The following is a 49,600-nucleotide window of genomic DNA, read 5'->3' on the forward strand; positions in this document are numbered from 1 at the left end:
TGACCCTGGTGTCGGGCGGCTGGCCGGCCTCCGGCGAGGTGGTCGTCGACACCCAGACCGCCAAGAAGAAGGGACTCGCGACCGGCGACACAGTCGGTGTGCAGGCCCGCGGCGCGGCCCAGCAGATGCGGATCACCGGACTGGTCGAGTTCGGCGCGGTGTCGTCGATCGGCGGCGCCACGCTGGCCGGGTTCGACCTCGGTACCGCACAGCGGTTGTTCGGCAAGGTCGGCAAGCTCGACCAGATCCTGATCGCGGCCAAGTCCGGGGTCACGCCACAGCAGCTGGTCAGCGCCGTACAGCCGATCCTTCCGGAGGCGACCCAGGTGCGGACCGCCGACGAACAGGCCGCGGAGGACGCCGCCGGGACGACGACGTTCCTCAACTTCCTCCGGACGTTCCTGCTCGTGTTCGCCGCGATCGCGCTGTTCGTCGGGTCGTTCGTGATCGCGAACTCGCTGGCCATCACGATCGCCCAGCGCACCCGCGAGTTCGCCACCCTGCGGACGCTCGGCGCGTCCCGGCGGCAGGTTCTCGGCTCGGTGGTGCTGGAAGCCTTCGTCACCGGCCTGGTCTCGGCGATCGCCGGCCTGTTCCTCGGGCTCGCGATCGCGACCGGGCTGTTCAAGCTGTTCGACGCGATCGGTTTCACGCTGCCCAACAACGGTCTGGTCTTCGAGACCCGGACGATCGTGGTCGCGCTGCTCGTCGGCGTCGTGGTGACGACCGTCGCGAGCCTGCGCCCGGCGTGGCGGGCGACGCGGGTGCCGCCGATCGCGGCGGTCCGCGAGGGCGCGGTCCTCGCCCCCGGACGGCTGCACCGCTACCGTCCGGTCGGAGCGGCGCTGCTCGCGGCCGCCGGCATCGCCTGCGTCCTGGTCGGCTTGTTCGCGGACGGCCTGAAGACGAGCACCCTGCTGTCACTGCTCGGCGCGGGCGTGCTGCTGCTGTTCATCGGGATCGCCGCGTTCTCCTCGCGGCTCGTCCGTCCGCTGGCCGCGGTATCGGATCCGGTCGCGCGCTGGTCGGTCGTCGTACTGACGGCTCTGATCTGGCCGATCGTGCTGGTCCCGATCTGGGCGATAAAGCGGCTGTTCGGGCGGCGCGCGGAGCTCCCGCGCATCCTGCCGGACCGGCCGGCGGTGGCGATCGGCGGCCAGAACAGCCGGCGCGATCCGCACCGGACCGCGTCGACCGCCGCCGCGCTGATGATCGGGCTCGCGCTGGTCACGCTGGTCGCGACCCTGGGCGCCGGGCTGATCAAGCCGTTCGAGGACGCCGTCGACCGGATCTCCAGCTCCGACTACGCGATCACCGCGCAGAACAACTTCAGCCCGCTGCCGCCGGCGGTGGCCGAGAAGGCTGCGGAGGTGCCGGCGGTCAAGGAGGTGACGAGCGTCCGCGGCGGCCAGGCGCAGGCGTTCGGCAAGACGATCTCGATCACCGCGATCGATCGGACGGCGCCGCAGCTGCTCAGCTTCGACTGGCAGGCGGGCTCGCAGGCGTCGCTGGCCGAGCTGGAGCCCGACGGCGCGATCGTCGACTCCGACTACGCCAAGGAGCACGGTCTGGGGCTGGGGTCGGCGATCACCTTGCAGATGGTGACCGGCAAGCAGTTGCCGTTCCAGGTGCGCGGGATCTTCAAGCCGCCGGCGGGTGGTTCGCCGTTCGGCAACGTGACGATCTCGACGGCCGCGTTCGACTCGGCCACGCCGCAGCCGCAGAACATCTACACGTTCCTCACGATGCAGGGCGGGGTGACGCCCGAGAACACCGCCACGTTGAACGCGGCGATGAGTGCGTTCCCGAACGCCAAGGCGGTGACCATCGAGCAGTTCAAGGACGCCCAGACCGACAGCATCAAGAGCCTGCTCAACGTGCTGTACGTGCTGCTGGCGCTGTCGGTGGTGGTCAGCCTGTTCGGCATCGTCAACACCCTCGTGCTGACCGTGTTCGAGCGGACCCGGGAACTCGGCATGCTGCGCGCGATCGGCCTGACCCGAGGTCAGGTGAAACGCATGATCCGCCAGGAAAGCGTGATCACGGCGCTGATCGGGGCGGTGATCGGCATCGTCCTCGGACTGGTGCTGGCCTCGCTGCTCGCGGCCCGGCTCGAGGAGATCTCGTTCACCGTGCCCGGCGGCCAACTGGTCATCTTCGCCGTCCTGTCGATCGTCGTCGGCATCTTCGCCGCCATCTGGCCCGCCCGCCGCGCGGCCCGGCTCAACCCCCTGGAGGCCTTGCAGTACGAGTAGTTCTACCCAAGAGGCCTAACCCCCGGCGCTGCTAGCTTCGCTGACCGTGAAGCGGATTGCGGTTGTCGCGACGGTGCTCGTGCTCGCCGGATGTTCGACGGTCGACTCGAAGGACATCCGGACGAGCGGGATCACGGCCAACTACGTCGTCACGCTGCCGGAGACGGCCGAGGTCGCGAACGTGAGCGCGTCGTACCGGGTCGGCACGCTCACGTTCGTCGAGCTGGGCGACGGCGAGTCGGTGCGCTCGTCCGGGGGTGGAAAGGAGGTCGAGCTCAAGCGTCATCACGCGGCCGGCGTCACGGACTACAGCGGTCAACTGGACGGCGTGGTGCAGGCGGGGACGGAGATCACGTTCGACCTCACTCGCGGGATGGGCGACGACTCGGCACCGAGCTCGACGGTGAGACTTCCCGAGAGGGTCCGTCTTGCTGCTCCACTGGCCGGTGCGACGTACTCTCGGCGGGTTGCGATTCCGGTCCGCATCGACAGTCGGCCGTCCGAGCTTCCGTCCGTCCTGACCTGGGCCGGCGAATGCATCCTGACCGACAGCCTGGAGCTCGTGCCTGGGCGGACGTCGGCCACCATCCCGGCTGGATCGATCCGTCCGTCTCAGACGACTCCGACTCCCGGCGTCAAGCCGCCCGCTACGTGCCCGGTCAACCTGACTCTCACCCGGCGGACGGAAGGCACGCTGGACAAGACGTTCAAGAACGGCCACATCACCGCGGAGACTGAGTCGGTGCGGCGCATTAGTTCTGTGCCGTAGGTGCGTCAGCTGTGGCCAGGCGGTTGCAGGCGTGGGTTGGCAGTGGCAGAGGAGTTTGCGGGGCACGGGTGATAGCGCCCGGGCGAGTGGGGGCGCAGGAGTGCGCGGCAGCCGTGTACGACGGATGCGGGTCAGACGTCAGCAGGTACGACGGCTGCAGGCACCACGCTCGCCGTACAACGCCGGGCGGTAGGACGCCAGGAAGCGCGGCGGCGGGTACGACTCCAGCCGGCAACGCGCCAGCACGTACGACCGCCGCAGGTACGACGCGAGGACGTATGACAGTTCCCGGTACGACGCTAGGACGTACGGCGGCGACGCGTACGACTCTTGCCGGTACAACGCCAGCACGTACGGCGCCAGCAGGCACGACCGCTGCCGGCACCGCGGTTGCAAGTACGACTCCAGCCGGCAACGCGCCAGCACGTACGACCGGCGCAGGTACGACGCGAGGACGTGTGACAGTTGCCGGCACGACGCCGGGACGTACCGCGACAGCCAGTATGGCGACAGCGGGTACGACTCTTGCCCGTACAACGCCAGCACGTACGGCGCCAGCAGGCACGACGGCAGCCGGCACGGCGCCGGTACGGCACTCGCAAGGTACGGCGACGGCCGGTTAGACGCCGGGACGTACAGCGGCAACGCATACGAGGGCTGCAGGTACGACGCAGGGAGGTACGGCGCCAGCACGTACGACCGCTGCAGGCACCACGGCTGCAGGTACGACGGCCGAGAACGCGCTGCAGGATCTCGACCCGCCGAGTCGTGGATTGAGGTCGTCATTCGACTGTTTTTGCAGCCCTGATCCACGATTCGGCGAATCGGGGTCGAGCCATCTGACACGACTCGGCGACATGGGGTTCGTGGTTTGAAGGGCGAGGTGGCGAGTGACCACGGCTGCGGCGGCCTCGACGCGAGGTTGCAGGTACGGCGTCGGTACCGCGGCTGGTACGGCGGTGGCCTGGGGTCGTGCGTCGACGCCGCGCCGACGGTGAGCGGAGCGCGCGTAGAGGACGCGGGAGGAGCGGAGCGACGGAGCGTCCGCGTAGCACGCGCAGCGAGACGCACGCACGCACGCGCGGCAGCGCGCAGCAAGCGGGCGGAGCCCCGCAGGTAGCGCGTGGCAGCGCCCAGAGCGCGGCGGCAGCCCGCAACAACCGGCGATAGCCGGAACTCCGGGCGCAAGCCGAAACCACCCGGCGCCAGCCGGAACCCCGGGCGCAAGCCGAAACCACCCGGCGCCAGCCGGTACCCCGGGCGCAAGCCGAAACCACCCGGCGCCAGCCGGAACCCCGGGCGCAAGCCGAAACCACCCGGCGCCAGCCGGAAACTATGCGCCGGCGCCAGCCGGAGGGTGGGTGGGAGCGCGCGTAGCAGGCGCGGGAGGAGCGGAGCGACGAGCGCCGGCGTAGCACGCGGGGGGGCCTTACCTGCGCAGTACGCCGGGGCTTACCTGCGCAGTACGCCGGCGCCTTACCTGCGCGGGCGCCGGGGCGGTACCAAGCACCTGAGCGTCATCGGTGGGCTGCTTTTCGGCTACCTTCGCGAGGACGTGGGTATGTCTGGGGCAGACAGCCTCAGGGACGTCCCGCCCATGACCCCTCCGGAAGGAACCCCTCATGCGCCGCCTTCCCCGCGCACTGCTGCCGTGCGCGCTGATCGCCGGACTGCTGCTTCCGGCCGCCCCGGCCGCCGCTGCTCGTGGTGAGTTCGACATCCAGGCTCACCGCGGTGGGCTCGGGCTGACCGTGGAGAGCACGATCGCGTCGTTCTCGCACGGGTTGCAGCTCGGTGTCAGCACGCTGGAGCTCGACGTGCAGATCACCCAGGACGGGTACGCCGTCGTGACCCACGACCGCAAGGTCGACGGCAAGAAGTGCCGTGACACGGCGCCGTACACCCCTGGCGACCCCGAGTACCCGTACGTCGGCAAGTTCGTCAACACGCTCTCGCTGCAGCAGGTGAAGCAGCTGGACTGCGGCTCGCAGACCCTGCCGAACTTCCCGGCGCAGCAGCCCGACCCGGGTGCCCGGATGCCGGAGCTGCGGGACGTGTTCGCGCTGGTGCACCGCTACCGCGCGTACGGCGTGAAGCTCAACGTCGAGACCAAGGTCGAGGCGGGCGCACCGTCCGAGACCGCGCCGCGCGAGCAGTTCGTCCAGGTGGTCGCCAGTGAGATCCGCAAGGCGAACATCGCCCGTCAGGTGACGATCCAGAGCTTCGACTGGGGTTCGCTGATGCGGATGCGCGAGGTGATGCCGCAGCTGCCGCTGGTCGCGCTGGACAACTTCGACTTCCTGCAGATCGGCAAGCCCGGGAAGTCGCCGTGGCTGGGCGGGATCGACATCGACGATTTCGGCGGTGACCCGATCAAGGCGGTGAAGTCGTTCGGCGCGTCGGCGATCTCGCCGGTCGACGGTTTCCCGCAGGGTGGCAAGATCTCCGACCCGGCGTTCCGGCCGTACTTCACCAAGGCCACCGTGGACGCGGCGCACCAGGCCGGGCTCAAGGTGATTCCGTGGACGGTCGACGATCCGGCCACCATGCAGTGGTTCGTCGACCAGGGTGTCGACGGGATCATCAGCGACTACCCGGACCGGGTGCGCGACGTCGTCCGGGCCAACCACCTGAAGCTCCCGAAGTCGTACGACGCCCCGGCCGTCCGGGCGCTGCCGTCGGCACACGCGCACAACGACTACGACCACCGCCGGCCGTTGCAGGACGCGCTGGACCGTGGCTTCAACAGCGTCGAGGCGGACGTCTGGCTGATCGACGGTGAGCTGCGGGTCGCCCACGACCTGGAGGACGCGAAGCCCGGCCGTACCTTGGAGAGCCTGTACTTGAAGCCGCTGGCGGACCGGGTCCGCGAGAACCACGGCGAGGTCTACAAGCGCGGCGGCGGGTTCCAGTTGCTGATCGACATCAAGAGCGACGGACCGTCGACGTACGCCGCGGTGGACAAGGCGCTGGCGCAGTACCGCGGGATCAGCACGATCTTCGTCGACGGGCGGGTGTTCGAGGGCGCGGTCACGTCGGTCATCAGCGGCAACCGTCCGCTGGACGTGATGAAGGCGCAGAAGGTCCGCTACGCCGGGTACGACGGACGCCTCGCCGACCTGCAGTCCGGGATGCCGGCGTCGCTGATGCCGCTCGTCAGCGACAACTGGACGAACGTCTTCACCTGGCAGGGCGTCGGGCCGATGCCGGAGGCCGAGAGGACAAAGCTGCACGACATCGTGGTGACGGCCCACCACGCCGGGTACAAGGTCCGCTTCTGGGCGACCCCGGACGTACCGGGCGCGGCGCGCGAGGCGCTCTGGCGCGAGCTGGTCGCTGCTGACGTCGACTACGTCAACACGGACGACCTGCACGGCCTGGAAGACTTCCTCCGCGGCTAGGGCTTGACCTCCGTGAGGGCGACGAAGTCCTCGCCCTCACGGAGGGCCCTGCGCTGCTTCACGGCACCGTTGCCGTCGGTCAGCGCACGCTGGATCCCCCCAGCGACAAGGTCGACCGCGCCGAGTTCTTGCAAGGCAGGCGTCGCATGGCGTTGCAGCCGTTCCAGGACCTGTGCCATCGGGATCGACTCGGCCGTCAGCACGTCCAGCCCGTCCCCCGTGACACCGTCCCGCGCAGCCAGCCAGTACGCCGCACGCAGCACCTCCGGCTCCAGCTTCGGGCCCCGGCCGCCATCCTCGAGCGCGATCATCACTACAGCGCGCACCAGCGTCGCCAGCAGCACGGTCTCGTCCACCGTGAGCGGGATGTCGCTCACCCGCACCTCGACCGTCGGCAGGTGTGTGGACGGCCGGATGTCCCAGTAGACCATCTGCTCGTCCATGAGAGTCCCGGCCGCCAGTTGCATCGCGACCAGGGCCTCGTAGTGCTCCAACGACTCCAGGTACGGCGGTGGGCCGGCGCACGGCCAGCGGGTGGTCATCAGCCACCGCCAGCTCGCGAAGCCGGTGTCCTGGCCGAGGTAGATCGGTGAGTTCGCGGTGAGAGCGAGCAGTGCCGGCAACCACGGACGGAGGTGATTGCTGACGCGGACGGCTGTCTCTTTATCCGATACATCGACATGGACATGACAGCCGCACACGCCCTGCTCCCGAGCCAGCAGGCCCCACCGCTGCGCCAGTTCCTGGTAGCGCCGCTTCCTGGTGATCGCCTGCGCTGCCCGGCCGTGCGGCGGTACGCCGATCGCCAGCAGCCGGGCGCCCTCGTCCGCGGCCGCCAGCGCGAGCTTGCCGCGCATGCCCGACAACGCGGTCCGCAGCTCGGCGGCCGATTCGCAGACCGGGGTGTTGATCTCGACCATCGCGCGGGTGAGTTCGAGGGTGACGTCGAGGTCCTGCACGTCCGCCACGACGGCCTTGCTCCGTGGCAGCGGGTCACCGGTCGCGGACACGAGGAGTAACTCTTCCTCGACCCCGAAGGACGGATGTTTCACCCTGCACCGGTACCCGGTCGCTAACCAGTTAGGCTCTCCGGCGTGAGTCTGCCAGTAGTCACCGCGACCCGGTACGTGCTGCCGCTGCGGGAGGGAGGATCGCTGCCCGGTGTTGTCGAGGGCAACGATCTCGGGACGTACGTGATCAAGTTCCACGGCGCCGGCCAGGGCCCGAAGGCGCTGGTCGCCGAGGTGATCGTCGGCGAGCTGTTCCGCCGGCTCGGGCTGCGGGTCCCGGAGCTGAAACTGATCGAGCTCGACCCGGCGATCGGCAGGTCGGAACCGGACTTCGAGATCCAGGAGCTGCTGATCCGCAGCGCCGGGCTCAATCTGGCCGTCGACTTCCTGCCGGGCTCCTTCGGGTACGACGGGTCGGCCGGCAACCCGGGTGACGACGCGATGGCGCGGATCCTGTGGCTGGACGCGTTCGTGGCCAACGTGGACCGGTCGTGGCGGAACACGAACATGCTCGTCTGGCACAAGAACCTGTGGCTGATCGACCACGGCGCCGCGCTGTACTTCCACCACTCGTGGATGGCGGCGGAGAAGTTCGCTTCCTTGCCGTACGACGCCAACGACCACGTCTTCTCGGTCGCGATGCCGGGCGTGGCGAAGGTGGACGCCGAGTTGGCCGCGGCGATCACCCCGGACCTGCTCACGGAAGTGATCGCGCTGGTGCCCGACGAGTGGCTCGGCGACGGTGACCGTGAGCGGTACCTCGGACATCTGCTGGCACGCTTGGAGAAGCGGGCGGCCTGGGTGCCGGGAGGTCTGCGATGAAGCCTTTCGACTACGTGATCCTGCGGGCCGCGCCGCGCATCCAGCGCGGTGAGTTCATCAACGTCGGCGCGGTGCTCTACTGCCGGGCACTGGACTACCTGGGCGCCGGATGGGACGTGAACGCGGACCGTCTGAGGGCCCTGGACCCAGCAGTTGACGTCGACGTCGTGTGTGCGTCGCTGGACCAGGTGCGAGCGATCTGCGCCGGTGAGGCGGCCGGCGGGCCGGCGGCGGGCACCTCGATCGGCGAGCGGTTCCGGTGGCTGGCGGCGCCGCGCAGCACCGTCGTCCATCCCGGTCCGATCCACAGCGGGCTCACCGAGGACCCCGCCGCGGATCTGGAACGGTTGCTGGACTCCTTCGTGCGTTAGCCCAGCGCCTTGGACACCACGTCACGCGCCTGCGTGAACACCTCGTCCAGGTGCTCGGCGCCCTTGAACGACTCGCCGTAGATCTTGTAGAGGTCCTCGGTCCCGGACGGACGGGCGGCGAACCACGCCGACTCGGTGGTGACCTTCAGCCCACCGATCGCGGCGCCGTTCCCGGGAGCGTGCGTCAGGCGATCCACGATCGGCTCCCCGGCCAGCTCGGTCGCGGTCACCGCATCGGGCGACAGAGCGGCCAGCTGGGCCTTCTGCTCGCGCGTGGCCGGCGCGTCCACCCGCGAGTACGCCGATGCGCCGAACTGCTCCACCAGCTTGGCGTGAGTCACCGACGGCGTCTCACCGGTCACAGCGGTGATCTCACTCGCCAGCAGCGCCAGCAGGATCCCGTCCTTGTCAGTGGTCCACACCGTGCCGTCGAAGCGCAGGAAGCTCGCCCCGGCCGACTCTTCGCCGCCGAAGCCGACCGAGCCGTCCACGAGACCCGGCACGAACCACTTGAAGCCGACCGGCACCTCCCAGAGCCGACGGCCCAGGTTGCCGACCACGCGGTCGATCAGCGACGACGACACGAGCGTCTTGCCGACGGCGACGTCCGGACCCCACTGGCGGTTGCTGAACAGGTACGAGATCGCGACCGCCAGGTAGTGGTTCGGGTTCATCAGCCCGGCGTCCGGCGTGACGATGCCGTGGCGGTCGGCGTCCGCGTCGTTCCCGGTCGCCACGTCGTACTTGTCCCGCTGCGCGACCAGCGAGGCCATCGCGTACGGCGAGGAGCAGTCCATCCGGATCTTGCCGTCGTGGTCCAGCGTCATGAACGACCAGGCCGGGTCGACCCGCGGGTTCACCACGGTCAGGTCGAGGTGGTGCCGTTCGGCGATCGCGGCCCAGTAGTCGACGCTCGCGCCGCCGAGCGGGTCCGCGCCGATCCGCACCCCGGCGTCGCGGATCGCGGCCAGGTTGAGCACCGACGGCAGGTCGTCGACGTAGTGCGCGACGAAGTCGTAGTCCCCCGCGTCCTGACGGGCCTGCTCGAACGGCGTGCGGCGGACCTCGCGGTTGCCGCCCGCGATCAGCTCGTTGGCCCGGTTCGCGATCCAGCTGGTCGCGTCCGAGTCGGCCGGGCCGCCGTGCGGCGGGTTGTACTTGATGCCGCCGTCGCGCGGCGGGTTGTGGGACGGCGTGATCACGATGCCGTCCGCGCCGGCGCCGGCGCCGCGGTTCAGCCGGAGGATCGCGTGCGACACCGCCGGGGTCGGCGTGAGCCGGTCGGCGCTGTCCACGAGCGTCTGCACGCCGTTACCGGCCAGCACCTCGAGCACCGTGCGCCAGGCCGGCTCCGACAGACCGTGGCTGTCCCGGCCGACGAGCAACGGTCCTGTCGTGCCCTGACCGGCCCGGTACTCGCAGACAGCCTGGGTGATCGCCAGGATGTGCGCCTCGTTGAACGCGGCGTCGAGGCTGGAGCCCCGGTGGCCCGACGTACCGAAGACGACCTTCTGGGCCGGGTTCGCCACGTCCGGGGTGAGGTCGGCGTACGCCGCCAGCATGGCGTCGACGTCGACGAGGTCCTCGGGTTGTGCCGGCTGGCCTGCGCGTGGGTGCATGACCACATGCAATCACAAGACGGTCAGCCGCTGTACGGCGTGAGCAACTGGTCGACCGGCGCGTAGTCGTCGGTCAGCACCGGCGCGTCGCCGACGAAACCGTCCGGCCGGTCGAGGACGTCCAGCGAGGGCCCGAGCTGACGCTCGATCGCCGCGGACTCGATCGGCCGGTCGGCGGCGGCGACCACGAAGTTGCCGCCGCTGCGGCCGGACAGCTCGTCCTTGCGTGCGATCACCGCGACGTACGGGAAGACGGCCTGCGCGGTCTTGATCTCGGCCTTCAGGAATTTCGCGTCGCCGTGGTCGATGACGTTCATCAGGTAGAGCCCGTCCGGCCGCAGCACCCGGCGGACATCGGAGATCACTTCGCGCGTCGTCAGGTGCCACGGCACGGACAGGCCGCTGAACGCGTCCATCAGGACCAGGTCCCGGCTGTCCGTCGCCTCGTCACGGACACCCAGCCGGCCGTCCTTCACGGTCACGGCGAGCTCGGGTCCGGGGCGGACGCCCAGCTCGCGCTTGTCGAGCTCCACGACCGCCGCGTCGATCTCGTACACCTGGTGCTTGCTGCCGGGCCGCGTCGCCGAGAGGTACCGCGTCATGGTCATGCCGCCGCCACCGATGTGCAGCACGTCCAGCGGCCGGCGCTCGGCCCAGGTGCCGTTGATCGCGGCCGCGAAGCTCTTGATGTACTCGAACTCCAGGTACGTCGGGTCGTCGAGGTCGACGTACGAGTGCCGCAACTGGTCCAGGTACAGCGTCCGGCCGCCCTCCCGGTTCGGGTCCGCGACAACCCGGGCGCAGTGGTACGCCGTCTCGACCTCACATGGGCGCGGCGCCACCACGGTCAGCGTGGCGCCGATGACTGCCACGGCGACCGGCTTGACCGCTGCCTGCATGCCACGCAGCAGGAAGGTCAACACGGCACCGGCAACCACCAGCGCGGCACCCAGCGTCAGGACGATCGTGCTGATCGGGATGGTCGCCACGAACAAGAACCCGGTGAGCACAGTGCCGACGATGCCGCCGACCGTCGCGTACGCGGACAGCCTGCCGACCACCGTGCCGGTCTGGCTCAGCGTGTCCAGCCGCAGCTTGGTCACCATCGGCGTGACGGCCGACAGGAGTGCTGCCGGCGCGAACAGCGTCACGGCGAGCACCAGGAACACCAGGTCGGCCGCGCCGCCCCGGAGCGCCTCACCGGTCCAGCGGACGACCGGGAGGATCACCATCACCAGGGCGCCGCCCAGCAGGAACAGCGGACCGAGTGTCCGCTGCGGCGGAACAGCGTCCGCGAACCGTCCACCGAGGGCCGCACCGGTCGCGATGGCCGCCAACGCGACGCCGATGACCGCGGTGTTCGTCTCCAGCGTCAGCCCGATGTACGGCGCGACCAGCCGCAGCGACACGAGCTCCAGCACCATGACGGCCGCCGAGCTGCCGAACGCCAGCCAGATCGCCAGTTTCTGGCCCACCGGCCCGCGCATGTCCACCGCTTCACCCTATAGAACGGCTACGACTGATCCAGCCGGGCGATCAACGTCTTCGGAGCGATCTGGCGGTACGCGGTCTCCACCAGGTCCTCGAAGTGGCCCCAGTCCACCTCGACGTCCAGGTAGACCCCGAGCCAGCCGCGGTGACCGACGTACGGCGGCCGGAAGAAGTGCTCAGGGTCGTCGGCGACCAGCGCCTCCTGCACACCGGACGGCGCGGCCATCCAGACGCCGAGGCGGTCGTCGTGGTGGTGGTCGGCGTACATGACGAACGTCTTCTTGTCCCGGACGAACCACGTCGGCTCACCGTGACTCGGTCGCTCGGTCACTTCGGGCAGTGCGAGGCACAGGCTGCGTACTCGTTCGAGAACATCCATCCACTCAGTGTCGCGGACCAGGGATCACCACGCCGGTTTCATACGCGTAGACGACCGCCTGGGCCCGGTCACGGAGGTCCAGCTTGGTCAGGATGTTGCTGACGTGGGTCTTGACGGTCTGCTCGGCCAGCACCAGTTCGTCGGCGATCTGCCGGTTCGACAGCCCCCGCGCGACCAGCCGCAGTACGTCGGTCTCGCGCGGCGTCAGACGGACCGGTGTTGCCGGTACGACGGGTTGCGCGCGAGCGAAGTCCTCCACCAGACGGCGGGTCACGGACGGCGCCAGGAGCGCGTCACCGGCCGCGACGACGCGGACCGCGGCGGCCAGCTCGTCCGGTGTGGAGTGCTTCAGCAGGAAGCCGCTCGCGCCGGCGCGGAGGGCGGCGTACACGTAGTCGTCCAGGTCGAACGTCGTCAGCATCACGACCCGCGGCGGCTCCCCCGGCGTCGAGCCGGCCAGGATGCGCTGCGTGGCGGCGAGCCCGTCGAGCACGGGCATCCGGACGTCCATCAGGATCACGTCCGGCGTCAGCTCGGCCGCCAGCTCGACGGCCTGCGCGCCGTCACCGGCCTGTCCGACCACCTCGATGTCCGGCTGAGCGTTCAGCAGCGCACCGAATCCGGCCCGCACCATCTCCTGGTCGTCAACCACCATGACCGTGATCGCCACCCGCCACCTCCTCTCCCACCGGGATCAACGCGTGCACCAGATAACCGCCTTCCGGGGTCGGGCCGGCGGTCACCGTCCCGTCGAGGAGCGCCACCCGCTCGCGCATACCGGTCAGCCCGTGCCCGGTCCCCGGAGCCGGGACGACGGACCGCGGCGGTTTCTCGTTCTGCACCGTCACCTCCAGCTCGCGCGCACTACGCCGTACCGCCACGTGCACCGAGGCGTGTAGCGCGTGCCGCACCGCGTTGCTGAGGCCTTCCTGGACAACGCGGTACGCCGTGAGCTCGACAGCTGGATCGAAGCCGGTCGGGACCTCACCCACCAGTTGCACGTCTGCTCCAGCACGCCGCGTGCTCTCAACAAGCTCGGCCAACTGCTCCAGCCCCGGCTGCGGGCCCAGCTCCCCTGTCTGCTCGACCGGCTCCCGCAGCAGTCGCAGTACGCGCCGCATCTCGGTCAGCGAAGCCCGTGCTTCATCCGCGATGCCCGTGAACTCTGCACGGACGGCGTCCGGTACGTCGGGCAGCCGGGCCGGCGCGCTGTCCGCCCGGACCACCACCACGGACAGGTGGTGAGCCACGACGTCATGCAGCTCGCGGGCGATCCTGGCCCGCTCCTGCAGCCGCTCCCGCTCGGCACGCTCAGTCCTGCTGATCGTCTCCTGCTCGGCCAGCCGACGACTCGTCTCGCTGCGGGACCGGAGCAGGTCGCCGACCACCACAGCAGCTGCCGACAGCACCGCCATGGTGATCAGACCGCTCCAGCTGCCGCGGTCCGGCGCCAGTTCGATCGAGACGATGCCCACTGCCTGAGTCGCCACCCACCAGCCGACCAGCTCCCGTCGGCCGAGTCCACGCGCACCTGCGATCGCAAGGACGAACGAGTGCCCGAACGCCGCCGTCGTACCCCACGGCCACGGTTCGCTGGAGCTGATGGACGTCGTCAGCGCGGCCGTGACGGCAGCTGTCACGAGTGAGACCACCACCGCCAGCCGGGGCCGCAGCCACGCCAGGCCGAGCGCCAGCGCGCGTGCGATCGCCAGGGCGAACACAGCCCCGAGCGGTACGTGGTAGTGCTGCCCCAGGTCCATCACGGTCAGCACAAGCAGCGCTGCGACCCCCAGGCCGGCGACCCACGCCCAGCGGCGGCGCGGCCACCCGTTCGGAATCTGCACGGTTGGACCCTACTCACAGTTGCTGCAGCCAGGACCAGAAAAATGCCAGGCTGCCCGCCGCCAATACGATAGTTGCCGGAAGCACCCACCTGCGCGAGCCCTCGACCAGCAGTGCATGCAGGGCCGCGATGCCGCGCAGTACTGCCAGGAGGATGGCAAGGCACGGCACCGCGATCAGGCCGTGGACGGCCCACGCACCGGCGCGTGTCGGGCCGCCCCAGGTTCCTGGCTCGACGGGGCCGTGCTCGACGAATCCCCAGAATGGTCCGCGCACCACGGCCAGCACCGCCAGCATCATCAGGAACCAGCTCGCGAGGCCGAGCACCGCGGTGAGCAGCCCGTACCCGAACATGCGAGCACTACTGGCCGGGCGCGTCTTCAGGCGACGCGCCGCGGTCGCTTCCTCCCCCAGGATCGCGTCCGCCATCGCCAGGATGCCGACAGGCACCAGCGAGGCGCCGTACCGCAGTGAACGAACCAAGCCCTGGATCGCGCGGTGTCCGGCCGCCGGGCGGGTCAGTACGTCGCTCATATCGTCATCTCCTCGGTCTCAAGTCCTGAGATCGAGGCTAGGAATACGCGGCGCCCGGCACCTCCCGCCGTGGAGCCGTTCCGGGACCAGTACCCGGGTAGGGGGTCGATGTGACTCAGGTCACAGTGACCACAATGCGTGTCCCGACGTTACACGGTCAGTGCCGAACAGCCCGCAGGGCTCGCTTCTGCTGCTGACGGCGCGTCCAACAGGAGGTATCCGGACACCATGCGCATGCAGAACCTGGCAGTGACCGCCACGCTGATCCCGGTCTTGCTCCTCGCCGGCTGCGGCACCGACGGCGGCGTCGCCGCGGCCGCTCCCGCGGCTCAGAAGGCGACCCGGACCACGACCGTCGACGAGGCCGTGGGCTCCGACGACCCGGTGCTGAACGCCTACTACGGGTACCGCGTCGCGCTCGACGTGATGATGCGCAGCGGCGGCGCGAAGACCAAGCAGCTGGAGCCGGCGATGACGCCGAAGATGTTCCAGGCGATCAGCGCGCAGGCGAAGTACTTCCGGACCCGCAAGCTGCGCAACACCGGCAACACCAAGGTGCTCTGGGCGAAGCGCACCCTGGCGTCGAACGGCGTCATCGTCAGCGCCTGCTACGACACCTCCGCCGCGCGCACCGTCAATGTCCGCGGCCGCGGCGTCCTGCCGAACACCACCCCGACCCGCTGGCTCGACCAGATGCGCGTCCTCAACCAGCAGGGCCGCTGGATCGTCGACGGCGGCACCACCACGCCGAACGCCTGCTGAAACTCTCGGCTTGATGCCAGTGGGATCACGATCGCGTGGCCGCTGGGTTCCGCCGGGCCGGCCTGGGAAGACTTCGCCGTAAGTGCCGGCTAGGTCGAGGGGTCCGCCGATGATCGACACGAGTATTGGACGGTGGCTCCCGTTCCTCGGGCGCCGCCGGATGCCGGAATCGCTGCGGCCGCGCGGGACGAGTTCACGGGTCAGCCGGCTCGCCGCGCAGTACGACGCCGACGTCGACGCGGCACTGCAACGTCTCTGGCCGAAAGCCCGGATCTACCACGATCGCGAGTTCACCCGGGACCGCGCCGACTTCCTGCTGGTGGTCCGCGGCCGCGGCGTGATGATCGAGACGAAGGTCAAGAGCGACCCCGGCCTGTTCCGCGGCTCCACGCTCCCGCCACTGCTGGACCGGCTGCAGCGCGACGGCCGCCGCCTCGTCGTCCTGGTGAACCAGGGCGACCCCACACCCGCCCGGGACCTGATCACCACCAAACTCGGCGACAAGGGCCGCATCCTCGTCTGGTCCGGCCCGCACCACGACAACGACCTCCGCCAGGCGGTCGAGTCCCTCCTCCAGCAAACCACCCGCCACGCCTGACCCCGGACACGCGCCGGGGACCTTGAACAGGTCATCGCCTGTCCAAGGTCCCCGTTGGCTGTCAGAGGTCGTCAGGCGTTCTTGATCGCCGAGACCTCGAGCTCCAGCGTGACCTTCTCGCTGACCAGCACGCCGCCGCCCTCGAGCGCCGCGTTCCAGCTGACGCCGAAGTCCTTGCGGTTGATCACGACCGAGCCCTCGAGGCCGAGCCGCTGGTTGCCGAACGGGTCGGTCGCCGTACCGGTGTACTCGAAGGTGACGTCGACGGACTTGGTGACGCCGCGGATCGTCAGGTCGCCGGTCACCACGAACTCGGCGTCACCGGCCGGCGCGATCGCCGTCGACACGAAGGTGATCTCCGGGTTCTCGTCCATCGCGAGGAAGTCGTTGCTGCGCAGGTGCTCGTCGCGCTGGCTGTTGCGGGTGTTGATGCTCTTGGCCTGGATCGTTACCCGGCCGGACGAGTTCGCCGGGTTCTCCCCGTCGATGTGGAACGAACCCTCGAACTCGTCGAAGGCGCCCCGGACCTTGGTCACCATCGCGTGCCGGGCACTGAAGCCGATCCGGGTGTGCGAGGCGTCGAGGGTGTAGTCACCGCTGAGGGCGGCGTACTCGCTGGACATCGCGGATTCCTCCAGGAAAGTAGTTGAACTTTAGACAGTACAGATTTCACCCTTCCGGCCCGGATGTCCACTCCCCCTCCCGCGTGTCCGAGTCGTGGACGCGACCCTGACCGCAGAACGGACCACCGGACACCGCGCGGACCGTTGCCCGTAGCAACAGAGTTAACCGGTTGCGCGCCGCGCGGGCGAGCTTGTCTCATAGGTGGCCGGAGATCGGAGGACCGTCGTGGAACCGCTCAGCGCCGAGGACGTCAGGCGCTCGTTCGTCAATTCGTCCAAGAGCCAGATCAAGGCGATGGCGCTGCCGCCCAGGTTCGCCGAGCTGCCCTGGGAGTCGCTGGACTTCCTCGGCTGGCGCGACGGCAAGGCGCCGAACCGCGGCTACCTCGTCGTCCGGCGCGACGGCGGCGTGACCGGGATCGCGGTCAGCACGCAGACGTCGGGCGCGGCGCGCCGGTTCGCGGGCCTGTGCGACCTGTGCAACACCGCCCACCACGTGAGCGACGTGGCGTTGTTCGCGGCCCGGCGGGCGGGATCGGCCGGACGGGAGGGGAACACCGTCGGCCTGTACATCTGCGCCGACCTGGCCTGCTCGCTGTACGTCCGCGGCCTGAAGGAGCTCGACCTGCCCCAGGGCGAGACCGCGACCCCGGAAGTCCGCGCGGAACGACTCGCGACCCGCCTGGAGGCTTTCGTCCGCCGCGTCTGTGCCTGACACTACGCTGGTACCGAACAGTCGGCCTCGGAGTACCAGGGAGAGCGCGATGACCGAGTTCCGGATCACGCACGAGATCCACAAGACGCATCCGGACATCCGCGAGCGGCTCACCGCCACCACGATCGAGGCGATCAACGAGTCCAGCGCCCGCTCCGCCGACGACGCGGCCCGGGTGCTGCGCCACAAGCTCGCCGAGATCAACGTCCAGATGAGCGAGGACGCCTGCCTGGCCGCGATCGAACGGATCCGCTCGGGCAAGCAGCTCCGCTTCGAGGTCGAACCCGTCCCTGAGGAGGAGTGAGCGGCCGCCTCAGATCGGCACGGTGCCCGGCGTGCCCGGGTCCAGCCAGGTGAGCTCCGGCCCCGCGCCGGCGAAGGCTGCCTCGATCCCGTCGCGACCTTGCTGGAAATGACTCCAGCCCTCGTAGTGCACCGGTACGACGGTGCGCGGCTTCACGAGCGAGCACAGCTGTACGCCGTGCTCGCCGGTCATCGTGTACCGCAGCGGTCCGGTGACGCCGAACCGCACACCGCCGAGATGCAGCAGCACGGTGCCCACGTCGAGCCGGGCGCCGACCTGCCGGATGCCGCCGTACAGCACCGAGTCGCCGGTGATCCACAGGGCGCCGTGCTGCTGCCCCGGCCAGCGCAGCGCGAAGCCGATGACGTCGCCGGTGATCCTGCCACTGAGCGGCGGACCGTGGCGGCACGGCGTGGCGACGATCTCCAGCGGCGGCCGGCCGCGGTGGCGCAGCGTGTGGACGGACCACGGGAGCAGCCCGACCGCGCCGTCGCCGAGCCGTGCGGCACCGGCCGCGGTGGTGATCACCGCGCCGGCCGACGGCAGCAAGGCCCGGCCGGCGTCGTCCAGGTTGTCCGCGTGCTGGTCGTGGGTCAGCAGGACGGCGTCGATCGGCGGCAGCTCGCCGACCCCGATCGCCGGACCGGCCAGCTTCCGTGACGCCGTCCCCCAGCCGAACATGTACCGCCGGCCCGGCGGGTCGAACGTCGGGTCGGTGAGCAGGTTCCAGCCGTCGACCTCGATCAGCGTCGTCGGCCCGCCGATGTGGGTGATGCGCGCCTGGCTCACGACGAGTGCTTCAGCGCCCAGTCCAGCACGTCGTCCGCGATCTGCTCCCACCCCGCCTGCGCGGGGAGCAGGTGCGCGTACCCGTCGTACTCGCGGATCTCGGTGATCGTGTCCGACTTGTAGTGCTTGGCGTTCGAGCGTTGCACCTCGGGCGGCATGATGTGGTCCTCCGAGCCGGACACGAACAGCAGCGGCGCCCGTGCGTCGTTGCGGTAGTCGACCCAGGTGTCCTGGTGACCGGGCTGGAAGTTCGCCAGCACGCTCCCCCACAGGATCCCGCCGTTCGCCGGGATCGCGTAGCGCTCGTACAACGCGCGCGCCTCGTCCTCGGCGAACGTGTTGGTGAACGCGTACTTCCACTCCTCGAAGGACAGCGGGACCGCCTTGTGCCGGTTCGCCGGGCTCTTCAGCACCGGGAACGTCGACTTCACCTGTGACAGCGGCACCACCCGGACGCCCTCGGTCGGCGCCGAGTTCATCGCCACCCCGGCCGCGCCGAAGCCGTGGTCGAGCAGGATCTGGGTGAACGCCCCGCCGGCCGAGTGGCCGATGATGATCGGCGGCGTCGGGAGCTCGCGGATCACCGACTCGAAGTGCTCGATGATGGCCGGCACGGTGACCTCGAGGATTGGTTCGGGGTCCGCGTTCAGCGACTCCACCTCGACCTCGAAGCCCGGGTATCCCGGGGCCAGCACGCGGAACCCGCGAGCCTCGTAGTGGGTGATCCAGTGCTCCCAGCTTCGCGATGTCACCCAGAAACCGTGGACCAGCACGATCGTGTCGGCAGGCATGGTCGCAGCTCCTTCCGTCCGTCGGATCTGGCGAAACCGTAGCTGTGCCGATCGCGTGCTCCCTAGACTGTGCCTGCACGGATCTGGGCTGTGAGTGCACAGTTCGCCCACCAGATCCCAGGGGTGGGAGGGGCGAGATGGCCGTGCTGCTGGACACCGCCGGTCTGCCGCGGCGGGACCGGACCGAGGCGTTCCACGCGGCGATGATGTCGGCCAGCGTGCCGTCGCGCGTCGAGCACGAGGATCCGGGTGGTGACGTCCGCGCCCGGATGGACTTCTGGCGACTCGGTACGCCGGACCTGTTCCGCAACGAAGGCTCCGGCATCCGTCTCGTCCGGACGCCGAAACACGTCCGCATCGGCGGACCGGAGCGCCTCGCCCTCGCGGTCCAGGTGGTCGGGACGGGGCTGTTCGCCCAGGGCGGCACCGACCAGCGGGTCCGGACCGGTGAGCTGATGCTGGTCGACCTGACCGCGCCGTACGACTTCGCCTGGAGCGGGCACGGCGCGTCGCAGGCGTTCCAGATCGACTACGCGGACCTCGGACTGAGCGTCGAGACGATCCGCGCGGCGGCCGCGCGACTGCCGAGCAGCCCGGTGTACGAGCTCGTCCTGCATCACCTGACCGCGCTGCCGGGGATTCTCGAGTCGCTGCAGGACTCACCGTCCGCGGACATGGTCGGCGCGGCCACCACCCAGCTCGTGCGCGCGCTACTGACCTCCGCCGCGGAGCACGACGCCGAGCCGCGCGCGATGGCCGACGTCCTGTTCTCCCGCATCACCTGGTACATGCGCCGGCATCTCACCGACCCCGCGCTCGGTCCGGCCCGGATCGCGGCAGCACACAACGTGTCGGTCCGGTACCTCTACAAGTTGTTCGCCGAGCGGCACCGCAGCCTCGAACAGTGGCTGATCACCGAACGCCTCGACGGCGCCGCCCGCCAACTGACCGATCCGGCGAGCGCGCAGCTGCCCATCGCGGCGCTCGCGGCCCGGTGGGGCTTCGACGACGCCGCCCATTTCACCCGGCGCTTCCGCCAGGCGTACGGCGTGACGCCGCGGGAATGGCGCCGGCAGACCGGCAGGTAGGGTGCGGGCGTGGAGCTTGCTGATTTGGGACGCCGGGTACACGCCACCGCGCATCTGACCGGGGAGTTCCAGCTCCGGTCCGGGCAGACGACGACGGAGTACTTCGACAAGTACCGCTTCGAGGCCGACCCGGTGCTGCTGGACGAGGTGACCGCGGCGATGGTCCCGCTGATCCCGGAAGGCACCGAGGTGCTGGCCGGCCTGGAGATGGGCGGCATCCCGGTCGTCACGGCCCTCGGGCGGCACACCGGCCTGCCGTGCGCCTTCGTCCGCAAGCACGCGAAGCCCTACGGCACCTGCCGCCTGGCCGAGGGCGCCGAGACCAAGGACCGCCGGGTCACGATCGTCGAGGACGTCGTCACCACCGGCGGCCAGATCGTCCTGTCCACCCACGAGCTCCGCGCCCTGGGGGCGACCATCACTGACGCGGTCTGCGTCATCAACCGCAACCCCACCACTCCGGCACCCCTCACCGAAGCCGGTCTGACCCTCCACGCGCTGCTGACCCCGGAGCACCTGCGCCCGACCGCCTGAGTCAGCCCGCCTTGCGGTGGGCTTCGTCGCCCGGGAGCAGCCGGCGGAAATCGTCGGTGGAGATGATCGGCACGTCGAACTCCCGGGCCGCCCGCGCCTTCACCGACAGGCTGTCGACGTCCGCGGCGACCACGAACGTGGTGTCGGGGCGAACCGCCTCCTGCGGCGCGAACCCGGCCGCCACCGCCCGGTCCCACCACACCTCGCGCGGCTCGACCATGTCCCCGGTGAACACCAGCGTGCTCCCGCGCGGAAACCCCCGCGCGCCGGGACGATCCGGCACGACGTACCGCCCCGAACTGGCCCGGAGCAACGCGTCGTCGACGTCGGCCGCGCGCTGCCCGAGAATGACCGCCACCTTGTCGAGATCGCTGCGCTGGTCGGGCGTGATCCGGCCGGTCCCCCACGACGCGGCCGCCAGCGCCGACACGTAGTACCGATGCAGGTGGTCCACCTGCGGGCGGGTGAGGCCCAGCTCGGTTGCCACCTGCACCAACTGATCCGCGTCCGCCGCGGTGATCTCACGATCGGCGAGAAGCGTGTCGAGAAGCACCAGATACGAGTCGGCCTGCGGGGGCTCGGGGACGCGCGGCAACTGGTCGACAAGTCTGCTCATCCAGCCATGCCGCCCGCCGGCGTGCACCGGTCGCACGGTCGGCGCGACATCCGTCCCGGGCAGGTCGGGCCACGGGAGGCGTCGAACCTCCTCATAAGCCCACTGCCACGGCGGCGGCGCCGCGAACGCCCCCAAGTACTGCGCGAAGAGCTCAGCCGTCGCGCGCGTGTCCGCCAGCGCCGAGTGCCAGCCCTCGATCGAGATCCCGGCCGCCGCGCAACAGGCGCCGAGTGTCCGCTTGGCGCCCGGATGCAGATACCCGGCCAGCGCCATCGTGCACATCGACCGCTCGGTGATCAGCGGAACGTCGACGCCGAGCCGCGCGAACTCGGCGCGCAGGAACCCCAGGTCGAACTCGACGTTGTGCCCGACAACCATCCGGCCGGCCAGCAACTGTCCGAGCTGCCGCGCGATGTCCCGGAACTCCGGCGCCGCCAGCACGTCGGCGGTGAGGATCCCGTGGATGTGCTGCGGGCCCAGGTCGCGCTGGGGATTCAGCAAGGTCACCCACTCGCGCTCGACCCGCCCGCGGGCGTCCAGCAGCACGACGGCGATCTCGATGACCCGGTGCCGATGGGTCGGCAGCAGGCCGGTCGTCTCGGTGTCGATGACCGCATACATCCCGGGCCTCCTCCGGCTCGCTGACCGACTGGAACAACCCAATCACACGCCGCCGACAGTTCTCGTCCGCTCAGCTTTCGGGGACGTCGACCGCGATCTCCGCACCGAGCTTCGCACCGTGCGCGAGGCGCAGCTCGTCACCGCTCCAGAACCGGCCGGGGTCGTACCAGTTCGGCTGCCGGCCGCGCAGCAGTCCCATCGCCTCGTACGTCAGCGCGACCACCTCGGCGCAGTACGCCGACTCCAGCTCGAGCTCGCGCGAGCCCTTCCGCAGCGCGGGCACCCGGCCACGCACCCAGCGTGACGCGAGCCGAGCCGTCGAGGGGAACGGCGTACCGTCGAGCCGCGCGACCGTCTGCAGTACGGCGTCCTCCATCGCGCGGGTGACCGGATGGTCGAGCTGCCGCAGCCACGCGCGCTGACCGTACTTGCGGCCCCACACCACGACGGCGTCCCGCAGGTCGTGCAGCTGCACCCCGCGGTGGTGCGTCCCGGTCCAGACATCCGGGAGCGAGCGGCCGAGCTCCGCGTGCCACATCAGCGGTGGCAGGTCCTCGACGACGATCGCCATCCCGACATGGTTGACCGGGCTGTTCGTGGTGAGCTGGATGGCACGGTCGGCCGCGCTGTCACCGCGGAACAGCCAAATGTCACCTGTTCGTGTCAGTTCCGTAGCGTCATCCAGTGAAATCCGGCTGGTCACGTCGCTAGGTTAGTCGCCATGAAGGTATGGAAGGTGGTAGGGCTTGCGGGGCTCGTCGGCGTTGCCGCGACGGGTGTCGTGATCGCCCGCGGCGAGCGCAAGCGCAAGGCGTACACGCCCGAAGAGGTCCGTGATCGCCTCAAGGCCAGGGTCAAGGAAGCAGCGAACGCCTGACCCGGCGGCACGAACCGGCCGGGCAGTCGTGGGTGCGCCGTAACTCGGTGGTACGGCGCCGTCCACGTCTGCCCGGCCGTTCTCGTTGCGGTACGCAACCTAAAGGTTGTGTAAGGCAACCTGTTCCAGGCGTCCGGCGGTGATCGTCGCGGTCTGGTAGGTGCAGTACGGCTGCCGCCGGCGATCGGTCGGCGAGCCCGGGTTCAGCAGCCGCAACCCACGCGGCCCGGTCGTGTCCCACGGGATGTGGCTGTGCCCGAACACGAGCAGGTCCACCCCCGGGTACGCCGCCTCGCAGCGAGCCTCCCGCCCCTTGGCCGGGCCGGTCTCGTGCACCACGGCCACCGACAAGCCGTCCAGCGTCACCCGCGCCACCTCGGGCAGACGCGCCCGCAGCTCCGGGCCGTCGTTGTTGCCCCAGCACCCGATCAGCCGCGCGGCACGCGCCTCCAACTCGTCGAGCAGCGCGACACTCACCCAGTCGCCCGCATGGACGACCACGTCGGCGTCGTCCACCGCCTCCCAGACCGGCTCCGGCAGCTTCTTCGCCCGCACGGGCAGGTGCGTGTCCGAGATGAGGAGGAGGCGCATGCGCCCACTCTCTACGCCTTCAAGGCCTCGATCAACTCTTTCTCCTTGGCAGCGCTGAGGCCCGCCTTTCGCTCGCGGTCCAGGCCGAGTTCGCGTTCCCAGGCGAGCGTGTCCGCCAGGAACTCCCGGCGGGACCGATGCGTCAGCCCGGCCGCCGCCGCTGCCGCGCCGCTGCGCGACGACCAGCCCTCGTACCCCGGCTCGACCAGCCACATCGCCAGCGAGTCCGGCCCCATGTACTGATCGACCTTCTGCTCCTCCAGCCACTCCTGCGGAGCCCGCACCACAGGACCGGTGTGACCGCCGACCTCCCGCGTCAGCTCGATCCACTCACCGAACGGGACCAGCGGGCCGCGGACGTCGAACGTCCCGGTCCGTCCCTCGGTGGCGTTGTCCAGCAGCCACCCGGCGAGGTCGCGTACGTCGATCACGGACGTCGCCAGCTCGGGCGTGTCGGGCACCAGCAACGGCTCCTCGGGCGCCCGCGCCGCGCGCGCGACCCAGGCGCCCGCGCGATCGCTGCGATCCCCCGGACCGCCGATCAGCCCGGCGCGCGCGATCACCAGCCGGTCCCCGACGACGTCGCGCGACGCGAGCTCACACGCCACCTTCGCCTCGCCGTACAGCTCGCGGTCCACCACGTCCGTCTCGGCCGGCGCCCGCAGTACGGCGGTCTCGTCGGCGCCGGGCGTGTCGTACTTCTCGTACGCGTTCACCGAGGACACGTACGTCCAGTGCTTCGCCCGCGCACCGAACGCGGCCAGCGCGCCCTTCACGAACCCCGGCTCCCACGACACCTCGAACACCGCGTCCCAGTCCCGCGAGGGCACCGCGGCGTACGCGTCCGGACGGCTGCGATCGGTGGCCACCAGCGTCGCGCCATCCGCGACCGCGCCGCTCTCGCCGCGCGCCACACACGTCACCGAATGCCCGCGCGCGACCGCCTGCGTCGCGATCTCCCGACCGAGCCACGCCGTACCACCGAGGATCAGAATCTCCATGCCGGCCAGCCAATCAGGCGACGGCAACAATTCCCAAGCACCTCTGCCGAGGGCAGAAACTCCCGTCGGTGATCCGCCGCCCGCGTCAGGTCACCGTAATCGTCCGCCCCTTGCCAGCCGGGCGATCCGGGCGCACTGTCGAACCAACAAGACACCCAGGGGTGAGTGTCTGTGGCAACAGGGGGAGAGATGGCTGGTTTCGTTCAGATCATCGAGTACCGGACGTCGAAGCCGGACGAGATCGCGGCGCTGATGGAGGACTTCCGCGCCAAGCGCGAAGCCGACCCGGACGGGCCGGCCCCGACGCGCGGCATGACCTGCGCCGACCGGGACGAGCCGGGGCGCTACTTCGCGATCGTCGAGTTCGCCTCGTACGAGGAGGCGATGCAGAACTCCGCGCGCGCCGACACCACCGAGTTCTCCGAGCGGATGATGGAGTTGTGCGACGGGCCCGGCGCGTTCTACAACCTCGACAAGGTGGACGAGCAGGACTACAGCTGATCCTCAGGTACGGCGTACGCCGGCTCGCCCGGGCGTACGCCGTACCGAGGTGACCGGTGCCGGAAGGGGTCACCCGGCACCGGTGGATCGGGACCTCAGCGGAAGACGCGCTCCGACGACCACGGCGGTGCCGCGCCGTGCGGCCCGAGGTCGCGGTCGGAGTGCAGCGGGTCGGGGTCCTGGCGCTCGGTCGTGGCGTGCAGATCCGGCCACGGCCGGGGCGGGAGCGACTCGCGGGGCGGCAGCCTGAGATCGGGATCGGGACCCGCCTCCGGGTCGAGCCACTCGACCACCGTGGCGCCGCCGTGCCCGTGGATCGCGACGACCGACTCGATGCCGTCCCAGACGGTCGTGGTCGGGTAGTCGCCGTACCAGCGCAGTGCGACCGCGCCGTCGGTGAACTGCACACCCTCCGCGACGGGTCCGGTGCCGCTGACACCGGAGACGTCCTGATGGCGGATCAACCGGAAGCGACGGGAACTCATTTCGGCGCGACCTCCCACAGCCGCTCCCCCGGCAGCCTCCGCTCCGGTCCCGGATCGTGGTCCGGGAGCGGGTCGCTGGTCACCCGCAACCCGGCGAACCTGCGCGACATGGCCGCCGCGTACCGCTCGGCCAACTCCGCCTCGGCCCGGTAGTCGGCGACCACATGATCCCCGAACCAGACCCTGACCCGACGACGCTCCACCCGCACCGCACCGTCGGCCATCTCAATACACCCGGCACCGAGTCGAGCCGGATCCCATCAGCGACCTCGCACAACCCTTCACGGCAATCACTTCCACTTCCCTGTGGGGATGGGTTCACAGGAAGTGACGGCCAGCCGAGCCCTTCATGACGCGATTCCCGAGAAATTTCTCACAGCCCGTGAGGATCCCCGGGACCTGACTCGTCCGGGTCGTGCGCCGGAGGCAGGTCGGGCAACTCGATGTCGACGATGATCGGTGCGGGGGTGCGGTCTTCGGGGTGGGTGAAGGTGGCTTCTATGCGGTCTGTGGTGATCGTGACGGTGGCGTGTTGCCATTGGTGGTCGGCGTTGTCGGTCATCGTCTGCAGGAGGGATTTGACGGCTTCGGTGAGGTCGGGGGCCAGCTCGAAGTCGCGGGTGAGGCGTTCTGCCCGTTTCTGGTCTTGTTTCTCGTCCGGTTCTTCGGGCTCCGGGGTCTCGTAGGACCCGGTGGTGAACTCGAAGTCGCGGGTCAGGCGTTCGGCGCGCTTCTGCTCTTCCTTCTGGTCGGGTTCCTCGACGAGCAGTTCGCCGGTTTCGGTGACGGTGATCTCAAGTTCCAGTGGCTCCGGATCGTCGCGGCTCTCGTCGTCCTTCTCGCGGGCCTTGCGGTACTTCTCGAAGGCCTTGCGGGCGACTGTGATCAGCGGCGGCTCGTCCTCCTCGACCACCTCGACGTCCTCGTAGCTGACGCTGAGGCGCTTGGTCTTCAGGTCGACGGATCCGCCGGTGGCGCGGTTGCGCTTGGCTGAGCCCGCGGACGGCCGGTTCGTGGTCGGGCCGGCGTCGCCGACGAGGCCTTCGGCCCAGCCTCGGGCCTTCGGTGGGGCCATCGACAGGAAGTGCGCGGCGGCCTCGCACGCGCGCGCCGCGGCGTCGAGTTGCTGCGCGGCGACGGTCGCCTGGCCGCGGGACGCGATCAGCGCGAGCTGGGCGTTCTCCCGGCAGCGTGCCGCCGTCCGCACGAGCTGGTCGACGACTCGTGGAATCTCGTCGAAGCAGTCGACCAGGCCACGAGCGACTCGCTGCAGTTCCGACGGCAAGGACGTCAGATCTGGTCGGCGTAGTTCTTGCAGCCGGCAGAGGCGATCTCGAGTGCCTCGGCCGCCTGTTCGACGGCCTTGCTCGCGGCCTCCAGGATCTCGGTGATGTCGCGGTCGATGCCGGTCGCCGTACCCGCGATCAGGCTCTCCACCAGCTGGCTGTGCTGGGTGAACCTGAGCTTGAACCCGGCCAGGCCGCCCGCCGCCTGCTTGGCCTCCATCGAGACCTGGTGCAGCTGTTCCTTGAGCCGCAGTACGTCCGACACCTCAACCCACTCCCAAACTAGTTGCGCTTCTTCGGCAGCACGATCGCCGTCCCCGCCACCACGACCGGCACCAGGATCCCGAGCCACCACGGCAGCCCGGCCGCCATCAGCACGACCACCGCGGCCGCGCCACCCCAGCCCCACCAGCGCGCGCCGGGCAGCCGGGGCAGCCCGAGCACCCGCGACGCGGCCAGCATCGTGACGGCGGCGATCGCCATGGCCTCGACCCCGGCCAGGAACGAACCGGTCAGCACCCACACCAGCACGAACCCGGCCAGCGCCAGGACCGCGCTGATGGTACGCCGCTTGCGCTGCTCCTGGAGCGCCCGGGCCTTGGTCCGCAGCTCCTCCAGCTGGTCGACGCTCTCGGCGAGCTGTTCGGTGATCCGCTCGGCGATCTTCTCGATGTCGTTCAGCGCGCGGATCTCGGGCAACGTGTGGTTCGCCCGCTTCCCGTCCGCGGGCAGCCCGGCCCGCGCCAGGCTCTCGGCGGCCTTCTCGGCGAGCGAGTTCAGCCGCGTCTGCAGCTTCCGCCCGCGCTCGGCCATCGCGTCCGCCTCGGCCGCCGCGGTCGCCTCCGCCTTCGACTTGTGCGCCGTCACCCGGTCCTGCGCCTGCTGCGCGTCGGTCCGCGCCATCGCGACCGTCCGGAGCGCACGCGTGTACTCGGACCACTCCTGCTGTTCGGTCTTCATCGCCGCACCAACTCCACCGCGCGGTCCACCTCGTCCGACCGCAGCGCCGCGAACGGTACGACGACCTGCGCCTCCGGGTGCAACCCGTCCCACAGCAACGCCCGGTGCGGCTCGGACGCCCAGCGCACGAGCGGACCGGCCACCGCGCGCACGCCGTCCTGCGGGTGCCGCAGGAACAGATGCGTCGCCACGTTCGCGCGCCCGTACCCGAGCTGCTCGGTGCAGACGTGCAGCCGGTTCCACCACCCGAAGGTGATCAGTCCCTGCGCCGGCCCGTCCCGCACGATGTCCTGCAGCACGTTCGCCGGGCTCTCGAAGAACCCCTCGGCATGCATCTGCATCCGCGGTACGCCGTGGAACCCGAACCCGAGCAGGTACGTCCCCGCGGCCTCCCCGTTGCGCATCGCGTCCCGCAGCGTGAACAACCGCGGCGCGATGTCGTCGTGCTTGTCGACGGTCTCGACCTCGCAGCCGAGCTGCCGCAGCACCTGCACCAGCGCATCCTTGCCCTCGGCAACAGCCGGGGCCGAGTTCGTACCATCGACGAAGAGGAAGCGTGGCGGCTCCAGAGCCCCGGCCGCCGTCGACACCGCCAGACCGGTCAGCACGCCGAGCGCGTCCGCCGGCCCGTCGCCCAGCACGAGTACGCCGGCACCTGGCTCGGGCTGCACCTCGACCGCGACCGGCTCCTCGGTGACCGCGATCGGCAACCCTGTCCAGGGTCGGCCGAGCTCAGGCTTCACTGCCGTCGCCGTATCCGTCAGCCGCGCCGGCTCGGCGAGGTGGAACACCCGCGGCGGGTGCACCGCCGTACCGGCCCGCGTCCACAGCTCCTGCCGCAGCGAGTCGAGCACGGCCTTGTCCGCGAAACTCACCAGCACGTGCTGGTTGTCGTCCGGCGAGCCGAAGTTCGCGTTCAGCACGGCCTCGCCGCGGAACTGCAACTCGGCCGCGGCGGTGTTGCCGCTACGCAGAATCGCCTGCGAGTCGGCAGGCGTCGTCTTCAGCGCGATCCGGTACGGCACCTGGCCGAAGATCGAGTCCCGGCGCGTCGACAGCCGCTTCACGCCCTCGATCGTCTGCGTCGCCAGCACCACGTGTACGCCGTACGCGCGCCCCAGCCGGACCAGTCGCTCCAGCAGCTTCGCGGCCTCGTCGGCCAGCTCGTCGTCGTCCTCGAGCAGCACCTGGAACTCGTCCAGCACGACAAGGATCCGCGGCGGCCGCTCTGGGCCTGCCGGCAGCTCCGCGATGTCAGCGGCGTTCCCGTGCGACTTGAAGATCTCGCTGCGGCGCGCGAGCTCGTCCGACAGGTGGCGCAGGACGGCGAGTCCGAACGCGCGGTCACTGTGCACCCCGAGCACCCGGATCTGCGGCAGCCAGTGCGGCCGCTCCGGGCCGGGGCCGAGCGCGGAGAACTCGACACCGTGTTTGAAGTCGAGCAGGTACATCTCCAGGTCGGACGGCGAGTAGCGCGCGGCCAGACCGTGGATGAGCACGAGCAGCAGGTTCGACTTGCCTTGGCCGACCGCGCCGCCGACCAGCACGTGCGGGAGCGCCGGGTTGCCGCTGCGCAACCGCACCAGCGCCGGCGTGCGGTCGTCGTACCCGATCACGGTGCCGATCTCGTCCTTGACCGGTTGCCACCAGGTCGAGCGGTCCGGCAGGGTCCGGTCGAAGTCGATGGTCGGGAGCACGGCGATCTCGGCCTGCTCGGCGATCACGTCGCAGATGCCCGCGGCGACGGTGGCGTCGAACGGCGGATCCAGCCGGGCCGGCGGCAGCTGCGCGACCTCGACCCGATCGTTGACGATAGCAACCGGATTGAGGAGGTCGAGCAATTGTTTCGAGTCGACGTCGAGCTCGGCCGCCGTCGACGCGTCGTAGTGCACGAGGAAGCAGATGCCGCGCTTGCCGGCGGTCGCGGCCAGCCGGAGCAGGTCGCGCTGGGCGAGCGTGTCGATGCCGAACGGGTAGTCGAACAGGATGACCACCCGGTAGGGATCGGTGACCTGCCCGGTCTCCTTCAGCAGGTCCTCGAAGCGTTCGTGGCCGAGCTGCGCCTGCCGGCTGGCCCGCAGCGACGACACGTCGACGAGCCCGGACAGCACCGTGTGCAGCTGTTCCGCGGTGTGCGTTGCCCTGGGCACCAATTGCGGGTACTTCGTGGTCAGGTGCCCGAGCAGGCCCATCATCCCGGTCAGCTTCGGGTCGAACGCGTCGATGCGCAGCCGGAACGGTTCCGACGCCGCCACCAGCCGCAACGCGATGCTCTGCAGCAGGCGGCGCGCGGAGTCGTGGCGGTCGCCGGTCACCTTCCAGCCGTTGGTACGCAGCAGCGGTGCCACGACCGGCGTACCGGCATCCAGCTCGCCGACCCGCACGTACGCCGGGACGCCCGCGCCGATCAGCTGCCGCGAACGCCAGCGCGCGTCGTTCGGCGGAATCGATGCCAGTCCGGGGGCGAGCCGGTCCGCGAGCAGCCGGGCCCGGGGCTCGGCGTCGGACAGCGCCTCGGCGGTCTTGGCGTCGACCAGCGACCGGGACTCCCGCCGGGCCGCCGCCGTCTGTTCCTGCAGTTGACGGTGCAGCTTCACGGCGCGCTGGTGCTCGCCGTACGTCAGGCGCCGTGCGTTGTCCAGCAACTGCCCCAGCGCGTGCTGCAAACCGCGGATCCGCGCTTCCAGGAGCTCCGGTGCGGCCGGTCCCCCGTCAGGCTTCTCCGTCACGAGCATCGTCCTTCCACACTTGCCCCGCGACCGTACTGATTGCCCCGTTGATTGCCCTCGTGTTCGCCTGGTGTAACCATGTCACACCAGTGGCCCCAGTGGTCACTCCAGGTATCAGTAGTCTCACCTGCTAATCAGGAGCGACGATCTCGAGCTCGTAGCCGTCGGTGTTGTGGAGGAAGGCGGCGTAATGCTGCGGGCCGCCGGCGTACGGATGACGGTCGGCGAACATCAGTGTCCAGCCGTGCCCGGCGGCCTCCGCGACGATGCTGTCGACCTCGGCCCGGCTGCCTGCGTTCAGCGCCAGATGGTTCATCCCGGGCCGCATCCGGTCGTGCTCGGCGGCCGACATCGCCGGGCTCTGCTCGACGACCACGTAGCAGCCGTCCGGGGCGGCCCAGGTCATGCCGCCGGGCCAGCCGTCACCGTCCTTCCAGCCCAGCCGGTTGAGGACCCAGCCCCAACTCGCAACGGCCCTGGACAGGTCCGGGACCCAGATCTCGACGTGATGCACCGCGGCGGCCATCGGAGCATTATCTGTGCTCGGCGTCATGGTGCGACACAGCCACCGAGATCGCGCCGGACAACAGCAGCCAGCCGAGCGAGGCCACCAGCCAGGGCCACCACGGACGGGCCTGCGCGGCCTCGGCGACGGCCTTGCCGAACAGCCCGCCGGAGGGCGCGAGGACGAGCACGAGCAAAACCCGTGCGAACCGCGTCTCCCTGGTCATTTCTTCATTGTGCGAGGCAGCCGCCGACCCTGCAGAAACCTTGGCGTTTCGCGCCCCGTCGTCTTTCTGTCCGTGGCAGGGTTTACGGTCTGCGGTGACAGTGGACAGATCGGGGGCTGGAGTGAGCACGACCCGGATCGAGAGCACGGCGTACGGCGCCGCGGCTCTGGAGCGCCTGCAGGCCGTCGTCGCAGGGCTGAAGGCCGACGATCCGATGACCCCTGTCACCCTGCTCCTGCCGAACAATCTGGCCGGCGTCGTCGCCCGCCGCCACCTCGCCCGCACGTCCATCGGCGGGCTGTATCTGGCGACGCTGGAGCGGCTGGCCGAGCAGATCGCCGCAGGCCTGCTGACCCCGCGTCGCCCGGCCACCCGTCCGATCGTCGCGGCCACCTGGCGGACGGCGCTCGCGAAAGCCCCCGGCATCTTCGAGGAGGTCGCCGAGCACCCGTCGACCATCCAAGCGCTTGCCTCCGCGCACCGCGAGCTCCGCGACCTCACCGATCCCGCGCTCGACAAGGTCGCGCACGCGTCGGCGCTCGGTCCCGACCTGGTCCGGCTGCATCGCTACGTCACCACCGAGCTGGCCGCGGACTGGTACGACGAGACCGATCTGCTCCGCGCCGCCGCGGCCCGGATCGCGGCGTCGCCCGACGTCGTCGGCGAGCTCGGCGCCCTGGTGCTGTACCTGCCGCAGGAGCTCACCCAGTCCCAGGCCGCGTTCGTCGCCGCGCTCGGCGACGCCGCGGCCGATCTGACGGTGATCGTCGGCCTGACGGACGTCCGCCGCGCCGATCGTGCCGTCCGGCGGTCGCTCGAGCGGATCGGGATCGACCTGCCGTCGTCGATCTCGAAGAACTACCCGGTCGCGACCGAGATCCTCAACGCGTCCGACGCCGACGACGAGGTGCGCTGCGTGGTGCGTGACGTCGTCGCGGCCCTGGAACACACGCCGGCACACCGGATCGCGGTGCTGTACGCCGCCGCCTCGCCGTACGCACGGCTCCTGCACGAGCACCTGGCCGCGGCGCGCATCGAGGTCAACGGGCCGGGGACGCGTCCGGTGCACGAGCGGGCGATCGCGCGGACGCTCCTCGAAGTGCTGGCATTGGTCGACCAGGACCTGCCGCGCGCGGACGTGTTCCGTGCGCTCGCGAATGCGCCGACGCGGGACTTCACCGGCGAGCGCATCCCGGTGCCGCAGTGGGAGCGGATGTCGCGTGCGGCCGGCGTGGTGCGCGGGGACGACTGGGACACCCGGCTGGCGCGATACGCCGAGTCGGAACGGCGGACCGCTGATCAGGAAGAGGCTGCCGAGGACTCGCGCCCGGCCGCGGTCCGGCGCGCGCAGTACAACGCTTCGATGGCGGAGCGGCTTCATACGTTTGCTTCGACGCTGCGCCGGCGGCTAGGAGAGCTGGCAGCGCTGGAGACGTGGGCCTCGCTGTCCGAGGGTGTGCTGCAGCTCTTCCACGACTTGCTCGGGGACTACGCGTCGCTGCCGATCGAGGAGCAGTACGCCGCAGCCGCCGTCGAGGGGTCACTGAAGGGTCTGTCGACGCTCGACGAGCTCGGGACGCCGGCGAGTCTCGCCGTCCTGCGGGATGTGCTCGATCTGGAGCTGCAGCAGTCGCTGCCGCGGGTCGGCACCTTCGGGACCGGCGTCCTGGTGGCGCCGTTGTCGGCGAGCGTCGGGCTGTCCGCGGACATCGTGTACGTCGTCGGTCTGTCCGAGGACCTGTATCCCGGGCGGGTCCATGAGGACGCGCTGCTCCCCCACCGGGTGCGTGAGGCGGCCGCGCCGGAGCTTGCGTCGTTCCGCGATCGGCTGGATGAGAAGCAACGGCATCTGCTGGTCGCGTTCTCGGCGGGTGCGCGCGTCGTGGCGTCGTTCCCGCGTGGCGACCTGCGCCGGTCGTCGCGACGGTTGCCGACGCGCTGGCTGCTCGGGTCGCTGCGGGAGCTGACCGGCGACCATGCTTTGCCGGCCACGCAATGGGACCGGTACGGCGAGGTGCTGCGGACCTCGGCGTCGTACGCCGGTTCGTTGACCACGGCAACGATGCCGGCGACCGAGCAGGAGTGGCAGACGCGGGCCGCGGCGGCGCGGCTGTGGGTGCAGGACGGGGTGCTGGTGCGGGCCCGGGAGCTGCTGCGCGGACGGGCGTCCAACGCCTTCACCCGCTTCGACGGCGACCTGTCCGGGGTGTCGGGCCTGCCCGAGTTCGCGGTCGAGGACCGGATCGCCTCGCCGACGTCCTTGGAGTCGTATGCGACCTGCCCACACGCGTACTTCGTCGAGCGACTGCTCCAGGTGGAGCCGCTGGAGGCTCCGGAGGATCTGCTCGTCATCTCCCCCATCCAGGTGGGAAACCTGATCCACAACAGCCTCGACGCGTTCGTCACCCGGCTGGCCGGTTCGCTGCCTGGGTACGGCGAGCCCTGGACGGCGGAGCAACGATCGCTGCTGCTGGCGATCGGCGCGGATCTCGCGGAGCAGTTCGAGGCCGAGGGCCTGACCGGCCATCCCCGGCTGTGGCAGCGCGAGCGGCTGCGGATCCTCGGCGATCTGATGGTGCTGCTCACCGACGACGACCGTTGGCGTTCGGAGCGGCGCGCGTCGGTGGTGGCCAGCGAGTTGACCTTCGGGTTCGACGGCGAGCCGCCGGTGGAGATCCCGGTGCCGTCCGGCCGGGTGCTGTTGCGTGGATCCGCGGACAAGGTCGACCTCGGCGCGGACGGCACGATCTACGTCACCGACGTGAAGACCGGCGGCTTCTCGCGGTACGAGGGCATCGAGACGGACCCGGTCGCCGGCGGGACGAAACTCCAGCTTCCTGTGTACGCGTACGCCGCACGCGCCCGCCTCGGTGAGCCGTCCACGCCGGTCGAGGCGTCGTACTGGTTCGTCCGCCGCGGCGGCAAACGGATCCCGGTCCCGCTGACACCCGAGGTCGAGGCGCGCTACGTCGACACGCTCGACGTGATCGTGTCGTCGATCGCGGCCGGATACTTCCCGCCGAAGGCGCCCGAGGTGCCCGACTTCCTGTGGGTGCAGTGCCCGTACTGCAACCCCGACAGTCTCGGGCACAGCGAGGTGCGGGCCCGGTGGGACCGCAAACGTCACGACCCTGTCCTCGAGCGGCTGGTGCGGCTCATCGACCCGACCGCGCTGGAGGTGGCTTCGGATGAGTAGCCGCCCGACGCTCCCAGGAGGCCGCCGATGACCGAGCAGTTGCTCGACGGGGCCGCCCGCGACCGGATCCGGTCCGACACCGACACGACGCTGTTCGTGGAGGCGGGTGCCGGGTCCGGGAAGACGCACGCACTGGTCGACCGGGTCGCCACGCTGGTGCTGCGCGACGGCGTACCGCTGCGGACCGTTGCCGCCGTCACCTTCACCGAGAAGGCCGGGGCGGAGCTGCGGGACCGGCTGCGGGTCGAGTTCGAGCGGGCGCGCAAGGGTCCGGCGGGGGCGCTCGCCGACGCGGCGCTCGACGATCTGGACTCGGCGTCGATCGGCACGCTGCACGCGTTCGCGCAACAGATCCTGCTCGCGCATCCGATCGAGGCCGGGCTGCCGCCGCTCATCGACGTACTCGACGAAGTCGGCTCGTCGGTCGCCTTCGAGGAACGCTGGGCCGAGTTGCAGCAGCAACTCCTCGACGACGACGCGATCGCCGAGCCGCTGCTGCTCGCGATGGCGGTCGGGGTCGAGCTCAAGCATCTGCGGTCGCTCGCCCGCCTGTTCGGCAACGACTGGGACCTGATCGCGGACCGGGTCCTGGTCGATCCGCCCGAGCTGGTCGCGATGCCCGACCTCAGCGGCCTGGTCGCCGCGGCCGCGCAGATCGGGGCGGTGGCCGATTCCTGCCTCGACGCCGAGGACCGGCTGCTGCCGAAGGTCCAGCAGATCCGAGAGCTCGGCCTGATGCTGGACGCCGCGTCCGATCAGGAGACACAGCTCGCGCTGCTGCAGACGTTCCGCGGTCTCAAGGTGGGCCGGATCGGCCGGAAGGAGAACTGGCCCGACATCGCGAAGGTGCGCGCGGACTGCACCGAGGTCGTCGAGGTCGCCGGTTCGCTCGTCGAGCTGCTCCTTGATGCTTGCCTCCGGCACCTTTCACACTGGATCGCGGAGCGGGTGCTGGAGTCGGCGGAGCTGCGGCGGGCCGAGGGCCGGCTGGAGTTCCACGACCTGCTCGTGCTGGCGCGTGACCTGCTCCGGCGCGACGCGGACGTGCGGGCGGCGCTGCAGGAGCGGTTCGAGCGGTTGCTGCTGGACGAGTTCCAGGACACCGACCCGATCCAGATCGAGCTCGCGGTCCGGATCGCCGGCGGCGCGGAGGCCGACGCACCGGACTGGCAGGACGTCGAGGTTCCCGAGGGCCGGCTGTTCGTCGTCGGCGACCCGAAGCAGTCGATCTACCGCTTCCGGCGCGCCAACATCGCGACGTACCTGACCGCCCAGGAGCTGCTCGGCGAGACCGTCGCCCTGACGACGAACTTCCGCACGGTCCCCCCGATCCTCCAATGGATCAACACCGTCTTCAGCACCCTGATCCAGCCACAAGAGGCCGCCCAACCGTCGTACCAGCCCCTCTCCCCCCACCGCACCAACCCCACCCACGACGCCACCACAACCCGCACCGGCTCCGCCCCACCGCCGCTCTCCGGTCCGGGCTCGCACCCCGTTGCCGGGCCGGGCTCGCAGCCCTCTGCCGATCCGGGCTCGAACCCGCCTGCCGGCTCGCAGAGGCCTGGCGGTTCGGCGGGCGCGTCACGCCCAGGCGGCCGGCCGCGACCCGGCGCGCCCTCCACCCCCGACCCCGTCCAGGGCGACCAACTCTCGATCTTCGACGAGCCCACACTCTTCGACACCGACGAAGACACCGCGGCGACGACCGACACGACCAACGCGATCGACGCCCCGGCAGACTCAGGCGACCAGGTCAGCGATCTCGCCGCCGTTCTCCCGTTCCGCCGCCGCGGCGACGCCGTCGACGTACCGCTCGAAGAACCATCCGACGAACCCGAGGACCCATCGGCCGGCCCCGCCGTCACGATCCTCGGCGCCGAGCCGCACGACGACCTCCCCCGCGCCCAAGCCTCCGTCCTCCGCGAACGCGAGGCCACCGACGTCGCCTCCGTCATCGAAGAAGCCCTCCGCGACGGCTGGCTCGTGTACGACGACCGCGCCGAGGCCTGGCGCCCCGCGGAAGCCGGCGACATCGCCGTCCTCGTCCCGGCCCGCACCTCGCTCCCCTTCCTCGAGGACGCCCTCGACCGCGCCGACATCCCGTACCGCGCGGAAGCCAGCTCGCTCGTCTACCAGACCGCCGAGGTCCGCGACCTGCTCGCCTGCGCCCGCGCGCTCGGCGACCCCAGCGACCAGCTCGCGCTCGTCACCACGCTCCGTTCGCCGCTGTTCGGCTGCGGCGACGACGACCTCTACACCTGGAAAGTCAACGGCGGCAGGTTTCTGTTGACCGCGCCGATTCCGGACTCCCTTGTCACTCACCCGGTGGGTGAGGCGATGGCATGGCTCTGGGGCACCTACAAGGCCGCCCGCTGGCTGACCCCCAGCGAGGTCCTCGCGAAGATCGTCGCCGACCGCCGCATGCTGGAAGTCGCCGCGATCGGCCCGCGCGCCCGCGACGCCTGGCGCCGGATCCGGTTCGTCGTCGACCAGGCCCGCGCGTGGTCCGAGGTCGAGCACGGCGGCCTCCGCTCGTACCTCGCCTGGGCCGCCCACCAGGGCGAGGAGACGTCCCGCGTCGCCGAGGCGGTCCTGCCCGAGACCGACGCCGACGCCGTCCGGGTGATGACGATCCACGCCGCGAAGGGGCTCGAGTTCCCGATCGTGATCCTGTCCGGCATGACCGCGTCGCCGAACCGCCAGCGCGGCGTCCAGGTCCTCTGGCCGCTCACCGGCGGGTACGCCGTCAAGCTCAAGTCCTCCGTCCAGACCGAGGACTTCGACCTCGTCCAACCCGTCGACGAGCAGATGGACGACTACGAACGCCGCCGCCTCCTGTACGTCGCCGCGACGCGCGCCCGCGACCACCTCGTCGTCTCCCTGCACCGCTCCGCGAACCGCCGCCACACCAGCAACGCCGAGCTCCTGGCAACCGCCGGCGGCGTCGACGCGCCCCACGTCACGCTCTTCACCAGCCCACCGGTCCCCGACCGCGAGCCCACCACCGGCCCCGACGTCACCCCGCCCATCTCCCGCAGCGAATGGGAGACCCGGGCCGGCGCCGCCCAATCCGCCAGCCGCCGCCCCTCAGCCCAATCCGCCTCCGGCCTGGAGGGCACAGCCCCACAGCTAACCCTCGCCCCGCCCACCGCCCCACAGCTGACCCCGGCGCCGCCCACGGCCCCACCGGCCGCGGGCGCTTATCCGGGCGCCGAGACCACGCCCGCCGCTGGCGCCGGCGAGGGTGAACTCGCCGCCGCGGCCGACTCTGGCGCAGGAGTCATCGGCCTGACTGGCGACCCCGGCGCTGCCAAGGGCGCCCGCGACCTCGAGCTCCCAGCATGGTCCAAGGGCCGCTACGGCACCGCGATCGGCCGCGCCGTCCACGCCGTACTGCAGGTCGTCGACCTCTCCACCGGCGCCGGCCTGGAAGCCGCCGTCTCCACGCAGTGCCTGGCCGAGGGCGTCCTCGAGTACGACGACGTCGTCACAGCGCTCGTCCGCTCAGCCCTGGCATCCGACGTCGTACAACGCGCCGCGTCCCGCGAGCATTGGCGCGAGTCGTACGTCGGCGCCCTCCAACCCGACGGCACCGTCCTCGAAGGCTTCGTCGACCTCATCTACCGCGAGGACGACGGCCGACTGACGATCGTCGACTACAAGACCGACGTCATCCCCGCGTCCGCCCTCGACACCCGGGTCGAGTACTACGCACCCCAACTCCAGGCCTACGCCAAGATCCTCCCGAACACCGCCCCGCCCATCCTCCTCTTCCTGAACCCAGGCACAGCCGTCGAACGCCGCCTCTGACCCACCCAAGTCTCGGACCCGTGCAGCATCCCGGCCGCGGACCGCTACTCGTCGGCCGCGGGGAACCCTGCGACCAAATACTCGCGAAGCACCTCGATCCATTCGCCGAACGCATCAAGGTGCGCATCGTGGCTCGCGGACGGTATGTCGGCACGTCGCGTGGCCGGTCGTCGCCGGATCAGCTCGTCCTTCTGTTCAGCCGTGAACATGCCGTGCCCGCCGAACACAGCCAGCGTCGGCGTCGCCAGATTCTCCCACTCGGTCCACCGATCCGCCTGCACAGCAAGGATCGTGGCCTCCATGACGTCGGCGTCGAACCGCGGCCGCAGCCCGCCGGACGTGCGTTCGAGATCGTTGACCAAGGCAACCGACAGCGGGCCGTCGCCGAGGAACGAACGCGCCGCGGCCTCGTCCGCGAACGGGACCGGCCACGAGTCGAAATACGCACCGAGTTCGCGCGCCGCCTCCGGCCGGTCATCGCCGGCGGCAATGCCTTCGAGCATCACCAGCCGATCGACGAGATCGGGGCGGGCCGCGGCGGCCAGGAACGCCGTGTGCGCTCCCATCGACTGCCCGACCAGCCGGACTCGTTGCCCGGGCGCGAGCTCCTCGATCACCGCAACCACATCGCCGACGAACGCCTCCCGCGAGGTGTCCCCCGGCCGACGAGTACTGCGTCCGTGCCCGCGCTGATCGACCAGCAAGACCCGGAACCTGTCCGTCAGCGCGTCTGCTGTGGGCAGGAGCTCCCGCGAACTCCCGGCCAGCCCGTGCAGCAGGACGACCACCGGCCCGTCACCCCCGCGATCGGTGACGGCGATCTCCACATCCCCGCGCCTGACAATCACGGTTCATTCTCCACCGTCCTCACCGGCGGTACGCCACCAAGACGCTCCGGGTGCCGAACGCCTCGGAGCCCCCAGCGTAGGTTCGTGCGACGAGTCATACCGCGCACCTCCGAGCCCCCGACGTGCGCTCGTACGACAAGTCATGCCAGGCGCCTCGGAGCCCCCAGCGCGGGCTCGTACGACCAGTCATGCCAGGCGCCTCCGAGCCCCCGGCCTGGGCTCGTACGACCAGTCATACGGGCACCTCGGAACCCCGGCCTGGGCTCGTACGACCAGTCATGCCGGGCACCTCGGAGCCCCGGCGTCGGCTCGTACGACCAGTCATTCCAGGCTAGGCGACGAGCCGGACCGCCAGCACGACGATCAGTAGGCTCGACGTCAACGTCGTGACGAGCCGCCCACGGGCTCCGGTCAGCAACCGGCCGAGCAACGCTCCGCCGCCCGCCAGCAACAGTTGCCAACTGGCCGACGCCACGAACGCCGCGGCCACGAACACGATCCGCTCCCCCACGCCCGCGACACCCGACCCACCGAGTACGAGCGCGGCGAAATAGATCACCGTCCACGGGTTGAGCATCGTCATCCCCAGCATCCCGAGGTACGCCGTCCACGCGCCGACCGGCGTCTCCTGCTGCAGCGCAACGATCCGCCGCTCGCGATACCGCCGTACCGCCTTGGCCGCCCCGAGCGCCGCCAACCCGACCAGCACCACAACCGATGCCCACCGCAACGGTTCGACGATCGGCACCAGCAACGGAGCCAGCACCGTACCGGCACCCGCAGCCACCGCCGCGTACACCCCATCCGCCGAAGCAACCCCGAGCGCCGCAAACGCCCCGACCCGCAGCGAACTCCGCGCCGTCAACGCCACCAAATAGGTCCCGACAGGCCCAACCGGCATAGCCACCCCATACCCGGCCAACAGCCCCGCGACCACCACCCCGATCACGACTGACCGAAGCTGGACCCCCACCCACGACGAACCTGCTGCTGAACCCGCGCCACCAAGGCCACAGATCCCACCAGCAACAGTCCAAAGGTCGTCGTAGTCATGCCCTCATGATCAGCACCCACACCGACCCGCTCAACCCAATTACCTCGGCGGCCACACCTACTCCGAATGAACGAGCACCGTGTGATAGGGGACCTCGCCGCCGCCCCAGTCCGGACCCAGAGCAAAAACTCGCGACCAGTGCCGGCCGATGTCCGCCAATTGACGTAGGTACGTCGGCAACTCTCCGGGCTCCTCCCGCAACAGGTCGTCCGCATGTTCGACAATCGTCAGATACCGCTTTGCAGGCAGCCACTCCAAGTCAGTCATGCATTCGTCGAACGCCGGCCAGTTCCATCCGAAGTACTCCGGGAACGAAAGCTCCCTCACATACTCTCCGAAGAGCGCCTCGAGCGTCGCCATCCGCCGCCCGTCAAAGCGCCTGAGCATGCCATCCACAGATCCGATCGAGGCAAGCAGCTGATCCAGGTTCGAGCGCTCGATATCGTGAACCCACGGCCCACCCGGATCTGCGGGGGCGATCATTCCGAGCGCCCGATGAACAATCGATAGTTGTCAGGTGTGGTAGACGGAACCGTCAGAACCGGTGACGAGCCGCGCTCCTCCAGACTTGGATTCTTACCAGACATCACCGTTCCCCATTCGCGATACGGGATCGGCTGACCATCGCCCCTCATGCACGGTTTGCAGAGGAACAGCGCAAGCCGGTCGCTGTTATGGCCTATTGCATGACGGCTCGCCATCCCGCTGTCATGCGAGGACGACGCGAGCGGTCCGGGCTCGTACTCGCATCTCTCCCCAGTCGCCCCGGAGCTCGTAGAGCCCCGAATCCCAGGTCATCGTGTCGATGTGTCCGTAGTCGATCTCGCCGGTCGCATCGGTTGCCGATGGCGCGCCCTGAGCGACCCACTCAAGGTCGGTGACGTCGTCGAAGACCAGATGACCGTCGACGTAGGACAGGTTATTGCCCGGCTCCGGAGCCAGGTACCGGGGGTGCTGTGGAGTCAGTACGAGATCCATCCGGAAGACTACTGATGTGGGCCGCGCCGTCACGTCGAGGACCCAGGACTCTTCCAACACATAGGCTTCGAAACCCGGCAGCTCTTCATAAGGAGTCATGGCAGGTCCCACTCGATCGGCACGTGGTTTCCAGCGCTCTTACGTCGGTCGAGGCGACATCCCGCCCGAGCGCGTCATGCGCGTGCCGCGCACCATGCCCCAGGCTGTCGAAGACCCGGATCAGATTGCCGTCGGCGTCGTAGTGGAACGTGGCCGTGACCCCGGTCGGATCCGTCTGACGGATCAACCAGTTCCGCTCGTACTCGTTGATCCACTTCCCACCCGTCGGGTCGGTCATCGTCGACGTGCCGCGGATGCCCTCCGTGTCCCACGACCATGTCGACCGGCCGCCCTTCCCGCCGGTCTGGGCGACCACCCGCCCGTCGGCGTCGTACTCGGTCAGGTACGCCGGTTTGGCCGCATCCCCCACCGTCTCCGACGCCAGCCGCCCGGCAACGTACTCGTACCGCGTGTGGACCCCGCCCGGCGACGTCACCCCTCGCCGCCCGCGGACACGGTCATGTCGGGGTGCAGGCAGGGATACTCGTCGGGTCGCGCCGCCTGCGCGGCCGGCGGCATGGGCAGGAGCAGAAGGACGGCGAGAACAAGCGCCACAGGCCGGTGCCGCACGGGTGATCGCCTCCGCTCAGTCGTTGGGTTGTCACTGAGAGTTTACGGAGATCGGCACCGCAGCGGAGCGAATGATTACAGGTTGTGGATAACGGGAAGTGACCCTGGCGTGCAGGTCCCCCAGGAGTCGCTACGATCTGCGGAAACAGACTGAGGAAACGTTCGAATGCTGTCCGCCCGCTGGCGGGTCTGCCACCACGAGTGTGAGGGTGTGGCTCATGAACATCGGTACCCGGAAGATCGTCGTCGACGAGGCGATCGCGCAGTTGCGGCTGTACGCCGAGACGAACGGCGCCGTGCTGCAGTACTACGACGGGCTGCCGGGGATGACCACCGTCGGCGGCTCCGACCCGAACCGGATCACGCTCGACGACCTGGGCCGGATCATGGTGATCGGCGCGGACCTGCGCGCGATGGACATCCCGTGGCTGCTCGAGGTGGAGTCCGAGAAGGAACTGGCGGCGATCCCGGTCGACGCGCGCCTCGAGGACGCCGCGCCGGGCAGTGAGCTGTTCGAGGCGGCGATGGCGCTGGACGACAAGTTCACCGGCCACCGCGGCTTCGGGCACGCGAAGAAGTCGAAGCTGCTGCACCTGAAGCGGCCGTACCTGTTCCCGGTGACCGACAGCTTCATCCGGATGACCTACGGCTCGGCGTCGGCCGGCGCCGAGTTCCTGAAGGCGGTCCGCGAGGACCTGGTGAACCCGGCCAACGTCCGCGACTTCAAGCTGCTGCAGGTCCGCCTGATCGCGGAGCCGGCCACGTCGGCCGCCCGCCTGCTCGGCGAGGTCCCGACGCTCCGGCTCCTCGACATCCTCGCCTCGCTCCTGGGTGAGGCGAAGTAGCCGGCTAGAGCACGCCCAGCCGGGCGAGCGGCTCCACCAGTTCGCGCTCCTCGTAGGACAGGTGCGACAACAGCGTGTCGTCCAGCAGGTCGACGGCCGCGCGCAGACCGTCGATGTCGCCTGATCCGTCAACCAAAGCGACGAGTGCCTTGTCGACACCTTCCAGGACGTCGTGGATGATCTTGTGCTCCTCCTGCAGCCGGTCCACGACCGGCGCCAGCTCAGGGTCGGCCCGGCGGAGGTGCGGGAACAGCGAGGCGTCCTCCAGCGAGTGATGCGTCGTGACCAGGCGGCAGTAGGACTCGCAGTACGTCCCCAGCGTCCAGTTGTTCTGCCGCATGGTCATCGTGTTGATGTGCGACCGCGCCGCACCGACCCCGAGCGTCCCGGCCGCGACCTGCTCGACCAGATCGCGGACCTGGTCGAGCTCCGCCCGCAGATGGTCGTGGACGTCGATCAGGTGCTGGCCGGACTGCAACTGGTACGGCGTATATGTCCGCGACGGATCCGGTGCGGGCCCTGTCGGCCGCGCGGACTCGTCCAGCAGCTGTACGGCGCTGCGCCGCACTGCCGGAGGTGGTGTCGGCACGACGCCGAAGCCCGAGGCCGGAACCACGGGCGAAGCCGGCACGGCAGCACCCGACCGGGCGACCTCGACGGCCTCGCGCACACCCGCCGCGACCTCAGCGAACCGCCGGATGTCGTCGGGGTTGTCAGAGGCAAGGATGTAGGTGCTGATGCCCTCTCCCAGCGTCAGCTCGGTCAGCTGGTCGATCCACAGCTCCTCAGGCCCCTGCAGGAACCCGCCACGCCCACTGAACTGACCGGACACGTTGTACAGCCGTCGCACCGCAGCCGGGTCCCGCCCCGCCTCCACAGCCGCCTCGTCGATGATCTTGTTCATCGCGGCCAGCTGGTCCGGACCGGCGTACCCGCTGCTCGGCAGCCAGCCGTCCGCGACGCGTCCGGTCAGGGCGAGCATCCGTGGCTTGTACGCACCCAGCCAGATCGACACGTCGTGTGCGGGCGCCGGACCGCGCTTGGCACCGGCGACCGTGTAGTGCTTGCCGGCCAGCCGGATGCCGCCGTTGCCGGGCGTCCAGACCTCGCGCATGATCGCGATGGCCTCTTCCAGCGCGGTGATGCTCTGCCCGGCCGTCAGCCGCGGGCCGCCGTTCGCCGCGACCGCGTCGAGGAACCCGCCGGCCCCCAGCCCGAGCTCGACCCGTCCACCGGTGATCAGGTCCAGGGTCGCGACACTGCGCGCCAGCACGACCGGATGCCGCAGCGGCAGGTTGGCGACGTTCGTGGACAGCTTCACCCGCGAGGTCTGGGCGGCGACGACCGACAGCAGCGTCCAGGCGTCCATCAGCCGCGGCTGGTACGGATGGTCCTGAAAAGTCACCAGGTCGAGGCCGGCCTGCTCGGTCAGCTGGGCCAGCGCGATCACGCGGTCCGGCCTGTCGACCGCGGGAGTCAGGAACGTGCCGAAGACCAGCTCGTGGCCGTAGTCCATGGTTCACCTTCACCTGTCGAAGTTCGTTCGCGGAGCAAAACTACTTCGCTAGGCAAATAATCTCAACTACAGAACATCTACTGCCGGACTAGCAGGCCGAACGCCTCGGCAGGGCTCAATCCCGCTCCTTGCTCGTAAGCCGCTTGGTAGGCATCAGCTCCCAGGGCCTCTGACGCCGCCGCGACCGCGCGCTCGAGGTCCGCAGTCTCGGCCGCGGCCGTCAGATAGTTCTCGGTCGCCCGCGTGGCGGCTGCGCTGCCCAGCAGCATCGCCGCCAGCGTCTTGTCCGGGTGGCAGGCCGCGATCCCCTCCAGCGCCCAGCACTGGCCCCGCAGCGAGTCGAACTCCTCCGAGACCCGGAACGCCTCCAGATGCAACTCCAACGCCTCGTCAAGCCGGCCCTGGAGCTCTCTGACGAACCCGAGCTCCGCCAGCACGATCGACAGATACAAAACGGATTCCGACTGTCGGCGGGCGGCATCGATCAGCGCCTGCAGCCGCGACGAGGCCTCCTCCAGCGCCCCGGTACGACGGGCCGCGAAGCCGAGCACCAGCTCCGCGAGGGCCTGGGTCGCGCGCTGCCCCTGCTCCGTCGCCAGCCGCAGCCCACGCTCGCCGTACGCCCGGGCCGACTCGAACTGTCCGCGCCGGATCGCGGTCCAACCCAGCATGCCGGCCGCGCTGGCGACCTCGGGCCACAGCCCGATCTCCTCCGCGGCCTCCATGCCCTCGAGGTGCAACCGCTCCGCCTCGTCGAAGTCGCCGACGAGCTCAGCGTGCGCCCCGAACCACCCCGTCGCCTGCAGCACGCCCCACCGGTCCCCCAGCGAGCGGAAGATGCCGATGCTCTGGCACGCGTCGTCGTACAGGGCAGGCAGGTCCGCCCGTACGTGTGCGTGCTTGGCCCGCGCAGCCAGCACGGCCGCAACGCCCCACCGGTTCCCGTCGGCCTCAAAGCTCTTCAGCGCCTGGTCGAGCATCGACAGGCACGCGGACAGGTCGCCGACATCGCTGGCCGCATGAGCGATCCACCACAGCCCCATGGCGTCCGCATCGTCCAGCCAGCGGTCCCGCTCGGCCGCCGCATCAGGGTGTCCCAGCAGGTACATGAAGCCGGTCCGCCACACCCCGGCCCGCGCCGAGCCGGGCACAGCCTCCAGAGACCGCATGGCCTCGACATACCGACCACGCAGGAACCAGTACCAGGCCAGTGCGTCCACAAGCCGCTCCGCGAGGTCCAGCTGTCCAGTGGCCACAGCCCGATCCAGCGCGGTCCGGAAGTTCGCCGAGTCGTCGTCCAGCAGCTCCAGCCACCGGCTCTGCTCGTCACCGAACAAGCCCGGCCGCGCAGTCTCGGCCAGCGACACGTAGTACGACAGGTGCCGCTGCCGTGACGACTCCAGCTCACTCGTCACCGTCAGCTTGTCGACGCAGTACGCCGCCACCGACTCGAGCAGCCGGAACCGACCCCCATCCACCGGTACGACGAGCGACCGGTCGACCAGGCGCACGAGGACATCCAGGACGTCGTCCTCGCCGCACACCGCCGCCGCAGCCTCCGCCGTACAGTCGTCAGCGTGTACGGCGAGGCGCCGCAGTACCGTCTGCTCCTCCGGGTCGAGCAGCTCCCAACTCCAGTCGATCATCGCGTGCAATGTCTGCTGTCGCGGCGCAGCACCACGGTGTCCTGTCGCCAGCAACCGGAAGCGGTCGTCCAGCCGCGTGACGAGCCCGCGTACTCCCAAGGCGCGCACGCGCGTCGCAGCCAGCTCCAGCGCCAGCGGGATCCCGTCCAGCCGCCGACACAGTACGGCGACGTCCGCAACAGTCTCGTCCGTCAACTCGAAGCCTCGCGACGCCGCAGCCGCCCGCGTGACGAACAGCTGCGCCGCACTACACTCACCGACCTCGTCTACTCCTGTCGACAGCGGAGGAACGGACAGCGGCGGCACACTCCACACCACCTCACCGGCGAGCCCGAGCGGCTCACGACTCGTCGCGAGCACACGCAGGCCCGGAGCGGCGGCCAGCAAACGGTCTGTCAGCGCAGCGACCTCGTCGACGATCTGCTCGCAGTTGTCGAGCACCAGCAGCCGGGAGCCCATCACTGAGGCCAGCCGATCGACTACCGGCGAGTCTTCGGTGTCCCGGAGGTCCAGAGCGGCCTGTACGGCGTCTGTCAGCGAGTTGGTGACCGATAGCGCGTCAGGGGTCACGGCTGCCAACTCGACAAGGACGACACCGTCCGCGAACCTGTCCGTCACACCGGCCGCAGCAGCCAGTGCCAGGCGAGTCTTGCCCACACCTCCCGGCCCGGTCAGAGTCACCAGGCGTGATGTGCCCAATCGGGCACTGATGTCGGCCAGCGCATCAGAACGGCCGATCAGCTCGGTCATCTGCGCAGGGAGGTTGTTGCGAGCGTGCGGCAGCTCCTGCGTGAGGATCGACTGCTGCAGCGTGACCAGCTCAGGCCCTGGATCCAGTCCGAGGTCATCGAGCAGCAGCTGCCGCAGCTCGTCGTAGCTCTCCAGCGCCTCCGTCTGCCGACCGGCCCGGTAGAGCGCCTTCATGTGCGCGGCCCGCAGGCCCTCACGCAACGGGTGCTCCTTGACCAAGGCAGCCAGGTCGACCACCGGCAGATCCGCCTGCTCGAGCGCCGTGAGCCGCAGGTCCGTCAGCCGCGCTACGGCTGTCTCGGTGAACGCGTCGTCCCCGAAGTCGGCGTACGCCGGCCCCCGCCACAGCGCCAGGGCCTCGTCGAGTGCTCCGGCGGCCAGCAGTTCGCCGAAGCGCAGCGCGTCATAGCTGGCGGCAGAAACCGCCAGTGAATAGCCCGCCGGGCCGGACTGCACGAGCGAGCGGCTGCCAGGCTCAGCGTCCTCGAAGGCTCGCCGTAGCTGGGACACCTTCGCGGACAGCGTGCCTGACGGGTTTCCGGGCAGCTCAGAGCCCCACAGGTCGTCGATCAGCCGGTCCGCGGGCACCGGCCGGCCCTCGTGCACCAGCAGGTCAGCCAGCAACGCACGCACCTTCAGCCCCTGGATAACCACAGGCGTCCCCGCGTCCGTCCAGGCCGTCACCGGTCCCAGCACCCCGAAGCGCATGACGGCACCTTATTCCGGTCCGCCGGGAACGACCGGAAAGAAACCGTAAACCCCTTCCGGCAGTGTCTGTGTCAGACGGAAGGAGGACAGCAGATGCGACTGGCAGTGATCATCGGCAGCACCCGGCCCGGCCGGTTCGGGCCGACCGTGGCGAACTGGCTCGCCGAGCAGGCGGCCAAGCAGTTCGACGTCGACCTGGTCGACCTGGCCACCGAGGATCTGCCGGCAGCACTGCCCGACGCCGACGAGGAGACACCGCGGGAGGTCGCTGTACTGGGCACCCGACTGGCCGCGGCGGACGCGTTCGCCGTCGTCAGCCCGGAGATCAACTGCAGCTTTCCGGCCCCGCTGAAGACCGCACTGGACTGGTACTACGAGGAGTGGCACGCCAAGCCGGTCGCGATCGTCAGCTACGGCCGGGAGAGCGGCGGCTGCTACGCCGCCGCACAGCTGCGGCAGGTCTTCAGCGAACTCCAGGCCGTCACCATCCGCAACACTGTCGCACTGCCCTGCTACTGGGAGCAGTTCACCGCGGACGGCGGCTGGCCGCGGCCGTCCGCCGGCTACGAGGCCTCCGCCAAGCTCATGCTCGACCAGCTCGTCTGGTGGGCCGAAGCACTACAGGACGCGCGCAACCGGCGCCCGTACCGACACTGAGAGGAAAGACCCATGAGGAAGCTGATCGAATCCACCTTCGTCACCCTGAACGGCGTCATCGACGAGCCGCAGAACTGGAGCCCGCCGTACTGGGACGACGAGCACGCCGCGTACACGCAGGGCCTGATGGAGGGTGTCGAGGCGCAGGTGCTCGGCCGCCTCACCTACGAGGGTTTCGCGGACGCGTGGCTGTCCCGGGCCGGCGACCCGTTCGCCGACATGTTCAACGCGATGCCGAAGTACGTCGCCTCGCGCACCGTGACCGAGTGGAAGTGGAACGCCCAGCCGCTCGAGGGCGACGCCGCCGAGGCCGTCCGCAAGCTCAAGGAGTCCGAGGGCGGTGACCTGATCAAGTACGGCACCGGGTCGTTCTCGAAGACGCTGCTGGAGAACAAGCTCGTCGACGAGTACCACTTCTGGATCTTCCCGGTCGTCGCCGACGGCTCGACGATGTTCCAGGGGGACGGCATCGACATCACCCATCTCGAACTGCTCGGTACGACGACGTTCAAGTCCGGCATCGTCGTGCACAAGCTCGGCCCGAAGGCCTGACCGTCACGCCGCCGCTCCGGCCGGTCACCCGCTGTGGGTGGCCGGCCGGAGGCTTGTCCGCATCGGGCGTGGGTACCGGTCGAAGTCTCGGGAGACTGGAGAGTTCTGATGGGTACCGTCCTGACCATCGTGGTCGTCGTCGTGGTCCTGCTCGCGGCCGCGGCACTGTTCTACCTGTACCAGCGCAGGAGATCCGGCGAGCTGCAGCGCCATTTCGGCCCGGAGTACGAGCATGCCGTCGAGGAGACGGGTGATCGGCGCAGCGCCGAGCACGAGCTGCGTGCGCGGCAGCGCCGGGTGTCGAGGCTGCACATCACACCGCTGAGTCGCGAGTCCGCGGAGACGTACCGGGCCGAGTGGGCCGAGGTGCAGCGGAGCTTCGTCGACCGGCCCGCCGGTGCGGTCGCGGACGCGGACCGGCTGGTCCTGCGGATGATGCGTGAGACGGGGTACCCCGTCGACGAGTTCGAGCAGCGCGTCGATGACGTGTCCGTCGGGCATCCGGACGTCGCGATGCACTACCGCGAGGCGCACCGGATCGCGGTCGCGCAGGCCCGCGGCGAGGCCGATACCGAGGACCTGCGGCGCGGCGTCACGGCGTACCGCCATCTCGTCGACGCCTTGCTGGACGACAGCGAGCACATCCAGGAGCAAGCATGACCACACCCGACCGTCGCGACGTCCCGCTGGACGACGACCGCATGCTGGACGCCGACGACCTCGAGCCCGACCCCGACCTGACCGGCCGCCGCGCCACGGACAACAGCCACCCGGACAACAACTACCCGGACGGCAACCGCACGGACGACCGCCGCATGGACGACGACCGCACGGGTGACCGCGTCGGTGACCAGCCGGAGCAGGCGGTTCGTACGGCGTCCCGGGACCCGTTGGTGGCTCAGAACGCGGCGTTCGACTTCCGCGCCCGCTGGGACGTCGTCCAGCAAGGGTTCGTGGATGACCCGCGCAACGCCGTGGTCGAGGCCGACAAGCTGGTCGACGACGTGCTCAGGCACCTCGCGGACGGCTTCGACCGGCAGCGTCAGGACCTCGAGCACCAGTGGTCGGGCGGTGAGCCGTCGACCGAGGACCTCCGCTCGGCGCTGCAGCGCTACCGCGCGTTCTTCCAGCGCCTGCTGACGTTGTGAGCACAGCGTGAGCAACGCGCGGCGGCCGGTACGACGTCGTACCGGCCGCCCCGCCGGCGTTTGGGGGGGGGCGGTGTTTTTGGTGGTGTTGGAAAAATACGGAGAGCGGGCGGGGTTGGAAAAGT

The 49,600-nt window shown here is 70.0% G+C and carries 50 protein-coding genes (1 of these 50 cut by a window edge); 20 read left to right on the plus strand and 30 right to left on the minus strand.

Features of this window, described 5'->3' with window-relative positions:
• Together ABZW60_RS40110 and ABZW60_RS40115 are read left to right on the plus strand one after the other, a co-directional pair.
• A protein-coding gene (locus ABZW60_RS40110; RefSeq protein ID WP_355485907.1) for an FtsX-like permease family protein crosses the window boundary here: on the plus strand, window positions 1–2,255 show its 3' portion. Its footprint begins 406 nt before the window's first position; 2,255 of the gene's 2,661 nt are visible here — the last part of the coding sequence; its start codon lies off the left edge, out of view; it ends in the stop codon at window positions 2,253–2,255.
• Between the two features lie 46 nt (window positions 2,256–2,301).
• Entirely contained in the window at window positions 2,302–3,024 is a 723-nt protein-coding gene (locus ABZW60_RS40115) for a hypothetical protein (RefSeq protein ID WP_355485908.1), read from the plus strand.
• Window positions 3,025–3,162: 138 nt separating this feature from the next.
• Here the strand turns inward: ABZW60_RS40115 and ABZW60_RS40120 are convergent, their stop codons facing one another.
• Window positions 3,163–3,810, minus strand: a complete 648-nt coding sequence (locus ABZW60_RS40120) for a hypothetical protein (protein WP_355485909.1) — start codon at window positions 3,808–3,810, stop codon at window positions 3,163–3,165.
• Window positions 3,811–4,646: 836 nt separating this feature from the next.
• Here ABZW60_RS40120 and ABZW60_RS40125 point away from each other — a divergent pair.
• The gene (locus ABZW60_RS40125; RefSeq protein WP_355485910.1) at window positions 4,647–6,425 is read left to right on the plus strand and encodes a glycerophosphodiester phosphodiesterase family protein; all 1,779 of its coding nucleotides are present in this window, start codon (window positions 4,647–4,649) and stop codon (window positions 6,423–6,425) included.
• Here ABZW60_RS40125 and ABZW60_RS40130 read toward each other — a convergent pair.
• On the minus strand, window positions 6,422–7,477 hold the full coding sequence (locus ABZW60_RS40130) for a glutamate--cysteine ligase (protein WP_355485911.1): 1,056 nt from the start codon (window positions 7,475–7,477) through the stop codon (window positions 6,422–6,424). The two genes, ABZW60_RS40125 and ABZW60_RS40130, sit on opposite strands and share 4 nt — an antisense overlap.
• A 42-nt stretch (window positions 7,478–7,519) precedes the next feature.
• On the opposite strand from ABZW60_RS40130, the gene ABZW60_RS40135 reads away from it, so the two are divergent.
• Window positions 7,520–8,257 carry a HipA family kinase gene (locus tag ABZW60_RS40135; protein ID WP_355485912.1) on the plus strand — a complete coding sequence of 246 codons (738 nt, stop codon included), beginning with the start codon at window positions 7,520–7,522 and terminating at the stop codon, window positions 8,255–8,257.
• Window positions 8,254–8,628, plus strand: a complete 375-nt coding sequence (locus ABZW60_RS40140) for a DUF3037 domain-containing protein (protein ID WP_355485913.1) — start codon at window positions 8,254–8,256, stop codon at window positions 8,626–8,628. Before ABZW60_RS40135 ends, ABZW60_RS40140 begins: the two co-directional genes overlap by 4 nt.
• Here ABZW60_RS40140 and pgm read toward each other — a convergent pair.
• From pgm to ABZW60_RS40170, 6 genes are read right to left on the minus strand one after another with little or no spacing between them, the layout of a single operon-like run.
• On the minus strand, window positions 8,625–10,247 hold the full coding sequence (pgm, locus tag ABZW60_RS40145) for a phosphoglucomutase (alpha-D-glucose-1,6-bisphosphate-dependent) (protein WP_355485914.1): 1,623 nt from the start codon (window positions 10,245–10,247) through the stop codon (window positions 8,625–8,627). The two genes, ABZW60_RS40140 and pgm, sit on opposite strands and share 4 nt — an antisense overlap.
• A gap of 23 nt (window positions 10,248–10,270) precedes the next feature.
• Entirely contained in the window at window positions 10,271–11,734 is a 1,464-nt protein-coding gene (locus tag ABZW60_RS40150) for a fused MFS/spermidine synthase (protein ID WP_355485958.1), read from the minus strand.
• 26 nt (window positions 11,735–11,760) lie between these two features.
• Window positions 11,761–12,117, minus strand: a complete 357-nt coding sequence (locus ABZW60_RS40155) for an MmcQ/YjbR family DNA-binding protein (RefSeq protein ID WP_355485915.1) — start codon at window positions 12,115–12,117, stop codon at window positions 11,761–11,763.
• Between the two features lie 4 nt (window positions 12,118–12,121).
• Entirely contained in the window at window positions 12,122–12,787 is a 666-nt protein-coding gene (locus ABZW60_RS40160) for a response regulator transcription factor (RefSeq protein WP_355485916.1), read from the minus strand.
• A complete protein-coding gene (locus tag ABZW60_RS40165) occupies window positions 12,762–13,961 on the minus strand; it encodes a histidine kinase (protein ID WP_355485917.1) in 1,200 nt (399 codons plus the stop codon). The genes ABZW60_RS40160 and ABZW60_RS40165 overlap by 26 nt, the downstream gene beginning before the upstream one ends.
• A gap of 13 nt (window positions 13,962–13,974) precedes the next feature.
• Window positions 13,975–14,493 (minus strand): hypothetical protein, encoded by a 519-nt coding sequence (locus ABZW60_RS40170; RefSeq protein WP_355485918.1) that lies wholly within the window; start codon window positions 14,491–14,493, stop codon window positions 13,975–13,977.
• Window positions 14,494–14,721: 228 nt separating this feature from the next.
• Here ABZW60_RS40170 and ABZW60_RS40175 point away from each other — a divergent pair, with 228 nt between their 5' ends.
• Entirely contained in the window at window positions 14,722–15,255 is a 534-nt protein-coding gene (locus tag ABZW60_RS40175) for a hypothetical protein (RefSeq protein WP_355485919.1), read from the plus strand.
• Window positions 15,256–15,364: 109 nt separating this feature from the next.
• A complete protein-coding gene (locus tag ABZW60_RS40180; RefSeq protein ID WP_355485920.1) occupies window positions 15,365–15,853 on the plus strand; it encodes a hypothetical protein in 489 nt (162 codons plus the stop codon).
• Window positions 15,854–15,924: 71 nt separating this feature from the next.
• Here the strand turns inward: ABZW60_RS40180 and ABZW60_RS40185 are convergent, their stop codons facing one another.
• Window positions 15,925–16,476 (minus strand): YceI family protein, encoded by a 552-nt coding sequence (locus ABZW60_RS40185; protein WP_355485921.1) that lies wholly within the window; start codon window positions 16,474–16,476, stop codon window positions 15,925–15,927.
• 226 nt (window positions 16,477–16,702) lie between these two features.
• On the opposite strand from ABZW60_RS40185, the gene ABZW60_RS40190 reads away from it, so the two are divergent.
• Both ABZW60_RS40190 and ABZW60_RS40195 read left to right on the plus strand, forming a co-directional pair.
• Window positions 16,703–17,191 (plus strand): FBP domain-containing protein, encoded by a 489-nt coding sequence (locus ABZW60_RS40190; protein WP_355485922.1) that lies wholly within the window; start codon window positions 16,703–16,705, stop codon window positions 17,189–17,191.
• Window positions 17,192–17,240: 49 nt separating this feature from the next.
• Entirely contained in the window at window positions 17,241–17,495 is a 255-nt protein-coding gene (locus ABZW60_RS40195; RefSeq protein ID WP_355485923.1) for a hypothetical protein, read from the plus strand.
• A gap of 9 nt (window positions 17,496–17,504) precedes the next feature.
• Here ABZW60_RS40195 and ABZW60_RS40200 read toward each other — a convergent pair whose 3' ends face one another.
• Complete coding sequence (locus ABZW60_RS40200) at window positions 17,505–18,284, minus strand: MBL fold metallo-hydrolase (RefSeq protein WP_355485924.1); 780 nt, start codon at window positions 18,282–18,284, stop codon at window positions 17,505–17,507.
• Window positions 18,281–19,075 carry an alpha/beta hydrolase gene (locus tag ABZW60_RS40205; RefSeq protein WP_355485925.1) on the minus strand — a complete coding sequence of 265 codons (795 nt, stop codon included), beginning with the start codon at window positions 19,073–19,075 and terminating at the stop codon, window positions 18,281–18,283. The genes ABZW60_RS40200 and ABZW60_RS40205 overlap by 4 nt, the downstream gene beginning before the upstream one ends.
• Before the next feature lie 137 nt (window positions 19,076–19,212).
• Between ABZW60_RS40205 and ABZW60_RS40210 the strand changes: the two genes are divergently transcribed.
• Together ABZW60_RS40210 and ABZW60_RS40215 are read left to right on the plus strand one after the other, a co-directional pair.
• Entirely contained in the window at window positions 19,213–20,163 is a 951-nt protein-coding gene (locus ABZW60_RS40210) for a helix-turn-helix domain-containing protein (RefSeq protein WP_355485926.1), read from the plus strand.
• A 9-nt stretch (window positions 20,164–20,172) separates the two neighbouring features.
• On the plus strand, window positions 20,173–20,697 hold the full coding sequence (locus tag ABZW60_RS40215) for a phosphoribosyltransferase family protein (protein ID WP_355485927.1): 525 nt from the start codon (window positions 20,173–20,175) through the stop codon (window positions 20,695–20,697).
• Window position 20,698: 1 nt separating this feature from the next.
• On the opposite strand, the gene ABZW60_RS40220 is transcribed toward ABZW60_RS40215, so the two are convergent.
• Window positions 20,699–21,934 carry an exonuclease domain-containing protein gene (locus tag ABZW60_RS40220; RefSeq protein WP_355485928.1) on the minus strand — a complete coding sequence of 412 codons (1,236 nt, stop codon included), beginning with the start codon at window positions 21,932–21,934 and terminating at the stop codon, window positions 20,699–20,701.
• A gap of 70 nt (window positions 21,935–22,004) precedes the next feature.
• Window positions 22,005–22,637: a hypothetical protein gene (locus tag ABZW60_RS40225; protein WP_355485929.1), complete on the minus strand. Its 633-nt coding sequence runs from the start codon at window positions 22,635–22,637 to the stop codon at window positions 22,005–22,007.
• Window positions 22,638–22,655: 18 nt separating this feature from the next.
• On the opposite strand from ABZW60_RS40225, the gene ABZW60_RS40230 reads away from it, so the two are divergent.
• Complete coding sequence (locus tag ABZW60_RS40230) at window positions 22,656–22,811, plus strand: hypothetical protein (protein ID WP_355485930.1); 156 nt, start codon at window positions 22,656–22,658, stop codon at window positions 22,809–22,811.
• Window positions 22,812–22,910: 99 nt separating this feature from the next.
• Here the strand turns inward: ABZW60_RS40230 and ABZW60_RS40235 are convergent, their stop codons facing one another.
• Together ABZW60_RS40235 and ABZW60_RS40240 are read right to left on the minus strand one after the other, a co-directional pair.
• A complete protein-coding gene (locus tag ABZW60_RS40235; protein WP_355485931.1) occupies window positions 22,911–23,402 on the minus strand; it encodes a metallophosphoesterase in 492 nt (163 codons plus the stop codon).
• Between the two features lie 11 nt (window positions 23,403–23,413).
• Complete coding sequence (locus tag ABZW60_RS40240; protein WP_355485932.1) at window positions 23,414–24,403, minus strand: NAD-dependent epimerase/dehydratase family protein; 990 nt, start codon at window positions 24,401–24,403, stop codon at window positions 23,414–23,416.
• 189 nt (window positions 24,404–24,592) lie between these two features.
• Between ABZW60_RS40240 and ABZW60_RS40245 the strand changes: the two genes are divergently transcribed.
• Window positions 24,593–24,904, plus strand: coding sequence for a hypothetical protein (locus ABZW60_RS40245; protein ID WP_355485933.1), 312 nt, complete (start codon window positions 24,593–24,595; stop codon window positions 24,902–24,904).
• Between the two features lie 95 nt (window positions 24,905–24,999).
• On the opposite strand, the gene ABZW60_RS40250 is transcribed toward ABZW60_RS40245, so the two are convergent.
• The 8 genes from ABZW60_RS40250 to ABZW60_RS40285 all read right to left on the minus strand — a co-directional run bounded on the left by ABZW60_RS40250 (window position 25,000) and on the right by ABZW60_RS40285 (window position 31,095).
• Window positions 25,000–25,389: a hypothetical protein gene (locus tag ABZW60_RS40250; protein WP_355485934.1), complete on the minus strand. Its 390-nt coding sequence runs from the start codon at window positions 25,387–25,389 to the stop codon at window positions 25,000–25,002.
• Entirely contained in the window at window positions 25,386–25,613 is a 228-nt protein-coding gene (locus tag ABZW60_RS40255) for a hypothetical protein (RefSeq protein WP_355485935.1), read from the minus strand. The genes ABZW60_RS40250 and ABZW60_RS40255 overlap by 4 nt, the downstream gene beginning before the upstream one ends.
• A gap of 149 nt (window positions 25,614–25,762) precedes the next feature.
• Window positions 25,763–26,674, minus strand: coding sequence for a hypothetical protein (locus ABZW60_RS40260; RefSeq protein ID WP_355485936.1), 912 nt, complete (start codon window positions 26,672–26,674; stop codon window positions 25,763–25,765).
• Window positions 26,675–26,679: 5 nt separating this feature from the next.
• Window positions 26,680–26,940, minus strand: coding sequence for a hypothetical protein (locus ABZW60_RS40265; protein ID WP_130388988.1), 261 nt, complete (start codon window positions 26,938–26,940; stop codon window positions 26,680–26,682).
• A gap of 17 nt (window positions 26,941–26,957) precedes the next feature.
• Window positions 26,958–27,635, minus strand: coding sequence for a hypothetical protein (locus tag ABZW60_RS40270; RefSeq protein WP_355485937.1), 678 nt, complete (start codon window positions 27,633–27,635; stop codon window positions 26,958–26,960).
• On the minus strand, window positions 27,632–30,364 hold the full coding sequence (locus tag ABZW60_RS40275) for an FtsK/SpoIIIE domain-containing protein (protein ID WP_355485938.1): 2,733 nt from the start codon (window positions 30,362–30,364) through the stop codon (window positions 27,632–27,634). The genes ABZW60_RS40270 and ABZW60_RS40275 overlap by 4 nt, the downstream gene beginning before the upstream one ends.
• A 130-nt stretch (window positions 30,365–30,494) precedes the next feature.
• Window positions 30,495–30,890, minus strand: coding sequence for a VOC family protein (locus ABZW60_RS40280; RefSeq protein WP_355485939.1), 396 nt, complete (start codon window positions 30,888–30,890; stop codon window positions 30,495–30,497).
• A gap of 7 nt (window positions 30,891–30,897) precedes the next feature.
• Entirely contained in the window at window positions 30,898–31,095 is a 198-nt protein-coding gene (locus tag ABZW60_RS40285; RefSeq protein ID WP_355485940.1) for a hypothetical protein, read from the minus strand.
• A gap of 121 nt (window positions 31,096–31,216) precedes the next feature.
• Here ABZW60_RS40285 and ABZW60_RS40290 point away from each other — a divergent pair, with 121 nt between their 5' ends.
• A complete protein-coding gene (locus ABZW60_RS40290) occupies window positions 31,217–34,291 on the plus strand; it encodes a PD-(D/E)XK nuclease family protein (RefSeq protein WP_355485941.1) in 3,075 nt (1,024 codons plus the stop codon).
• Between the two features lie 27 nt (window positions 34,292–34,318).
• Entirely contained in the window at window positions 34,319–38,104 is a 3,786-nt protein-coding gene (locus ABZW60_RS40295) for a UvrD-helicase domain-containing protein (protein WP_355485942.1), read from the plus strand.
• 44 nt (window positions 38,105–38,148) lie between these two features.
• Here ABZW60_RS40295 and ABZW60_RS40300 read toward each other — a convergent pair whose 3' ends face one another.
• The 5 genes from ABZW60_RS40300 to ABZW60_RS40320 all read right to left on the minus strand — a co-directional run bounded on the left by ABZW60_RS40300 (window position 38,149) and on the right by ABZW60_RS40320 (window position 41,519).
• Window positions 38,149–38,952 (minus strand): alpha/beta hydrolase, encoded by an 804-nt coding sequence (locus tag ABZW60_RS40300; RefSeq protein WP_355485943.1) that lies wholly within the window; start codon window positions 38,950–38,952, stop codon window positions 38,149–38,151.
• A 331-nt stretch (window positions 38,953–39,283) separates the two neighbouring features.
• Entirely contained in the window at window positions 39,284–39,853 is a 570-nt protein-coding gene (locus ABZW60_RS40305) for a LysE family transporter (RefSeq protein WP_355485944.1), read from the minus strand.
• A 210-nt stretch (window positions 39,854–40,063) separates the two neighbouring features.
• Entirely contained in the window at window positions 40,064–40,489 is a 426-nt protein-coding gene (locus ABZW60_RS40310; RefSeq protein WP_355485945.1) for a barstar family protein, read from the minus strand.
• Window positions 40,490–40,714: 225 nt separating this feature from the next.
• A complete protein-coding gene (locus ABZW60_RS40315; protein ID WP_355485946.1) occupies window positions 40,715–41,083 on the minus strand; it encodes a hypothetical protein in 369 nt (122 codons plus the stop codon).
• A complete protein-coding gene (locus tag ABZW60_RS40320) occupies window positions 41,070–41,519 on the minus strand; it encodes a hypothetical protein (protein WP_355485947.1) in 450 nt (149 codons plus the stop codon). The genes ABZW60_RS40315 and ABZW60_RS40320 overlap by 14 nt, the downstream gene beginning before the upstream one ends.
• A gap of 352 nt (window positions 41,520–41,871) precedes the next feature.
• Between ABZW60_RS40320 and ABZW60_RS40325 the strand changes: the two genes are divergently transcribed.
• Window positions 41,872–42,498, plus strand: coding sequence for a DUF6308 family protein (locus ABZW60_RS40325; protein WP_355485948.1), 627 nt, complete (start codon window positions 41,872–41,874; stop codon window positions 42,496–42,498).
• A 4-nt stretch (window positions 42,499–42,502) separates the two neighbouring features.
• Here the strand turns inward: ABZW60_RS40325 and ABZW60_RS40330 are convergent, their stop codons facing one another.
• Window positions 42,503–44,014, minus strand: coding sequence for an LLM class flavin-dependent oxidoreductase (locus ABZW60_RS40330; protein ID WP_355485949.1), 1,512 nt, complete (start codon window positions 44,012–44,014; stop codon window positions 42,503–42,505).
• A gap of 77 nt (window positions 44,015–44,091) precedes the next feature.
• On the minus strand, window positions 44,092–47,118 hold the full coding sequence (locus tag ABZW60_RS40335; protein WP_355485950.1) for a BTAD domain-containing putative transcriptional regulator: 3,027 nt from the start codon (window positions 47,116–47,118) through the stop codon (window positions 44,092–44,094).
• Window positions 47,119–47,211: 93 nt separating this feature from the next.
• On the opposite strand from ABZW60_RS40335, the gene ABZW60_RS40340 reads away from it, so the two are divergent.
• From ABZW60_RS40340 to ABZW60_RS40355, 4 genes are all read left to right on the plus strand, one after another.
• Window positions 47,212–47,775, plus strand: a complete 564-nt coding sequence (locus tag ABZW60_RS40340; RefSeq protein ID WP_355485951.1) for an NAD(P)H-dependent oxidoreductase — start codon at window positions 47,212–47,214, stop codon at window positions 47,773–47,775.
• A gap of 12 nt (window positions 47,776–47,787) precedes the next feature.
• Window positions 47,788–48,327 (plus strand): dihydrofolate reductase family protein, encoded by a 540-nt coding sequence (locus ABZW60_RS40345; RefSeq protein WP_355485952.1) that lies wholly within the window; start codon window positions 47,788–47,790, stop codon window positions 48,325–48,327.
• Between the two features lie 108 nt (window positions 48,328–48,435).
• Window positions 48,436–48,987 carry a hypothetical protein gene (locus tag ABZW60_RS40350; protein WP_355485953.1) on the plus strand — a complete coding sequence of 184 codons (552 nt, stop codon included), beginning with the start codon at window positions 48,436–48,438 and terminating at the stop codon, window positions 48,985–48,987.
• Window positions 48,984–49,475 (plus strand): hypothetical protein, encoded by a 492-nt coding sequence (locus ABZW60_RS40355; protein WP_355485954.1) that lies wholly within the window; start codon window positions 48,984–48,986, stop codon window positions 49,473–49,475. The genes ABZW60_RS40350 and ABZW60_RS40355 overlap by 4 nt, the downstream gene beginning before the upstream one ends.
• Window positions 49,476–49,600 lie beyond the last annotated feature (125 nt).

It is taken from the genome of Kribbella sp. NPDC003557 (assembly GCF_040610805.1).
Lineage (GTDB): Bacteria > Actinomycetota > Actinomycetes > Propionibacteriales > Kribbellaceae > Kribbella.

Bases quoted from the DNA above. Each gene is read 5' to 3' on its own strand.
- ABZW60_RS40180 (WP_355485920.1), top strand. From the start codon at position 15,365: ATGATCGACACGAGTATTGGACGGTGGCTCCCGTTCCTCGGGCGCCGC.
- ABZW60_RS40205 (WP_355485925.1), bottom strand. From the start codon at position 19,075: ATGCCTGCCGACACGATCGTGCTGGTCCACGGTTTCTGGGTGACATCG.
- ABZW60_RS40250 (WP_355485934.1), bottom strand. From the start codon at position 25,389: ATGAGTTCCCGTCGCTTCCGGTTGATCCGCCATCAGGACGTCTCCGGT.
- ABZW60_RS40350 (WP_355485953.1), top strand. From the start codon at position 48,436: ATGGGTACCGTCCTGACCATCGTGGTCGTCGTCGTGGTCCTGCTCGCG.
- ABZW60_RS40125 (WP_355485910.1), top strand. From the start codon at position 4,647: ATGCGCCGCCTTCCCCGCGCACTGCTGCCGTGCGCGCTGATCGCCGGA.
- ABZW60_RS40210 (WP_355485926.1), top strand. From the start codon at position 19,213: ATGGCCGTGCTGCTGGACACCGCCGGTCTGCCGCGGCGGGACCGGACC.
- ABZW60_RS40185 (WP_355485921.1), bottom strand. From the start codon at position 16,476: ATGTCCAGCGAGTACGCCGCCCTCAGCGGTGACTACACCCTCGACGCC.
- ABZW60_RS40220 (WP_355485928.1), bottom strand. From the start codon at position 21,934: ATGTATGCGGTCATCGACACCGAGACGACCGGCCTGCTGCCGACCCAT.
- ABZW60_RS40310 (WP_355485945.1), bottom strand. From the start codon at position 40,489: ATGATCGCCCCCGCAGATCCGGGTGGGCCGTGGGTTCACGATATCGAG.
- ABZW60_RS40340 (WP_355485951.1), top strand. From the start codon at position 47,212: ATGCGACTGGCAGTGATCATCGGCAGCACCCGGCCCGGCCGGTTCGGG.
- ABZW60_RS40285 (WP_355485940.1), bottom strand. From the start codon at position 31,095: ATGACCAGGGAGACGCGGTTCGCACGGGTTTTGCTCGTGCTCGTCCTC.
- ABZW60_RS40155 (WP_355485915.1), bottom strand. From the start codon at position 12,117: ATGGATGTTCTCGAACGAGTACGCAGCCTGTGCCTCGCACTGCCCGAA.
- ABZW60_RS40270 (WP_355485937.1), bottom strand. From the start codon at position 27,635: ATGAAGACCGAACAGCAGGAGTGGTCCGAGTACACGCGTGCGCTCCGG.
- ABZW60_RS40175 (WP_355485919.1), top strand. From the start codon at position 14,722: ATGCGCATGCAGAACCTGGCAGTGACCGCCACGCTGATCCCGGTCTTG.
- ABZW60_RS40230 (WP_355485930.1), top strand. From the start codon at position 22,656: ATGAAGGTATGGAAGGTGGTAGGGCTTGCGGGGCTCGTCGGCGTTGCC.
- ABZW60_RS40240 (WP_355485932.1), bottom strand. From the start codon at position 24,403: ATGGAGATTCTGATCCTCGGTGGTACGGCGTGGCTCGGTCGGGAGATC.
- ABZW60_RS40245 (WP_355485933.1), top strand. From the start codon at position 24,593: ATGGCTGGTTTCGTTCAGATCATCGAGTACCGGACGTCGAAGCCGGAC.
- ABZW60_RS40170 (WP_355485918.1), bottom strand. From the start codon at position 14,493: ATGAGCGACGTACTGACCCGCCCGGCGGCCGGACACCGCGCGATCCAG.
- ABZW60_RS40315 (WP_355485946.1), bottom strand. From the start codon at position 41,083: ATGACTCCTTATGAAGAGCTGCCGGGTTTCGAAGCCTATGTGTTGGAA.
- ABZW60_RS40140 (WP_355485913.1), top strand. From the start codon at position 8,254: ATGAAGCCTTTCGACTACGTGATCCTGCGGGCCGCGCCGCGCATCCAG.
- ABZW60_RS40195 (WP_355485923.1), top strand. From the start codon at position 17,241: ATGACCGAGTTCCGGATCACGCACGAGATCCACAAGACGCATCCGGAC.
- ABZW60_RS40325 (WP_355485948.1), top strand. From the start codon at position 41,872: ATGAACATCGGTACCCGGAAGATCGTCGTCGACGAGGCGATCGCGCAG.
- ABZW60_RS40345 (WP_355485952.1), top strand. From the start codon at position 47,788: ATGAGGAAGCTGATCGAATCCACCTTCGTCACCCTGAACGGCGTCATC.
- ABZW60_RS40295 (WP_355485942.1), top strand. From the start codon at position 34,319: ATGACCGAGCAGTTGCTCGACGGGGCCGCCCGCGACCGGATCCGGTCC.
- ABZW60_RS40120 (WP_355485909.1), bottom strand. From the start codon at position 3,810: ATGACGACCTCAATCCACGACTCGGCGGGTCGAGATCCTGCAGCGCGT.
- pgm (WP_355485914.1), bottom strand. From the start codon at position 10,247: ATGCACCCACGCGCAGGCCAGCCGGCACAACCCGAGGACCTCGTCGAC.
- ABZW60_RS40235 (WP_355485931.1), bottom strand. From the start codon at position 23,402: ATGCGCCTCCTCCTCATCTCGGACACGCACCTGCCCGTGCGGGCGAAG.
- ABZW60_RS40255 (WP_355485935.1), bottom strand. From the start codon at position 25,613: ATGGCCGACGGTGCGGTGCGGGTGGAGCGTCGTCGGGTCAGGGTCTGG.
- ABZW60_RS40280 (WP_355485939.1), bottom strand. From the start codon at position 30,890: ATGGCCGCCGCGGTGCATCACGTCGAGATCTGGGTCCCGGACCTGTCC.
- ABZW60_RS40335 (WP_355485950.1), bottom strand. From the start codon at position 47,118: ATGCGCTTCGGGGTGCTGGGACCGGTGACGGCCTGGACGGACGCGGGG.
- ABZW60_RS40305 (WP_355485944.1), bottom strand. From the start codon at position 39,853: ATGCCGGTTGGGCCTGTCGGGACCTATTTGGTGGCGTTGACGGCGCGG.
- ABZW60_RS40330 (WP_355485949.1), bottom strand. From the start codon at position 44,014: ATGGACTACGGCCACGAGCTGGTCTTCGGCACGTTCCTGACTCCCGCG.
- ABZW60_RS40355 (WP_355485954.1), top strand. From the start codon at position 48,984: ATGACCACACCCGACCGTCGCGACGTCCCGCTGGACGACGACCGCATG.
- ABZW60_RS40150 (WP_355485958.1), bottom strand. From the start codon at position 11,734: ATGCGCGGGCCGGTGGGCCAGAAACTGGCGATCTGGCTGGCGTTCGGC.